A 57,671-nucleotide genomic window follows, 5' to 3' on the forward strand; every position below is an offset into this window, starting at 1 on the left:
GCGGCCGACCGGCGGCTCTCGCCACCCAAAACCGCCGCTACAACACGTTCGCGAAGATCATCCGAAAGAGGTCGCGTCATCCGATGCTGGCCTCCACTCCAGCCAGCATCTTGAATCACAAAACCGACTGATCCGGAATCCCCTTCGATTCCGTCAAATCAGGAACCGCTCTAGCTGCCCTGCTTCTTCAGCGCGGCACCCAAAATATCGCCCAGCGAAGCGCCGGAGTCGGTCGAACCGTATTGGGCGACCGCTTCCTTCTCTTCGGCGATTTCCAGGGCCTTGATCGAGACCTGCAGCTTGCGGGTCTTCTTGTCGAAGGCGATGACGCGGGCGTCGACTTTCTGGCCGACGGTGAAGCGCTCGGGGCGCTGCTCGTCGCGGTCACGGCTGAGATCGGAGCGCTTGATGAAGGTCTCGATGCCGCTGTCGACCAGCCGCACTTCCAGACCGCCATCCTTCACGCCGATAACCTCGCAGGTGACGACTGCGTTCTTGCGCAGTTCGCCTGACGTCGCTGCTTCGCCGACCGTGTCCTTGGCCAGCTGCTTGATGCCGAGCGAGATGCGCTCCTTGTCTATGTCGACGTCGAGCACCTGCGCCTTGACCATGTCGCCGCGATTGTACTCTTCGATCACCTGCTCGCCCGGACGGGTCCAGTCGAGGTCGGAAAGGTGGACCATGCCGTCGACGTCGCCTTCGAGGCCGATGAACAGGCCGAACTCGGTCTTGTTCTTGACCTCGCCCTCAACCTGGCTGCCGACCGGGTGGCTGCGCGCGAAGGCCTCCCACGGGTTCTCCAGCGTCTGCTTGAGGCCGAGCGAGATGCGGCGCTTGGCCGGATCGACTTCGAGCACCACCACGTCGACTTCCTGCGTCGTCGACAGGATCTTGCCGGGATGCACGTTCTTCTTGGTCCACGACATTTCCGAAACGTGGATGAGGCCTTCGATGCCCGGCTCCAGCTCGACGAACGCGCCGTAGTCGGTGATGTTGGTGACGGTACCCTTGATCTTCTTGCCGATCGGGAACTTGGTGCCGATCTCGGACCACGGATCGCTCTCGAGCTGCTTCATGCCGAGCGAGATGCGGTGGGTTTCCTGGTTGATGCGGATGATCTGCACCTTGACCGTCTGGCCAATATTGAGGATTTCGGTCGGATGGTTGACGCGGCGCCATGCCATGTCGGTGACGTGCAGAAGGCCGTCGATGCCGCCGAGGTCGACGAACGCACCATAGTCGGTGATGTTCTTGACGACGCCTTCGACCACCTGGCCTTCTTCGAGGTTCTGCACGATTTCCGAACGCTGTTCGGCGCGGCTTTCCTCGAGCACGGTGCGGCGCGACACCACGATGTTGCCGCGGCGGCGATCCATCTTGAGGATCTCGAAGGGCTGCGGGTTGTGCATCAGCGGCGAGACGTCGCGGATCGGGCGGATGTCGACCTGGCTGCGCGGCAGGAAGGCCACGGCACCGTCGAGGTCGACGGTGAAGCCGCCCTTGACCTGGTTGAAGATGACGCCTTCGACGCGTTCGCCCTTGGTGAACTTCTCTTCGAGACGGACCCAGCTCTCTTCGCGGCGGGCCTTTTCGCGCGACAGCATGGCTTCGCCAAGCGCGTTCTCGATACGCTCGACATAGACCTCGACCGTGTCGCCGACCTTGAGCGTCGTGTCCTTGCCCTTGACGCCGAATTCCTTCAGCGGCACGCGGCCTTCGACCTTGAGGCCGACGTCGATGATGGCCATGTCCTTCTCAATGGCGGTGATGATGCCCTTGACGACCTGGCCTTCGCCGGAATGGCCGGCGGAAAATGATTCTTCGAGCAGGCTCGCGAAATCATCGCGAGTGGGATTTGCAACTGACATAGTTTCTCCTGGAATGCCCCGCAATCTGTCGCGGGGCGGGCGCCGTGGGTTAGCGTTGCGTTGGCCTGCCAGCGTTCCGGGCAAAAAGCCCTTGGCCGCCCTTGAGCGGCAATTCCGGCGCATGAAGAATGCTGGCAGGCTGGTTCATACCCGATATGGGAAGTCTTTTTGTCGCCGGCAATCGGCGGCGGCAGGAAAACCCGGCTCAGGCTTCGTTTCTCTTGGCCAGGACATCGTCGATGATCGCCTGAGCTGCCAGAAACGCGGCTTCTATAGCCATTTCCGACGTGTCGAGCAAGTGCGCATCGGCGGCCGGCTTCAAGGGCGAGTCCATGCGGCCCATGTCGCGCTCGTCGCGGCGCACGATATCGGCAAGGATTTCATCGAAATTAGCGGTGCCGCCGATGCTCTCGATTTCATCCAGCCGCCGCTTTGCCCGCACTTCGGCACTGGCCGTGACATAGAGCTTCACGTCGGCATTGGGACAGACGACAGTGCCGATGTCGCGGCCGTCGAGCACCGCGCCAGGCGGTGTTCTTGCGAATGCACGCTGCTTGTCGACCAGGATGCGCCGTACCGACGGGATGACAGCCACTTTCGAGGCAGCCTCTCCGACGGCGTGTGCCGCCAGCACCGTCCGGTCGAGCTTTGCCAGATCGACCTGCCGGGCCGCGGTTTCAGCGGCCGAAACATTGTCGAGCGGCAGGCCGAGCCGGAGCAGCGCATGCGCCACCGCGCGATAGGTAAGGCCGGTGTCGAGCAGGTTCAGCCGGTAGTGATCGGCGAGTCGCCGAGCGAGGGTGCCTTTGCCGGCGCCGGCAGGTCCGTCGATGGCGATGGTGAAAGTTGAGGTCATTGGCCGCCCACCGGAATCGAAAAGCGCAATGATCCAGATAGGCGTGGCGATCCTTCGCGCCCCCCTCTGTCCTGCCGGACATCTCCCCCACTTGGGGGGAAATCGGCGGCCATCGCGGCTTTCGCCAATTGTCTACGTCGCAGGATTAAGCGGAGCGCCGAAGCTGCCAATCTCTCTCCTTGTGGGGGAGATGTCCGGCAGGACAGAGGGGGGCGCTGTCCCGCCGACGTTCCAGTTTGGCCCCAACCCCCAAGGCTATTGATTGCCATCAAGCTACTCGATCTTCGCGCCGAGCCCCTTCATCAGGCCCATGAACTCCGGAAAACTCGTCGCGATCATCGCCTGGTCGTCGATGGTCACCGGCTTTTCCGTTGCCAGCCCCATAACCAGAAAACTCATGGCGATGCGGTGGTCGAGATGGGTCTGGACGATGGTGCCCTGTCCGTTGGGGTGTTGGCCGAGGCCCTTGCCGCCGGGTTTTCCGCGCACGACAAGCGAGGCCCCGCCTTCGCTGCAATCGACGCCGTTGAGCTTCAGCCCTTCGGCCACTGCCGACAGCCGGTCGGATTCCTTCACGCGCAGCTCTTCCAGGCCAAGCATCAGCGTTTCGCCCTCGGCAAAGCTGGCCGCCACGGCAAGCACCGGATACTCGTCGATCATCGTCGGCGCCCGTTCCGGCGGTACGGTGACGCCTTTCAGCTCGGAATAGCGTACGCGCAGGTCGGCGACGTCCTCGCCACCTTCGTTGCGCGGATCGATTATGTCGATCCAGGCGCCCATTTCCTGCAGCGTCAACAGAAGTCCAATGCGGGTCGGGTTCATCAGCACGTTTTCGATGGTAATGTCCGAACCCGGCACGATCAGCGCCGCCACCAGCGGAAAGCCGGCCGAGGAGGGGTCGCCAGGCACCGCGATCGTCTGCCCCATGAGCTTGCCCTGGCCTTCGATGAAAATGTGGCGCACGCCGCGCTCGTCGGTCTCGACCGACAAATTGGCGCCGAACCCCTTGAGCATTTTTTCGGTATGGTCGCGCGTCATAACCGGCTCGATTACGGTGGTGATGCCCGGCGTGTTCAGCCCGGCCAGCAGCACCGCCGACTTGACCTGCGCCGATGCCATCGGCACGCGGTAGGTGATCGGCGCGGCGTGCTTGGGCCCGTGCAGCGTGATCGGCATGCGGTCGCCGGGCGTCGCCTTCAGCACCTGCACGCCCATCTGGCGGAGCGGTTCGAGCACCCGGCCCATCGGCCGGCCCGACAGCGAGGCGTCGCCGATGAAGGTGGTTTCCATGTCATAGGTGCCGACCAGGCCCATGGTGAGGCGTGAGCCCGTGCCGGCATTGCCGAAATCGAGCGGGCCTTCCGGCTGCAGCAGCGCGCCGTTGCCGGTACCGCGGATCACCCACTCAGCGCCATGCTTCTCGATATGGGCTCCCATGGCCTTCATGGCAGCGCCCGTACGCATCACGTCCTCGCCTTCCAGCAGCCCGGTGATACGGGTTTCGCCGGAGGCCAGGCCACCGAACATGAACGAGCGGTGCGAGATCGACTTGTCGCCCGGCACCCGTGCCGCGCCTGAAAGGCCAGATGATTTGCGGGCGGTGGCCTGCTTCGGGGCGGCAGTGTGCGACATGGTTCTTTCCTGGAAACGCCGGCGGCCGGCCATTTTCTGCTGGTTTGCGGGGTCTCCTATCATGGCGTACCGAAATGGTCATCCCCTTGGTATGAAGGCCTTCGAATTCAAGCTTTTTGGGACGCCGGCTTTTCGCTTTGACAGCGCCGTAAACTCTGGTTAAGGGGACCAAACTTTCATCGACGAGGCTTGCTGTGGCAAAACCCGAACTTGGCACCAAACGCATCGACCCGGAGACGGGTCGAAAATTCTATGACTTGAACAAGGACCCGATCGTCTCGCCTTACACGGGCAAGAGCTATCCGCGCTCCTATTTCGAAGAAGGCAAGATCGCCGCCCTCGAGGAGGAAGAGGAAGTTGCCGAGAAGGAAGTGGACGCCGAGGAGGAAGAGGGCGTCGAGGTCGTCTCGCTCGAAGAGGCGGACGAGGACGCGAAGGCCGACGAGCTTCCCGATCTCGGCGATGACGAAGACGACGTTGACCTTGGCGATGACGAGGATGACACGTTCCTCGCCGACGAGGAGGAAGAAGACGACGACGTTGCCGACATGATCGGCGTCGGCGAAGACGACGACGAAGTCTGAGCGAACCGCATTCGCCGGCTTTCGCGGCGCTGCCTAGAAAAAGCGGTTCTTGAAGGCTTGATATTGACTGAAGGCGGGGTTAGAAGCCGCCTTCACTAACGGCGCGGTCTAGAACCCGCGCCGGATCTCTTCGCCGGAAACGGCGCCGGTGAACTGCCGGAGTGGGGCCATAGCTCAGTTGGGAGAGCGCTTGAATGGCATTCAAGAGGTCGTCGGTTCGATTCCGATTGGCTCCACCAGTTCTCTCCGCGAAAATCAGCAGAACGCCCGCCCGTCCGGGCTGGCCGCCGCCTATCGCTGAACCCAGCTGAGACTAGTGTAATCGGCCGCTCTACTTGGGCTCGCCGATCCATTCAGAAGTAATGAGCCCGTGCCCGGTCTGTGCATGTTTCTGGCTGTGGTTTGAACCGCGAGCACCGGTCTGGACCAGGCAGCGGGCTGAAATGACGGCTGAGCAAAACGCCGTTACTTGTTGCAGTTCTGCATATCCGACGTCATGGCGCCGCTGGGGGTATTGTTGTCGGTATCGCTGCTCGCCGTATCCTTACAGCGGTCCTCCATACCGTTTGTCTGCGGCGTGGTGGCGCTCGTTGCGTTCGGATCGATCGTGTTCGGGGTAGTTGCGCTGCCAGTCCCGGTGTTGCCGCCGGAAGTGCTTGTGTTGACGCCGGTATTGGGGTCGTTACCGGTCCCGGAGCCCATGGATTGTGCCATGGCAGATGTGGCCAGGCCGATAGCAAGTAGGGATGCAGAGAGAATTTTCATCATCTTAGTGTCTCCATCGAGTTGCATCGCTCTATCGCGATCTATACCAACGAGAGTTTTTTCGAGATGTTCCGTTGGGCAGAAATATTGATCGATACAATCATTATGGATCTTTGTTGCTCGTCGTTTCGTGAATGCGGCTGCGAAATTCCTGCCGCATAGCGGCAATTTCGTCTGGAACCAAATCGAGCATGCCGCGTTCTTGCGCTTGCGGGGAGTTGTGTCGGCCGCAGGGGACAGTTTCACCAGGACATTTAAGAAATCCGTGAGCTGGGAGGGGCGCTGTGAGCGTGCTTGCATCCACAAGGCAATTGGACCACCGTCAAATACTGAACGCGCTGAAGGCTTTTCGGAGCGGTGACTTCTCCGTTCGCATCGACAATATCTATTCTGGCCTCGATTCGGAGATCGCCGACACCTTCAACGAAATCGTCGAGCTCAACGATCAGGTCACGCGCGAGTTTGAGCGCCTCAGCAAGGTCGTTGGCAAGGATGGCCGGATCGGCGAACGCGGCCGTGTCCGCAACGCCACCGGCAGCTGGGAATCGAGCGTCCGTTCCGTCAACGATCTGATCGAGGACATGGTTCAGCCGACGGCCGAAGTGGCGCGCGTCATCGGCGCGGTGGCCAAGGGTGACCTGTCGCAGACGATGATGGTCGAAATCGACGGCCGGCAGTTGCGCGGCGAGTTTCTGCGCATCGGCAAGATCGTCAACACCATGGTCGGGCAACTGGCCTCCTTCGCCTCGGAAGTGACGCGCGTGGCGCGCGAGGTCGGCACCGAGGGCAAGCTCGGCGGCCAGGCCCGCGTGAAAGGCGTGGCCGGGACCTGGAAGGACCTGACCGACAACGTCAACGCGATGGCGACGAACCTGACCGGGCAGGTGCGCAACATCGCCGAGGTGACGACCGCCGTCGCTTCCGGCGACCTGTCGAAGAAGATTACCGTCGACGTGAAAGGCGAAATCCTCGAACTCAAGAACACTATCAACACGATGGTCGACCAGCTCAATTCCTTCGCCTCGGAAGTGACGCGCGTCGCGCGCGAAGTCGGTACAGAAGGCAAGCTCGGCGGCCAGGCGCGCGTCGAAGGTGTCGGCGGCACCTGGAAGGACCTGACCGACAACGTCAACCTGATGGCCGAGAACCTGACCGGCCAGGTGCGCAATATAGCCGAGGTGACGACGGCTGTGGCGCTGGGCGACCTGTCGAAGAAGATCACCGTCGACGTCAAGGGCGAGATCCTCGAGCTGAAATCGACTATCAACACCATGGTCGACCAGCTGAATTCATTTGCCGGCGAGGTGACGCGCGTCGCCCGCGAGGTCGGCACCGAGGGCAAGCTCGGCGGCCAGGCGCAGGTGCGCGGCGTCGCCGGCACCTGGAAGGACCTGACCGACAACGTCAATTCGATGGCCGAGAACCTGACCGGCCAGGTCCGCAACATCGCCGAGGTGACGACCGCCGTCGCTTCGGGCGACTTGTCGAAGAAGATCACCGTCGCCGTGCAGGGCGAAATCCTCGAGCTCAAGGACACCATCAACACGATGGTCGATCAATTGAACTCCTTCGCCTCCGAAGTGACGCGCGTCGCCCGCGAGGTCGGCACCGAGGGCAAGCTCGGCGGCCAGGCCGAAGTGAAGGGCGTCGGCGGCACCTGGAAGGACCTGACCGATAACGTCAACCTGATGGCCGCCAACCTGACCGGCCAGGTCCGCAATATCGCCGAGGTGACGACCGCCGTTGCCCGCGGCGACCTGTCGAAGAAAATCACCGTCGACGTCAAGGGCGAAATCCTCGAGCTCAAGGACACCGTCAACACGATGGTCGATCAGCTCAATTCCTTCGCCTCGGAAGTGACGCGTGTGGCGCGCGAAGTGGGGTCGGAAGGCAAGCTCGGCGGCCAGGCGCATGTCGAGGGCGTCGGCGGCACCTGGAAGGACCTGACCGACAACGTCAATGCCATGGCCGGCAATCTGACAGTGCAGTTGCGCGACGTGTCCAAGGTGGCGACGGCAATTGCGACCGGCGACCTGACCCAGAAGATCACCGTCGATGCATTGGGCGAGATCCTGCAGATCAAGGACGTCATCAACACGATGGTCGACCAGCTGAATTCCTTCGCCTCCGAGGTGACGCGCGTGGCGCGCGAAGTCGGTTCCGACGGCAAGCTCGGCGGCCAGGCGCAGGTGCGCGGCGTTGCCGGCACCTGGAAAGATTTGACCGACAACGTCAATGCGATGGCTGCCAACCTCACCGGCCAGGTGCGCAACATCGCCGAGGTGACGACTGCGGTGGCGCTGGGCGACCTGTCGAAGAAGATCACGGTCGATGTGCGCGGCGAGATCCTCGAGCTCAAGGACACCATCAATACGATGGTCGACCAGCTGAATTCCTTTGCCTCGGAGGTGACGCGCGTTGCGCGCGAGGTCGGCACTGAAGGCAAGCTCGGCGGCCAGGCGCAGGTGCGCGGCGTTGCCGGCACCTGGAAGGATCTGACCGATAATGTGAATTCAATGGCCGAGAACCTGACCGGCCAGGTCCGCAACATCGCCGAGGTGACCACCGCTGTGGCGCGCGGCGACCTGTCGAAGAAGATCACCGTCGACGTCAAGGGCGAGATCCTGGAGCTGAAATCGACGATCAACACCATGGTCGACCAGCTGAACTCCTTTGCCGGCGAAGTGACGCGTGTCGCCCGCGAGGTCGGCACCGAGGGCAAGCTCGGCGGCCAGGCGCGGGTCGAGGGCGTTGCCGGCACCTGGAAGGACCTGACCGACAACGTCAATCTAATGGCGACGAACCTGACCAACCAGGTGCGCGGCATCGCCGATGTCGTGACCGCGGTCGCGCAAGGCAATCTCAAGCGCAAGCTGACGGTCGATGCCAAGGGCGAGATCGCCTCGCTCGCCGACACCATCAACGGCATGATCGAGACGCTGGCGACCTTCGCCGACCAGGTGACCAACGTCGCCCGCGAAGTGGGCATCGAAGGCAAGCTCGGCGGCCAGGCCCGGGTGCCCGGCGCTGCCGGCCTTTGGCGCGACCTGACCGACAACGTCAATCAGCTCGCGGCCAACCTGACCACTCAGGTGCGCGCCATCGCCGAGGTGTCGACGGCGGTGACCAAGGGCGATCTGACCCGCTCGATCAGCGTCCAGGCCTCCGGCGAGGTGGCGGCGCTGAAAGACAACATCAACGAGATGATCCGCAATTTGAAGGACCAGACGCTGAAGAATGCCGAGCAGGACTGGCTGAAGACCAATCTCGCCCGCTTCTCGCGCATGCTGCAGGGCGAGCGCGACCTGGCCACGATCTCGCGCCTCATCATGTCCGAACTCGCCCCGCTGGTGAATGCGCAATATGGCGTGTTCTACGTGACCAACCGCGACGAGGATGAATTCTATCTGGAGCTCGCCGCCTCCTATGGCGCCGAAAGCAAGGCGGAGATCAAGCAACGCCTCGATCTGCGCGAAGGCCTTGTCGGGCAGAGTGCCGCCGACAAGCGCGCCATCATGCTGGACAATGTGCCGCCGAATTTCCTGCGCGTTACCTCCGGCCTTGGCAATGCCGCGCCGGCGAACGTGATCATTCTTCCGGCTCTGTTCGAAGACGAGGTGAAGGCCGTCATCGAACTCGCCTCGTTCAGCGAATTCCGCGACACGCACCAGTCGTTCCTCAACCAGCTGATGGAATCCGTCGGCATCGTTCTCAACACCATCGCCGCCACCATGCGCACCGAAGGCCTGCTCAAGCAGTCGCAGCTGCTGACCTCGGAATTGCAGGCGCGTCAGACCGAACTGACCAAGAAGCAGGAGGAGCTGCACGCCACCAATGAGGAGCTGCAGGAAAAGGCGCAGCTGCTCGAGAACGAAAAGAAGCAGGTGGAGAACAAGAACCTGGAAATCGAGATGGCGCGGCGGGCGCTGGAGGAGAAGGCCGAGCAGCTGGCGCTTACCTCGAAATACAAGTCGGAATTCCTCGCCAATATGAGCCACGAACTGCGCACGCCGCTGAACTCGCTGCTCATCCTTTCAAACCTGCTCGCAACCAACCAGCAGGGCAATCTCAACGACAAGCAGGTCGAGTTCGCGCGCACCATCAATTCGGCCGGCACCGACCTCTTGAGCCTCATCAACGACATCCTCGACCTGTCGAAGATCGAATCGGGCACCGTCTCGATCGATATCAACGATATGCCCGTGGTGCATCTTCGCCAGCATATGGAGCGAACCTTCCGGCAGCTGGCGACCGACAAGGGACTTGGCTTCACCATCAATGTCGACCCCGAGCTGCCGGAGACCGTCCGCACCGACGAGAAGCGCTTGCAGCAGATCGTGCTCAACCTTTTGTCGAACGCCTTCAAGTTCACCTCGCAAGGCGAGGTCCGCTTGAATTTCCGGGCCGAAAAGACGGGCCGTCACAACGGTTCGGCGCAACCGATGGAGGCGCTCGCGATCGTGGTCAGCGATACCGGCATCGGTATTCCGCAAGACAAGCAGAAGCTAATTTTCGAGGCCTTCCAGCAGGCCGACGGCACCACAAGCCGCAAATATGGCGGCACCGGGCTTGGGCTCTCGATCAGCCGGGAGATTGCCCGGCTGCTCGGCGGCGAATTGCGGGTCGAGAGCACGCCGGGCAAGGGTTCGACGTTCACTCTGGTCATTCCATTCGACGGACCCCGGATGGCCTTGGCCCCGCAAGCGGCGTTGCTGCCGGCGATGGAGGTGGCCGCGACGACAGCGCAGCCGAGCCCGCCGTCCTCCGAATTGCTCGATGACCGCGACACGATCTCGTCGGAAGATCGGGTCGTGCTGATCGTCGAGGACGACCCGACCTTCGGCGGTTTGCTGCTCGGCCTTGCACGTTCGGCCGGGCTGAAAGGCGTCCTGTCGACCGCAGGCTCCGGCACGCTGGCTTTGGCACGCAAGCTGGTTCCCGACGCGATTACGCTCGATCTCGGACTATCGGATATCGACGGCTGGGTGTTGTTCGATCTGCTTCGCCATGACCCGAAAACCAAGGACATTCCCGTTCATGTCATCTCGGGCGCCGAAGACATCGAGGTGCTTGCCCGCAAGGGTGCATCCAGCATTTCAACCAAGCCCGTATCGTCGGACGAACTGATGAAGGTCTTCCAGGATATTCATTCCAGAAAGCTCCGCGTCCAGAGCCGCGTCCTGATTGCCGATCCCGATCCCGAGCGCCGCCTTTCGCTGATCGAGGCGATCCGCGACGGCGTCACCTCGGTTACGGCGATCGGCCGCGTCGCGGCGAATGCGGACGAAATCGGCATCGCCAACTATGATGCCGTTGTGCTCGGCTTTGGCCGCTCGGCCAAGGACAACGCCCAGATGCTGGATGAGATTGCCGTCCTGTTCGGGCAGTCGGTGTCGCGACTGCTGTTCTTTGCGCCTCATCCGGAAGCGCTGCAACAGTCGCTCGCCTTGCATCCGGCATTGGCGGATGTTCCGCGGGCGGAGAATTTCGCGCAGCTGGCTCTCCTGATGTCGGCAACACTCCCCGGGCGAGGCCACGAAAACGATGGTGCGGCAGCCGAACAGCCGGACAAATTCGACCTCGCCGGCGCAAAGGTCCTCATCGTCGACGACGACATCCGCAACATCTATTCGCTTACCAGCGTTCTCGAGACCTATGACATCCAGGTGCTGCATGCGGAGCGCGGCCGGGAAGGTATCGCGCTTCTGGAGCAGAGCCCGGACATCGATGCGGCACTGATCGATATCATGATGCCGGAAATGGATGGCTACGAGACGATGCGGCAGATCCGCAGCATGCCGGAGATCGCCCATATCCCGTTGATCTCGGTCACAGCCAAGGCAATGAAGGGCGACCGGCAGAAGTGCCTCGACGCCGGCGCCTCCGACTACATCGCCAAGCCTGTCGACCTCGATCTGCTGTTGGCATTGCTGCGTGTCTGGATCGGCCGTTCGCGATCCCGTGTCCATGGTCCGGAAAAGACGCTCATGGCAGTGAACTGACGGCCGCTCGATGCAGAAGCTGTCGAGAAGCGGAGCAAGGAAACTGGAGGTCATGGCGCCGGCAGCGGGGCCGGCAAAGGCGCGCATCCTGGCCGTGGATGACGACGAGCGCAATCTGCTGGCGATCGGCGAGGTTCTGACCCCTATCGGTGAAGTCGTCTGCGTGCAGTCGGGCGAAGAGGCGTTGCGCGCACTGCTGAAGGAGGATTTCGCAGTCATCCTGCTGGATGTGCTGATGCCCCGGCTGGATGGCTACGAGACCGCGGGATTGATCCGCCAGCGCGAGCAATCCAGGCGAACGCCGATAATTTTTCTCACCGCCATCAACAAGGAAGACGCGCACATGCTGCGCGGCTACGACGCCGGCGCGGTGGATTACGTGTTCAAGCCTTTCGACCCGGCCATGCTGCGTTCCAAGGTTACCGTGTTCGTCGAACTTCATGAGAAGACGCTCGAAATCCAGCAAAAGGCGGCTGCCGAGCAACGGCTGCTGGCCCAGGCACTGCAGGCGCAGAAGGAAAAGCTCGAGGCCGAGCGGGCGCTGCGCAGCGCACAGGAGCGGCAGCATGCCATTTTGAGCTCTCTTCCGGTCTGCTTCCACGCAAGGGCGGCGGAGCCGCCGTTCGGCGCCAGCTTTGTCACCGAAGGGGTCGAACGCCTGACCGGCTTTCCTGCGGAACGGCTGACCGCCGATCCAGGCTTCGGCCTGAGCCGCGTTCATCCCGACGATCTGCCGAGAGTGAGGGAGGTCCTGCTCGCAGCCAAGGCCACCGGCTCCTACACCTGCGAATTCCGCTGGCAATGCGCCGACGGCAATTACCGGATTTTTCTCGACCAGGGCGTCCTGTCGAATGGCTCCGACGGCCGGAAGCCTGAGATCCTCGGCACATTGCTGGACGTTACCGAGCGGCGCGAGCTTGAGGACCAGCTGCTGCAGTCGCAGCGCCTCGACGCGATCGGCAAGCTTACCGGTGGCCTGGCGCATGATTTCAACAATCTGCTTGCCGCAATTCTCAGCGGATTGGGATTGCTCGAGCGCCATGCCGAGTTCGACGGACAGACCAGGCAGGTTCTGGAACTGACACGCCGGTCGGCAAAACAAGGCGCCGAGCTCGTTAACCGCATGCTTGCCTTCTCGCGCCGCCAGACGCTGAGGCCGCAGGCCGTGCGCCTCGCCGCGCTCGGCGATACAATGAACGGGTTGGTGGCCCCGGTCCTGGGCGGCCTGATCCGTTTCGATTGGCTTGTCGACGACACTGTGTGGCCGGCGCATGTCGATGCCAGCCAGCTGGAGCTCGCGCTGATGAACCTGGTCTTCAACGCGCGCGATGCCATGCCGTCCGGCGGCACGATAATCGTGGAGGCGCAAGATCGAACGCTAGGCAGTGCAGCCGAGGATATTTCGGCGGGCGACTATGTCGTGGTCACGGTCAAGGACACGGGCTCGGGCATACCGGCTGACATTCTCGCCAAGGTCGTCGAACCGTTCTTCACCACAAAACCGGTCGGCAAAGGCACTGGCCTCGGTCTGAGCACGGTGCATGGTTTCGTCGAGCAATCGGGCGGCACGCTTCGCATTGAAAGCACCGTCGGCAGTGGAACATCCGTCCAGCTCTGGCTGCCGCGTTCAATCGAGCGTCCGGTCGAAATCCCCGAGAAATCCGATGCCGACGACAGCGTCGTGAATGCCGGCGAGGACTATCCATCGGTCCTGCTGATCGACGACAGCAACGTACTGAGGGAACTGACGGCGCAATCGCTTCGCCAACATGGCTTTGCGGTTACCTGTGCCGGGGGCGGTGCCGAAGCGCTGGCGATGATCGAGCGGGCGCCGTACGATTTCGATGTCATCGTCACCGATTTTGCCATGCCGCTCGTCTCGGGCCTGGAGGTCATTCGGTTCGCCCGCAATCTGCGGTCCGATTGGCCGGCGGTGATGATAACGGGATATGCCGACGCCGACGCGATCGCCGACCGGCCCCCCGACGTGCCGCTGCTCGGCAAACCGCTGCGCGAAAAGGACCTGATGGAGAGCATTCTTGCGGCGGCCGCGCGCGCCGGCTCGCAGAAAGCCAGGCAGGCCCAGCCGGTGAAAGGCGGGTACCGGTTTTCGACCTGAAGAGACAAGCCTCATCGAATCGAAACGGTACGTTCCGTATCCTCGATCGTCCGCGACATCCAGCCTGTGCGCAACACGGAGCGCCGGCCCATGGCGCGCTCGACGGGCTGTGATGCGGTTGATAAGCCCTCTCCGCAAGGAGAGTCGAGACATGACTGTTGCGATCGAGATGGGCCAGACGAGCGCAGGCGCCCCGGCGGCGCTGGATCTTGAGGAACTGCTGGCGACGCGCCTTCTGGTGCAGGGCAATTCGGGCTCCGGCAAATCCCATCTGCTGCGCCGGCTCTTGGAGCAGAGCGCGCCCTGGGTGCAGCAGACCATCATCGACCCCGAAGGCGACTTCGTGACGCTGGGCGACCGCTTCGGCCACCTAGTGATCGATGCCGAGGAGCATACCGAGCGCGGCCTGCAGAGCGCCGGCGAGCGGGCGCGCATCCACCGCGTCTCCACGGTGCTCAATCTCGAGGGGCTCGACGCCGAGAACCAGATGCGGCGCGCCGCCGCCTTCCTCGGCGGGCTTTTCGAGGTCGCCCGCGACCACTGGTATCCGATGCTGGTGGTGGTGGACGAGGCGCAGCTGTTCGCACCGGCGGTGGCCGGCGAGGTTTCGGACGAGGCGCGCAAACTCTCGCTCGGCGCCATGACCAATTTGATGTGCCGCGGCCGCAAACGCGGGCTGGCCGGCATCATCGCCACCCAGCGGCTGGCCAAGCTCGCCAAGAACGTCGCCGCCGAGGCTTCCAATTTCCTCATGGGCCGGACTTTTCTCGATATCGACATGGCGCGCGCCGCCGATCTTCTCGGCATGGAGCGGCGCCAGGCCGAGGCCTTTCGCGACCTCGAGCGCGGGCAATTCATGGCGCTCGGCCCGGCGCTGTCGCGCCGTCCGCTCGGCTTGCGCATCGGCCCGACCGATACCAGTCCGCGCAATGCGACCCCGCGCCTGATGCCGCTGCCGGAATCGGCGTTGGAGGATGCCCGCGCGATCATCCTGGCGGCGCCGCCGCCCGAAACCGTCCGGCCGCAGCGCCGCTCGTCGCCGGATCTGCTCGATCAGCTGATGGCGGCGAAGTCGGCGGCGCTGGAAATCCGCCCCGAAGCGGTGGAGCCGCCGATCAGCGCCGAGGATTTGGCGGAGCGGCGCGAGCGCGTCGACCGGGTGCTGCGCGCCGTGCTGGCGCAACCCGATGCCGGCTTCCGGGTCATCGGCGTGCTTTATCAGGAGTTCGTGGTCCGCTGCCGCATCGAGGGCCTCGCCTCGGTCGTGCCGGACCTGCCCGAGTTCCGCCGCATGCTGACCCGCGCCCGCGCCGGCCTCGGCTCCGACATGGCAGGCGACGACGCCTGGCAGGACGTCTCGGCGCGCGCCTCGCTGCTGCCCGAGGACATGCAAGGCGTGTTCATGATGATCGCTCGCGCCGCCAAGGAGGGCTGGCCCTGCCCGAGCGACGCGGCAATCGCCCGCGCCTATGGCTCACATTCGCTGCGCCGCGCCCGTCGCCTGCTGAGCTATATCGAGGAGCAGGGGCTGATCGTCTGCCAGCTCGACGGGGTCGGACGGCGGACAGTGACGCTGGTGGAGCTGGCCTGGGCGACGGCGCCGGGCGATCCGAACGCGGAGGAGGCGGAGCAGGGGAGGGTGGCTGTTTGATTGGGGTGGTTTAGGCCAAAACTGACGTTACTCAACATCAGCAAAGCGCCATATCCGGACCTTGCCAGTGATGCCGTGAATGTTAAGTCTCGGCTCCGATGCGGACGTTCCGCCCGAGTTCGAAGACTGACCGCGACCGTTCTGCGGCCTTCGCATCGATAGCGCCAATGAGCGGCGTCCCACATCCCACTCCTTGTGTCCATTGGGAGGGGTCGTTGTGGACCAAGCCCTACTACCCAGGCTTGTGACGAAGCCGATCCAGCGCGTCTCGAAGTGCATTGGCGGCATCGCCACGCTCGTCAGGGGACATCAGCTCCGGTTCAAGTTCCAACCTGAAGTGCGGCAGCTCCGTTCGAACAGCACGACGAGCGGCCGCCAAATTGGCCTTCAGATCGATGACGCGGTAGGTGGCGACGGGATAGGCGATCCCCTTGACCTGGACTTGCCCCAGTTCCTCACAGTCGATTGCGTCCTTCACTTGCGCAAACGTCTCGTAGGAAATGAGGATGGCCCCCGGCGGCGCCTCCTGCTCCAGGCGCGAGGCGAGATTCACGGCGCCGCCGATTATCGTGTAGTCCATCCGGTCCTCGCTGCCGAAGTTACCGACGGTGCAGTAGTCGGTATGGATGCCGATGCGACAGCGCAGCGGTGTTTCGATCCCCATGTCCCGCCAGACTTCGGCAAGCTCGCTAATCCGCTTTTGCATTGCAAGTGCCATCTGCGCGCAAGCCAGCGCGTCCTCCTTGACGCCGCGAGTCTCGGGATCGCCGAAAAACATCAGGATCGCGTCGCCGATATATTTGTCGATCGTCGCGCCGTGATCCGAAGCAATTTTCGACATTTCCGTCAGATAGTGATTGAGGAGTTGGGTGAGATCCTCGGATTCCATTTTGTCAGTGGTCTCGGTAAAGCCGGCGATATCGGAGAAGCATATTGTCAGTTTCTTCCGCTGGCTGGCGATCCTGACCTCCTGGCGGCCGGTGAATATCGAGCGATACACCTGGGGCGCCAGATACTTCGCCAGCTTGCTGGAAAGCGCCTCCAGAACCACGGATTTCTCGGCGAGGTTCTCCTCCCTTTGCTTCAGCTCAGTGATGTCCGAATAGACGGCGACCGTGCCGCCGGCGCTGATCCGCCGCTCGCTGACCATGACCCATCGCCCGTCGCCTCGCCTCTGCACCCAAGGTTCGCCAGGGTTGCGGTGCCGCGAGAGGCGCTCGGCGACCCACTCCTCGACCCGCCCCTCGGCGTCCCTGATGTAGCCGCGCTCAGCGGATCGGCGAATGATTTGCTCGAATGTCGTGCCGGGCGTCAGTTCGCTCTCCAGACCGGTGTAGAGCAATTCGCGGTAGCGGCTGTTGCTGAGGACGAGCCGGTCCTCCCAGTCGTACAGAGCGAATCCTTCGGAGATGCTTTCGATGGCATCGATGAGCCGCTGACGAGCTTCCGCAACGTCGCGCAGGTTCTTTTCCTCGACCTCGACAGCAGTATCCCGGAAGAGTCTCAGCGCTTCGGCCATGCGCCCGATTTCGTCGCTGCCCGCGGCTGGCAGCGGCGCACGAAGATTGCCCCCCGCAATCGCGAGCATGCCTTGGCTCACGGCCCCCAGTCGGGCGAGGAGGCTGCGGTCGACATAGAGCCAGACAACCAGAACCGAACTCAGGAGGCTGAGAAAGGCGGAGCCGAGTACAACCGCGGTGCCGTAGCGCTGGACGAGCGCGGCTTCGCGACCGGACGCAGCGATCTCCTGATCTGCCGTGGCGACCAGGCGATCGACGCCAGCGGTGAGATTGCGCGACAGTCGATTGTTCTCGGCCAGAAGCCTTTCGCCCTGTGCCAGGACAGCAAACTCGTCCTCCCGCACCTTGGGGATGCTGTCCTCGCCGTCGGTCAAACCCCTGAACTCGTCAACACGCTGCCGGAAGCGGGTCCGCAGCTTTTCGTCGATCTCCGTGGAAACCTTTTCAAGAGCAGTAAGCGAACGGCGTAGCGGAAAAAGGATCAACGCCAGGTCGCCCGGCGTCGGCGCGTTCGCGACCTTCACCAGCGCGTCGTTGACCGCCGAGATCTCCAGCTGCGCCTTCTGCTGGGGAATGTAAGCCGCAATCGCCTGGACCAGGTCGGCCATCGCCGCTGCGCGTCGATCGGGCGACAGCGATGTGTCGGCCGCGACCGCCCGCCATTGCGGGAGCCTGGAATCCATTACTAGGATGCCGGTGGCCACAAGGCGCTGGCTTCCGGTCGTCGTCGCGGCGAGGCGGTTCAGGAGCTCCTCCTTGCGGGCGACCACGTCGAGCCGGGCGACAACAAGAGAGTCGAGCTCCTTCAGGTTGCGCCTCAGAACAATCGCGGCTTCCTCGATCTCGGCCAAAGGCACTGTGCCCAACGTGGCATCCCGGAGGTCCGTGCGCAGGGCCTCGAGGCGGGACATCTCGAGCGCGACGGCAGCCGAGACCTCGCTGTGCTGAGCCCTGCTTGTCGCTGCCAGCACCGATGGCGCGGCAGCAGCGACCCGTTCGGCCTGGCGCGACAGCTGGAGGGAGGCGAGCGCCGACGGCACTCGATCCGTGGTAATTCGGTCCACGACGTCGCCAACCTGGAGGAAGGCATAAAGCGCCGCAGCGGTTGCCAGCACCGCAAGGGCGCTGATCCCGAAGAAGGCGAGCAACAGCCGGCCGCGTATGCCGAGGCGTTCAAGCTCGGCGAGTCGGAACAGTCCGGCCACACTGGTCTGCATCAGACTAGACATCTCAGCCGGCACGCCGGCGATCAGCGAACCCTATTCAACCGGCACGTACTCTCCGCCGCGCCACACGTACCAAACCCAACTCTGCTTCGTGAGGTCGCCCTTGTCGTCGAAATCGACCCGGCCGATGACGGTGTCGAATTCCTGTTCGTGCAGTGCCGCAATGATGGCCTTCTGCTCCAGCGAACCTGCCTTCGAGACTGCCTGGGCCCAAACCTGGACCGCGCAGTAGCTCAACAGCGTGTAGCCCGCGGGTTCGAAATTCTCCGCACGGAACTGCTCAACGACCGCGGCCGCTTCGGGGCTTCGCCTCGGGTCCGCCGGGAACGTGAAGAGGGTGCCCTCCGCCGCGGGGCCGGCGATCAGGGCAAATTCCTCGGTCGCCAAAGCATCTCCGGATATGAGCTGAACCGTGTAGCCACTGTCGTGTGCAGCGCGAGCAATCAGCGCAACCTCGGCATGATACCCACCCACATATAAGGCGGAGACGCCGGCGGTCTGCAACGTAGCGACCTCGGCCGAATAGTCGTCCTTCCCGGGAATGTATGCGTCGTAAACGGCCTCAGTCACGCCCCGCTTGTTCAGCTGCTTCCTGGTCTCGTCGGCGAGACCCTTCCCATAGGTCGAATTGTCGTGGAGGATCGCAATCTTCTTGTTGCCCCAGCGATCGGCAAGGTAGTTGCCGGCGATGAAACCTTGCGCGTCGTCGCGGCCAATGGTGCGAAAGACATTGGCACGGCCCTGTTCGGTCAGCTGCGGATTGGTCGAGCCTGGGGATATCTCAACGACGCCCGCCTCCTCGTACACTTTTGATGCGGGGATCGAGGCCCCGGAGCAATAATGCCCGACGACGAGCACGACCCCGTCAGCCACCAGCTTCTTGGCGGCCGCCACAGCTTGCTCGGGATCGCAGAAGTCGTCGACCGAGATGAGCCTCACCTTCTGGCCGAGCACGCCGCCCGCCGTGTTGACGTCGGCCACTGCCATCTCCGCGCCGCGCTGTCCCTGCTCGCCGATCCAGGCGAGCCGTCCCGTCATCGCAGCCGAGACGCCGATCAGCACCTCCGCCCGCGCGGAGCTGAACACGGCCGCGAGAACTAAGATCGCTATGGCGATGATGCGGTGCATGTCTGCACCCCCTTAACTGTAGCTTACGCCAATCCCGTCAAAGCCGACAGCCCCTTCGGCAAGCGCGACTGTCTCGGGCTGCTATTGCAGCGCACACCCAATTTGGCGAAGCAAGCATACACTGGAATGGCGTGTCATAACTTCGTTCGCTGAGGTCGGAATCGCGCGCCAAATCCGGACGTTACCACTGACCGGAGTGAGCGTCGTGATTGGGTCAAAGCAGCCCCCCGCCTCAGCTTCCCCCTATCTCTCCTCCACAATCCGCAAATCGGCCGCCGTCACAAACAGCACGATTAATCCAAACAATATCCACCACGCCCCTTCCGGCATCTGCAAAATCGTCAGCAGCGTCGTCAGCGCGGTAGGGATCAGCGCCGTTGATTGTGCCGGTGCAGCCGCCGCGGCCGCCGAAGATCGAGGTGCCGCCGACGACGGCGGCGGCCACCCAAGGCAGCACCAGCGGGTCGGCGAGCGACGGCCTTGATCAGGCCGATGTAGTGCAGCGCCGACGAGCACGCTCGAGATAACGTAGAGCGCGGTGATCACCTGCCAGCAGCGTACGCCGGACAGGCGCGTTGCCCGTTCGTTGTCGCCGACCGCCGCCCGCGACGCTGGCCGTCGCGTCCAATTCCTCAGGCGGCGCCTGGACGCCGGCTTTGTTTCCGTGAATCTCGCGATGCCGCATTGCACAATCGTCTCGCCTGCGCAAAATGCGGCATGATCCGCAAATCCCTCACTGTCCTGGTGATCGATGAGAACCACATCCGCGCTTCGATAATCGAAGCGGGATTGCGGGAGGCTGGGCATCAGCAGGTCACGGTCATCCATGACGTCGCCGGCATAGCGCGGCGGATCGCCGAGATCGAACCCGACGTGATCGTCATCGATCTCGAAAATCCCAACCGCGACATGCTCGAAAACATGTTCCAGCTTTCGCGCGTGGTGAAGCGGCCGATCGCCATGTTCGTCGACCGCTCCGATCAGGCTTCGATCGAAGCAGCGGTGGAAGCGGGGGTATCAGCCTATGTCGTCGACGGCCTGCGTCAGGAGCGGGTCAAGCCGATCCTCGACATGGCAATCAGCCGCTTCAATGCGTTTTCGCGCATGGCGCGCGAACTGGAAGAAGCCCGCAGCGAATTGGAAAGCCGCAAGGTGATCGATCGCGCCAAGGGCATCCTGATGAAGTCGCGCGGCCTGTCGGAGGACGCGGCGTATACGCTGCTGCGCAAGACCGCCATGAACCAGAACCGCAAGATCGCCGAGATCGCCCAGAGCCTGGTAACGGCGGCAGGCCTGCTGGATCCCGAGGAGAGTTGAGAATGGCGGCCGCGCACCGGATCAATGCTGGCTTCATGCCGCTCTTCGACAGCGCTGTCCTTGTCGCGGCGAAGGAAATCGGCTTCGCCCTGCGTGAAGGCATCGACCTGACGCTCAACCGGGAAACATCCTGGGCCAACATCCGCGACCGCATCGCCATCGGCCATTTCGATCTGGCGCACATGCTGGGGCCGATGCCGATCGCCTGCAATCTGGGGCTGACGCCGCTCGCCTCCGATACCGTCGTGCCGTTCTCGCTCGGCCTCGGCGGCAATTGCGTGACGGTTTCGAACGCGGTCTGGGCCGGCATGGCCGCGCACGGCGCCCAACCCGATCTCGATCCGGCGCGGGCCGGCAAGGCGTTGGGAGCGCTGATTCGTGAACGGGCGAATGGCGGCGGCGATCCGCTTCGCTTCGCCGTCGTCCATCCGCACTCCGGTCACAATTACGAATTGCGCTACTGGCTCGCCGCCTGTGGCATCGACCCGTCGCGTGAAATCGAGATCGTCATCGTGCCGCCCCCCTTCATGGCCGACGCACTCGCCGCCGGCAGGATCGACGGCTACTGCGTCGGCGAACCCTGGAACAGCGCCTCGGTCGTCGCCGGCACCGGCCATATCGCCACGGTCAAGGCGGCCATCTGGAAGACCAGCCCCGAGAAAGTCGTCGGCGTGCGCAAGGCATGGGCGGAAAGAGAGCCGGACGCGCTTTCAGCCCTGCTGCGTGCGCTTCATCACGCGGCGCGCTGGTGCCAGGATCCGGCAAACCGTGGCGAACTCGCGGCCCTGATGGCGCAGCCGGCCTTCCTCGGGCTTGCGCCGGCGCTGCAGATGCCGATCCTCAGCGGGCATCTGGCGCTCGGCGGCAGCGCCGAACTCAGTGTCGGCGACTTCTTTCTGCCCTTCAACAAGGCGGCGAACTTCCCGTGGAAGAGCCATGCGCTGTGGTTCTACACGCAGATGGTGCGCTGGGGGCATGTCGCGCACACGCCGGAAAACCTCGCTATTGCCCGCGACTGCTACCGCCCCGATCTCTACCGCTCGGCGTTGAAGCCGCTTGGCGTGGCGCTTCCCGGTGCCAATGCCAAGGTCGAGGGCGCGCTGAAGGCCGCGACTCCGGTCGGTTCGGCGGGGGCAAGCCTGGTGCTCGGTCCCGATGGTTTCTTCGATGGCCAGATCTTCGATCCCGACGAGATCGACGCCTACATTGCCGGCCAGAAATTGGCGCGCGCCGTCTGATCATTTCGGCGCCATTCTTGTGCGCTGCACAAAAAATGTGCGTGCAACTGCGCTAATGAACAATCTTTGGCTTGCTCGCCCAGCGGGCCGGCGCGCCGACGATTTTGGCAAGTCATTGATCTCATTGATGTTTGTCATCCATTCCGAAACTGGCACGGTTCCTGCGTTGCAATAGGCAGACTCTTCTCGGGTCACGGAATAGGCGTCCAATGGCGGGCGCTACAGGCAACGCTGCCGCTCAGGTCAACACGCGATCCCGGATGGACGGACGCGCGCGGCCTGGCCGGCGGCTTTTTTGTTTTGGTCGAACACGCAATCGACGGCGCCGATCCCAAGCCGCGCCCAACCGGAGATGACGATGACGAAAAGCACCAATAGCCATTCCGCCCAAACGGCGATCAGCCGCCGCGATTTCCTGAGGATCAGCGCGGCCACCGCGGCAACGCTGGCCGCGGCGCGTGCGCTGCTGCCCTCCGGCGCCTATGCGGCGCCCGCCGCGCCGGAAGTCACCGGCGCCAAGCTCGGCTTCATAGCGCTGACCGATGCGGCGCCGCTGATGATTGCCAAGGAGAAGGGCCTGTTCGAGAAATTCGGCATGCCCGACGTCGAGGTGCTCAAGCAGGCCTCCTGGGGGGCGACGCGCGATAATCTGGTGCTCGGCGGCGAAGCCAACGGCATTGACGGCGCCCATATCCTGACGCCGATGCCTTATCTGATGCACACCGGCAAGGTGACGCAAAACAAGCAGCCGCTGCCGATGGCGATCGTGGCCCGGCTCAACTACGACTGCCAGGGCATTTCTGTCGCCCAGGAATATGCCGGCACCGGCGTCGGCCTCGACGCCTCAAAGCTGAAGGACGCCTTCGCAGCCAAGAAGGCCGCAGGCAAGGAGGTGAAGGCCGCCATGACCTTCCCGGGCGGCACGCACGATCTTTGGCTGCGCTACTGGCTGGCCGCCGGCGGTATCGATCCCGACAAGGACGTATCGACCATCGTCGTGCCGCCGCCGCAGATGGTCGCCAACATGAAGGTCGGCAACATGGACGTGTTCTGTGTCGGCGAGCCGTGGAACGAGCAACTCGTCCACCAGGGCGTCGGCTTCACCGCCGCCACCACGGGCGAGCTATGGAAGGGGCATCCGGAAAAGGCGCTCGGCCTGCGCGCCGCCTTCATCGACAAGTATCCGAACGCCACCAAGGCGATCCTGATGGCCGTCATGGAAGCCCAGCAATGGTGCGAGGCAAAAGAAAACAAGGACGAGATGGCCGCCATCATCGGCAAGCGGCAATGGATGAACGTGCCGACCGCCGACATAATCGGCCGCCTCAAGGGCGACATCAATTACGGCAATGGCCGCGTCGCCAACGGCACCGATCTCTACATGAAGTTCTGGCAGGGCGGCGTGTCCTATCCCTTCAAGAGCCACGACTCCTGGTTTCTCGCCGAAAACATACGCTGGGGCAAGTTCGCGCCGACCACCGACATCAAGGCGCTGGTCGACCAGGTCAACCGTGAGGATCTGTGGCGTGAGGCGGCCAAGGATCTTGGTGTCGCCGCGGCCGATATTCCGGCGTCTTCATCGCGCGGCGTCGAGACCTTCTTCGACGGCAAGATCTTCGATCCGGAGAACCCGTCCGCCTATCTCGACAGCCTGAAGATCAAGGCATCGGCCTGAACGGTGCAAACGGCGCTCGCGCCGTTTGTCGCCACAAGCGCAACGGCGCCGCTTGTCGCCAAATGCCAAAGGAGCGTTCGAGAAATGTCTATCCAAGCCATCGAGGACCGCAAGGTGAAGCCGTTCCCCGCACCGGCCAAGCCCGCCGAGGTCATCGCCTTGACCGCCAGGGCGCGGCGCCGCTTCGACCCGGCCGCGATCGCCGCCAAACTGGCCAGCACGCTGGTGCCGCCGGTCATCGTCATTACCATTATGCTCGTCGTTTGGCAGGTCGCCTGTTCGTCGCCCACAGCCAGCCTGCCACCGCCGAGCCAAGTGTGGAACGAGGCCTATGACCTGATCGCCCACCCGTTCTTCGACAATGGCCCGCAGGACATCGGACTCGCCTGGCGGGTGCTGATGTCGCTGCAGCGCGTCGCCATGGGCTTCGGCCTGGCAGCAATCGTCGGCGTCGCGCTCGGCGCGCTCGTCGGCCAGTCGATCTGGGCGATGCGCGGTCTCGATCCGGTCTTCCAGATCCTGCGCACGGTGCCGCCGCTCGCGTGGCTGCCGCTGTCGCTGGCGGCGTTCCGCGATTCCAGCCCGTCGGCGATCTTCGTCATCTTCATCACCTCGATCTGGCCCATCATCATCAACACCGCGGTCGGTGTCCGCAACATCCCCGAGGACTACCGCAACGTCGCCCGTATCCTCCGGCTCAATCAGTTCGAGTTCTTTGTGAAGATTATGGTGCCGGCGGCCGCGCCCTACATCTTCACCGGCTTGCGGATCGGCATCGGCCTGTCCTGGCTCGCCATCGTCGCCGCCGAAATGCTGACCGGCGGCGTCGGCATCGGCTTCTTCATCTGGGACGCGTGGAACTCGTCGCGCCTGCCCGACATCATTGTCGCGCTCGCCTATATCGGCGTCACCGGCTTTTGCCTCGACCGCCTGGTCGCGGCGGTCGGCGTCTTCGTCACCCGCGGCACAACGGCAAAGTGAGGAGAGGGACGATGACGGCCTATCTGAAACTCGACCACATCGACAAATCCTTCGCCCGCGGCAGCCAGGTCAGCGACGTGCTGAAGGACATCCGGCTGACCATCGACAAGGGCGAATTCGTCTCGATCATCGGCCATTCCGGCTGCGGCAAGTCGACCTTGCTCAACCTGATCGCCGGCCTGACCAAGGTCTCGGCCGGCGCCGTTCTGCTCGAAGACAAGGAGGTCGATAGTCCCGGCCCGGAACGCGCCGTGGTGTTCCAGAACCACAGCCTGCTGCCATGGCTCACCGTCTACGAAAACATCAATTTGGCAGTCACGAAGGTCTTTGGCCGGAGCAAGAGCCGGGCCGAGCGGCATGAATGGATCATGCGCAATCTCGATCTCGTGCAGATGGGGCATGCCAAGGACAAACGTCCGGCCGAGATTTCGGGCGGCATGAAGCAGCGCGTCGGCATCGCCCGGGCGCTGGCCATGGAGCCGAAGATCCTGCTGCTCGACGAGCCGTTCGGGGCGCTCGACGCGCTGACGCGCGCCCATCTTCAGGACGCGGTGATGGATATCCATTCGAGGCTCGGCTCGACGACGATCATGATCACCCATGATGTCGACGAGGCGGTGCTGTTGTCCGACCGCATCGTGATGATGACCAACGGCCCGGCGGCCACCATCGGCGAGGTTCTTGCCGTGCCGCTGGCCCGGCCGCGCCGGCGCATCGAGCTTTCCTCCGACCGCACCTTCCTGCGCTGCCGCGAGGCGGTGCTGAAATTCCTCTACGAACGCCACCGCTTCGTCGAAGCCGCGGAGTAAGGCCATAACGGGAAAACTCGTCATCATCATTGGCAATCTGCATCGGCAATGGGCAATCTACCGCATTGCACAAATATTATGCTGCTGTGCAAGGCATTTTGACTAATCTTTGATCCGCTGCCGAGCTTGGTCAAAAGTCGCGCGGCTGCGGTTCATATTGATTTCATTCGATAATTAAGAGCGCTGTCGAATTGGCACGCTTCCTGCTTTCCGAAATGTAGGGTCCGCAAGGGCCAACTGAAACGGCGTCCAATGGCGGGCGCCACAGGCAAAGCTGCCGCTCAGGTCCACACGCGCTCCCGGAACCCGGACGCGAAGACCTGGCCGGCGGCTTTTTTGTTTTAACGCAATCGACGGCGCTGATCCCAAGCGGCGTCCAACCGGAGACGACGATGACGAAACGGATCGGAACTGCCGCGTCCCTCGCGGACTTCACGCGCCGTGATTTTCTGGCCGTCAGCGCGCTGACGGCGGCGCTGTTCACCGCCGCGCTCCTCCTCTTTCCCGACGGCGCCAAGACTGACGGCAAGGGTCTCGAAGTGACCGCGCACAGCTCGGTTTCAACCAGTTCGCCGATGCTGCGCCGCTGACAGTCGCGAACGAACAGACAAGGGCGGTGCCTCCCACGCCGCAAACCGGAGCCAGAAAATGACCGCAAATCTCCCAGCCGCGCCCAGCCAGGACAGCGCTCCCCGGCAGGCGCTTGCCATGTCCACCATCGCCTTCACCGTCTGCTTCGCGGTGTGGACGATCTTTTCAATTATCGGCGTGCGCATAAAGCAGGAGCTGGGGCTGAACGAGACGGAGTTCGGCCTGCTCGTCGGCACGCCGATCCTCACCGGCTCGCTCGTGCGTATGGTGCTCGGTGTCTGGACCGACCGTTTTGGCGGACGGCTGGTATACACCGCGACCATGCTTGCGGCGGCGGTCGCGACCTTTCTGCTCGCTTTTGCGCACACCTACGGGCAGATGCTGGTCGCCGCACTAGGCGTTGGGCTCGCCGGCGGTTCCTTCGCCGTCGGTGTCGCCTATGTCTCGCGCTTCTTCCCGGCCGGCAAGCAGGGTACGGCGCTTGGCATTTTCGGTGTCGGCAATGTCGGCGCCGCGGTCACCAAGTTCCTGGCACCGTTCGTGCTTCTCTCCTGGGGCTGGCAGTCGGTCGCGCTGATCTGGGCGGCAGCACTCGTCGTCATGGCCGCCGTCTTCTGGTTCACGACTGGCGACGACCCGGTCATCCGCGAGCGCCGCGCCGGCAAGGCAGCGCCCAAGAGAAGCTTCTTGCAGGAATTCGCGCCGCTCAAGAACCTGCAGGTCTGGCGCTTCGCCTTCTATTATTTCTTCGCCTTCGGTGCATTCGTGGCGCTCTCGCTGTGGCTGCCCCGGTACCTGATCGGCGTCTACGGCTTCGGGCTTGCGACCGCCGGCATGATTGGCGCGGCCTATTCAATTCCGGCAAGTATTTTCCGCGCCTATGGCGGCGTGCTTTCCGACCGGATCGGCGCCCGCACCGTGCTCTACTGCACCTTCGCTGTCAGTGCCGTCGCGACTCTCGTTCTGTCTCTCCCCTCGGCAGACTACGTCGTGCGCGGTATCAGCGGGCCGATCGCCTTCCATTTCGAGATCGGCCCGCTCGCCTTCATAGCCGTTGCCTGTGTGCTCGGCTTCTTCATGAGCCTCGGCAAGGCCGCCGTCTACAAGCACATCCCGGCTTACTATCCGCAGAGTGTCGGCGCGGTCGGCGGCGTTGTCGGCATGATTGGCGGGCTCGGCGGCTTTATCCTGCCAATCGCCTTCGGCGTGCTCAACGACCTCACCGGCGTCTGGTCGAGCTGCTTCATGCTGCTCTTCGTCATCGTCGCCACCTGCTTTGCCTGGATGCATTTTTCCATCCGGCGGATGGAGCGCACGGCGTCTGACGAAGCTTCAGGCCTTTCCTACGCGGCTGAGTGAGAGCGGAGTGGATCAGGACATGACCGAGAAACTCGTCATCATCGGCAACGGCATGGCCCCCGGGCGCATGCTGGAGCATCTCCTGGAAAAGGCGCCTGGGCGCTACCAGGTCACCATCTTCAACGCCGAGCCGCGCGTGAACTACGACCGCATCATGCTGTCGCCGGTTCTGTCGGGAGAAAAGGCCTATGAGGAGATCATCATCCATGGCGACGGCTGGTACATCAAGCACGGCATCACCCTCTACAAGGGCCACAAGATCGTCGCCATCGACCGGCAGGCAAAGACCGTCACCTCCGATCATGGCGTGACCGAGCCTTATGACAAACTCGTCATCGCCACCGGCTCGGTGCCGTTTATCATTCCGGTGCCAGGCCATGACCTGCCGGGCGTGCTCACCTATCGCGATCTCGACGACGTCCGGGCGATGATGCTTGCCGCCCAGTCGCGGGCCAAGGCTGTCGTCATCGGCGGCGGCCTGCTCGGCCTGGAAGCGGCTGCGGGTCTGAACGCGCAGGGCATGGACGTCACCGTGCTGCACGTCATGCCGACGCTGATGGAGCGTCAGCTCGATCCGGCCGCCGGATATCTCCTGCAGCGCGCCGTCGAGCAGCGCGGCATCAAGGTCATCACCAAGGCCAACACCCAGGCGATCACCGGCAACGGCAAGGTCGAGCGGGTGGAGCTTGCCGACGGCACAGTCATTCCCGCAACGCTCGTCGTGATGGCGGTGGGCATCAGGCCGAATGCGGCGCTGGCGAAGGAAGCCGGCATTGCGGTCAATCGCGGCATCGTCGTCGACGCCGGCATGCGCAGCAACGATCCCGATATCTACGCAATCGGCGAATGCGCCGAGGTCAACGGCCAGGTCTACGGGCTGGTCGCGCCGCTCTACGAGATGGCGCGCGTCGCCGCCAGCCATCTGGCCGGCAATGAGGCGGCGGCTTTCGTCCACATGGACACGCCGACTAAGCTCAAGGTCACCGGCATCGAGCTGTTCTCTCTCGGCGACTTCGCCGAGGGCGATGACCGTCAGGAGATCGTGCTGCGCGATGCCGCGGCCGGCGTCTACAAGCGCCTGGTACTCAAGGACGACCGCATCATCGGCACCGTGCTCTATGGCGAGACGGCGGACGGCGCCTGGTTCAACGACCTCAAGAAGAAGCAGACCGACATATCCGAGATGCGCGATACGCTCATCTTCGGCCAGTCCTACCAGGGAGGCGCCCCCCTGGACCCTATGGCGGCCGTTGCAGCCTTGCCGGATGATGCGGAAATCTGCGGTTGCAACGGCGTATGCAAGGGAAAGATCACCGGCGCGATCACGGCCAGGGGCTTGACCTCGCTCGACGATGTGCGCGCCCACACCAAGGCGTCGGCCTCCTGCGGCTCCTGCACCGGGCTGGTCGAAAAGCTGATGGTGCTGACCATCGGCGACAAATACAACCCCGCGGCGGTCCAGCCGATGTGCAGCTGCACCGCGCTTGGCCATGACGAGGTCCGCCGGCTGATCAAGGCCAAGGGCTTGAAGACCATTCCCGCCGTCATGCAGGAACTGGAGTGGAAGACTTCCTGCGGCTGCGCCAAATGCCGGCCGGCGCTCAACTACTATCTCGTCTGCGACTGGCCCGACGAATACGCCGACGATTACCAGTCGCGCTTCATCAACGAGCGCGTCCACGCCAACATCCAAAAGGACGGCACCTATTCGGTAGTGCCGCGCATGTGGGGCGGCGTCACCAACGCCGCCGAATTGCGCGCCATCGCCGACGTCGTCGACAAGTTCGAGATCCCGATGGTCAAGGTCACCGGCGGCCAGCGCATCGACATGCTCGGCATCCGCAAGGAAGACCTGCCGGCGGTATGGGCCGATCTCGGCCAGGCTGGCTTCGTCTCCGGCCACGCCTATGCCAAAGGACTGCGCACGGTGAAGACCTGTGTCGGCTCGGACTGGTGCCGCTTCGGCACGCAGGATTCGACCGGCTTGGGCATCCGTATCGAAAAATTCATGTGGGGCTCGTGGACCCCGGCCAAGGTCAAGATGGCGGTGTCGGGCTGTCCGCGAAACTGTGCCGAGGCGACCTGCAAGGATGTCGGCGTGATCTGCGTCGATAGCGGCTACGAGATCCATTTCGCCGGCGCCGCCGGTCTCGACATCAAGGGCACCGAAGTGCTCGGCCAGGTCAAGACCGAGGACGAGGCGCTGGAGCATATCGTGGCGTTGACGCAGATGTATCGCGAGCAGGGCCGCTATCTCGAGCGTATCTACAAATGGGCCAAGCGCGTCGGCATAGCTGAGATCAAGCGTCAGATCATGGACGATGGCGAGAAGCGCAAAGCCTATTTCGACCGCTTCGTCTTTTCGCAGAAATTCGCCCAGGTCGACCCATGGTCGGAACGTGCTTCCGGCAAGGACAAGCATGAATTCCGGCCGATGGCTTCGGTCGGCTTTGCCCAGGCGGCGGAGTAGGCGCGTGTTCCCGAAAAGTGGAATGCGGTTTTCGGACAAGAACACGCGCAAAAGAGGAATGGCCACATGAACTGGGTATCGATCGGCACGCTCTCGGACATTCCGCGTCGCGGCGCGCGCTGCGTCGCCACGCCGGAAGGAAAGATCGCCGTCTTTCGCACGGCCGACGATCAGGTCTTTGCCATCGACGACCATTGCCCGCACAAAGGTGGGCCGCTCAGCCAGGGCATCGTCCATGGCACGGCGGTGACCTGTCCCTTGCACAATTGGGTGATCTCGCTGGAGACAGGCAAGGCGCTCGGCGCGGACGAGGGCGCGGTGCGCACCATTGCCGTGCGGGTCGACGGCGAGCGGCTGTTCATTGCGCTGGAAGCGCTGGCCAGCCGCGCGGCGTGAACCATGCAGATTGATGAAGCGCGCGAGGTGAGGACCACCTGCCCCTATTGCGGGGTGGGTTGCGGCGTGCTGGCGAAGGTCGCCGCGGACGGTGAAATAACCGTTCGCGGCGACCCGGACCACCCGGCGAATTTCGGCCGGCTCTGCTCCAAAGGCTCGGCGCTGGCTGAGACCATCGACCTCGACGGCAGGTTGCTATACCCGGAGATCCACGGTCGCCGCACCGACTGGGACGAAGCGCTCGACCTTGTCGCTTCGACCTTCTCGCAAACCATTGCCGAACACGGCCCCGGTTCGGTCGCCTTTTATGTTTCCGGCCAGTTGCTGACCGAGGACTATTACGTCGCCAACAAGCTGATGAAAGGCTTTATCGGCTCGGCCAATATCGACACCAATTCGCGCCTGTGCATGGCCTCGTCGGTCGCCGGCCACCGCCGCGCCTTTGGTTCGGACACCGTTCCGGGAAATTACGAGGACCTGGAACTTGCCGACCTGATCGTGCTGGTCGGCTCCAATCTCGCCTGGTGCCATCCGGTACTCTACCAGCGCATTGCCGCCGCCCGGGAAAAGCGGCCCGAGATGAAGGTGGTGCTGATCGACCCTCGCCGCACCATGACCTCAGACATCGCGGACATGCATCTGGCGATCGCGCCCGATGGCGACGTCGCTTTGTTCACCGGGCTGCTCGCCTATCTCGGCCAGCACAACGCGCTGGACCGCACCTATATCACGGCGCACACGACCGGCTTCGGGCAAGCGCTTTTCGCCGCCTCGGCGCTCGATCTTGCCGGCATCGCGGCTGCCACGGGTCTCAGTGAGGACGAACTGGCCCGCTTCTACAGCCTGTTTGCCGCGACGGCGAAGACGGTGACCGTCTACAGCCAAGGCGTGAACCAGTCGTCTTCGGGCACCGACAAGGTCAACGCCATCATCAACTGCCATCTGGCCACCGGCCGCATAGGCAAGCCCGGCGCCGGGCCGTTCTCGGTGACCGGCCAGCCCAACGCCATGGGCGGCCGTGAGGTCGGCGGCATGGCCAACATGCTGGCCGCCCACATGGAGATCGAAAACCCCGAGCACCGCGAACGCGTGCAGCGCTTCTGGAATGCCCCAACCGTCGCCGAAAAACCCGGCCTGAAAGCGGTCGAGATGTTCCGAGCGGTGGCCGACGGACGCATCAAGGCGCTGTGGATCATGGCCACCAACCCGGTCGATTCGATGCCGGATGCCGATGCCGTCGAAGCGGCGATCAGGGCCTGCCCGTTTGTTGTGGTCTCGGACGTGCTGGGCGAGACCGACACGGTCCGCCACGCCCATGTCCGGCTGCCGGCCACCGCATGGGGCGAAAAGGATGGCACCGTCACCAATTCGGAGCGCCGCATCTCGCGCCAGCGGGCTTTTTTGGCCAGGCCCGGCGAGGCAAGGCCAGATTGGTGGATCATCACTGAAGTCGCCAAGCGGATGGGCTTCGGCGAGGCTTTTTCGCATGTGTCGCCGGCCGACATCTTCGCCGAGCACGCGGCGCTGTCGGGCTTCGAGAATGACGGCGCGCGCGATTTTGATATAGGCGCGTATGGCGATATCGGTGCAGAGGCCTATGAGGATCTTCTGCCGTTCCAATGGCCAGCGCCGGCTCCACCCTCCCCCTTGAGGGGAGGGTCGGCACGCGCGTTGAGCAAAGCGAAACAAGCGGGACGGGGTGGGGTCGGTGGTGAAGTCTCGACCTCTCCGGGTCGCCCCACCGAGGTGGAGGCCGTCGCAGATGACCCCCTCTGGCCTGCCGGCCATCTCCCCCTCAAGGGGGGAGATCAGCCTGCTGCTCGGCTATCGCCAGTCTCCCAGGTTGATGAGTGGGCGCAGCCGGCAAAACTGCCAATCTCCCCCCTTGAGGGGGAGGTGGCCGGCAGGCCAGAGCGGCGCGCGCGGCGCCAGCCGGAGGACAAAAGCACCCGCTTCTTCGCCAACGGCAATTTCTACACACCCGACGGCAAGGCACGCTTCATTGCCATCCGCCCAGCCGCACAAACCCGCACCAGCCTGGACTACCCGCTCGTCCTCAACACCGGGCGCGTCCGCGACCATTGGCACACCATGACGCGGACCGGCAAGAGCCCGCGCCTGTCGCAGCACATGGCCGAACCGTTCGTCGAAATCCACCCGGCGGATGCGCAGCACTTCGGTATCGGCGATGCCGACATCGTGCGCGTCTCGACTGGCCATGGCGAGGTGCTGGTCCGCGCCCTGGTGACGGTGCGCCAACGCCAAGGCTCTGTATTCGTTCCGATGCACTGGACCGATCAGATCTCCGCCCGCGCGCGTGTCGATGCACTGGTCCCGCCGACGACCGATGCGATTTCAGGTCAGCCGGCCTCGAAGAACGTTGCCGCCCGCCTCGAACGCTTCGCTGCCGCAGCCTTCGGTTTCGCGGTGCTTGCCGAACGGCCCGCCTCGATCGACGCCGATTACTGGAGCCTCGCCCGCTGCCCCGCCGGCTGGCGGCTTGAAATTGCGCTGCAGGACAGCCGTGACTGGACCGGGTTTGCCGCCTCCCTGTTAGGCATGGAAGGCGAGACGCTCGCCTATCACGACATCGCCGGCGGGCACCATCGCTTCGCCCGTTTCGCAGGCAATCGGCTGGTCGGCGCGCTCTATCTTGCGCCTACCCCGGTAGCGGTGTCGCGCGGGTGGGCAGTCGAACAACTTGGTGCTGACCATGCCGATCGGCAGGCGCGGTTGGCGATTGTCGCCGGGCGGCCGGGCGGCAACAGCGTCGACCGCGGTGCCACCGTCTGCGCCTGTTTCGGGGTCGGTGCCAACCAGATCGCGGAAGCGGTACGCGGCGGCTGTACCAGCGTCGCGGCAATCGGCGCCGCCCTTCACGCCGGCACCAATTGCGGCTCTTGCCGCGCCGAGATCAAGACCATTATCGACGGGCGGCGTCTGCAAGCTGCGGAGTGAATGCACCGAGAAACTCTGCCGTGCCGCTGCATGATGCTTACTAGCAATTTACAAACCATGGGCTACCAACGTCCTGACTTCGATTCGCTCGGAACGGGAGCCCCATGAGCAAAGCCCTGACCTCATTCGCGCTTGCCACCATGCTGACGGCCTTGCTGATGGCGCTCAGCCTGGCGGTGGCCAGGCATGGCTATCCCTATGGCGCGATCGGCGCCAAGCGCTTGAGCGACGTCGCCGATGCGGGGACGTTCATTCCGCTCGCGGCGATCTATTTTTTCAGCGCACTGCTGATGATGGTTCTGCCGATCAGGCTCGCTGGCATCGTCCTGACACATGCCGCCGATGCGATCTTCTGGACGGTCATCGTGTTGTTTGCGGTCATCGTTGGATGTCTCGCCGCGAGATTTGCTTTCGGTCAGCGCGATGTGCTCTCCGCACTGCTGAACTGGCGCTTCCTGTTTGTCGCAGCCGTCGTCGGGTGTCATCTGTTCATCAACGAGCTGCGCCGCAACATCTTGTTGAGAAGCCTGTTCTTCGTCGTCTTCGCCGCAGCGACACTGGCCTGCCTGTTTTGGTCCTTCACCGTCTGAGCATGTGCGACCGTCGGCAGGCGGCTTAATTCTTGTCGACCGGCTTCGAACGCATTCGCGAAACGGTCTCACGCTCGGCCCGCTTCGAACGCATCGGCGGCAGGCCGCGGTCGATCAGGTCCATGTCTTCCAGCACCATGTCGCCCATCCGCTTGAAGGCGATGTCAAGCGCGCCGGCCCGGTGGGCGGAGCGCAGGAACCCCGGCAATGTACGGACCGGGTGATCCTGGGCCAGAGGCTCCTCAGGAAAAACATCGCTGGCGGCGACGATATGGCCGCTGCGGACGGCGTCCATCAGTGCCGGGAAATCGACCACGCCGGCTCGGCTGAGCAGGATGAAAGCGGCTCCCTTGCGCATCCTGGCAAACGCCTCGGCACCAAGGAAACCCTGGTTTTCGCTGGTCACCGAAGCGACGACGAAGATGAAATCGCTGTTCGACAGAACGTCGTCGAGAGAGGCCGGCTCGACGCCGTTTTCGATCAGGATCGACGGCGGCAGCCACGGGTCGAAGACTTTTGTCCGCGTGCGAAAGCCTGACAGCAGCCGGTTGAGCGCACGGCCAAGATCGCCGAAGCCGATAATGCCGACATCCGCGCCGGAAAGAAGCCGTGCCGTCCGGTTGCCGTCGCCGCCCCACAGCTCCTTGCCATGACGAAATGCGAGATCGGCGTCGACGATGCCGCGGGCGAGGTTGAGCGCCATGGCAAGGCCGAGCTCGGCCACCGGTTCGGCAAACACCAGCCCGGTGGTGACGACATGGATGCCGCGCGAAAACAGCGTCTCGTAGGGCATGTTGTTGATGAGGTTGCTCTCGACATTGAAGATGCAGCGCAGCGCCTTCATTCTTTCCAGCGTCTCCGGCGCGATAGGTGGCTGGCCGACGATGTAGCGCGCCTCGGCAAGGATATCGGCCGGCAGCGCCGCCACCGCTTCGGGCGATATTTCGACGATGCGGTATTTCGATCGAAATTTCGCCAGCGCAGCCGGCGTGAAGATCAGGTCGAGCGTGCGCGGTTCGGGTGCGCTGATCACCAGCGGCAAGGCGCTGTCGGACATGATGATTTCCTCCCGTGCGATCCGCGTCGCACCACACTAGAATCGTCTTCCCCGCCCCGACACCTATCACATGCCTGTCGAGGAGGAGAAGTTTGCCTGCCTTCGGCCTTGCGGTGCGGCGGTCGGTGGTCCAGATAGACGGCGATCGAAGGACGACAAGGAAGACAGCGACATGATCCCGTTTCGAAAGAACCTCATCGATGGAGAGTGGGTAGGCGATGCCGGCTCCCGTAACATCAACCCGTCCAATCTCGACGACGTGGTCGGCGAATATGCATCGGGAGGCGCCGAGCACGCCCGGCAGGCCATCGCGGCGGCGAAAGCGGCATTTCCGGCATGGTCTCGATCGGGCCTGCTGGCACGCCATGCGGTGCTGAGGAAGGCGTCGGACGAGATCACCGCGCGGAAAGATGAAATAGGCCGGGCGTTGGCGCGCGAAGAAGGCAAGACGCTGGTCGAGGGCATCGGCGAGACTGTGCGGGCCGCCCAGATATTCGATTTTTTCGCCGGCGAGGCGTTGCGCCTGTCGGGCGAGCTGGTGCCGAGCGTGCGGCCCGGCGTCGGCGTCGAGATCACCCGCGAAGCGGTCGGCGTCGTCGGCATCATCACGCCGTGGAATTTCCCGATCGCCATTCCGGCTTGGAAAATCGCTCCGGCGCTGGCCTACGGCAACACCATCGTCTTCAAGCCGGCGGAACTCGTTCCGGAGAGCGCCTGGACCATTGTCGACATCCTGCACCGCGCCGGGCTGCCCAAGGGTGTGCTCAACCTGGTGATGGGCAAAGGTTCGGTGGTCGGCCAGGCGATGCTCGACAGTCCTGACCTCAACGCCATCACCTTCACCGGCTCGGTCGGCACCGGCAAGCGCGTCGCCGCCGCCAGCGTCGAGCACATGCGCAAGTTCCAGCTCGAAATGGGCGGCAAGAACCCGCTTGTGGTGCTCGACGATGCCGACCTTGCCGTCGCGGTCGACTGCGCCATCAACGGTGCCTACTTCTCGACCGGCCAGCGCTGCACGGCGTCGTCCCGCCTGGTGGTGACGGACGGCATCCACGACCGCTTCGTCGAGGCGCTCAAGGACCGCATGGCCAAGTTGGTCGTCGGCGACGCTCTCGATGCCAAGACGCAGATCGGGCCGGTTGTCGACCAGAGCCAGCTCAAACAGGACGAGGACTATATCGCCATCGGACGTCAGGAAGGTGCCGATCTCGCCTTCGGCGGCGAGCGGCTCGATCGCGAAACCCGCGGCTTCTATTTGCAGCCTGCGCTGTTCACCGAAACCACCAACGCCATGCGCATCTCGCGCGAGGAGATTTTCGGCCCGGTCGCCAACGTCATCCGCGTCAAGGATTATGACGAGGCGCTGGCGGTGGCCAACGACACGCCGTTCGGGCTGACGTCCGGCATCTGCACCTCGAGCCTCAAGCATGCCACGCACTTCAAGCGCAATTCGGAAGCCGGCATGGTCATGGTCAATCTGCCGACGGCCGGCGTCGACTTCCACGTGCCTTTCGGCGGGCGCAAGGGATCGAGCTACGGCCCGCGCGAGCAGGGCCGCTATGCCGCAGAGTTCTACACCACGGTGAAGACCGCTTACACGTTTGCCGGCTAAGAAAAGGCGGCAGACCAGCCAGGCAGCGAGCAAGTCGATGGCATCTGAGAATACGGACCTGACCTGGCTCAATCCGCCGCCGCACCACGCCTTCGGCAACAATACGGTGCATGTACGGACCGGTGAGGAGACCGACTTCTGGCGCGAGACGTTCTACGGCTTCTGGCGCGACAATGGCCATTTCCTCTATCGTGAGGTCGAGGGCGATTTCAGCGCCGAAGTCACCGTCAAGGGGCACTATGAGGTGCTTTACGATCAGGCCGGGCTTATGGTCCGTCTGAGCGAGACGCACTGGATCAAGGCCGGCATCGAATACACCGACGGGCTGATGTATTTTTCCGTCGTCGTCACCAACGATGCCTCCGACTGGTCGCTGGCCAGCATTCCGGCCGATCCGGACGGGGTCAGGATCCGCATGACCCGCCATGCCGAGACGATCCGCGTCCAGTATCGCGACCCATCTGACAAGCACTGGAAACCGGTGCGGCTTGCCTATTTCCCCCCGTCGAAAACGGTCGATGTCGGCATGATGTGCTGTTCGCCGCAGCGCGAGGGCTTCGAAGTGACATTCAGCGACTTTTCGATCGGCCCGCCGATCTCGCGGGAGCTTCACGACTGAGGCGCCGCGATCCGGTCGGGCGGTTTGCGTCCGGCCCCGCCTCAGTAGGTCGCCCGGCCGCCGGAGACGTCGAAGACGGCCGCCGTTGTGAACGAGCATTCCTCGGACGCGATCCAGCAGATCAGCGCCGCCACCTCCTCGACCTCGCCGAACCGCGCCATCGGTATTTTGGACAGCATGAAGTCGATGTGTTGCTGGCTCATCTGCTGGAAGATCGCGGTGCGCACGGCCGCCGGCGTGACGCAGTTCACCGTTACTTTGGTCTTGGCCAGTTCCTTGCCGAGCGATTTGGTCATGCCGATCACCGCCGCCTTGGAGGTGCTGTAGGCCGAGGCGTTCGGGTTACCTTCCTTGCCGGCAATCGAGGCGATGTTGATGATCCTGCCGTAATTGCGTTCGAGCATATGCGGGACCAGCGCCTTGTTGCAGAAGAAGACGCCGTTGATGTTGATGTCGGTGACCCGGCGCCAATCCTCCACCGAATACTCCCAGGTCGTCATGTTCGGCCCGGTGATGGCAGCACTGGTGACAAGGACATCGACCGCGCCAAGCGCTTCGATCGTCTCTCCGGCGGCGGCTTCGACCGCTATGGGGTCGGCGACGTCTAAGGTGACGCTGTGCAGGCCTGGAACAATGGCCTTGGCCTGCTCGATCTGGGCGGCATCGCGATCCCAGACCGAAACACGCCCGCCTTCGCCAGTGATCCTTTGCGCGACGGCCAGGCCGATGCCTGAGGCGCCGCCGGTGATAACAGCAGATCGTCCGGCAAATCGTCCCGCGAAACTCATCGGCATGTGGTCTTCCTCCCAATTGGCGGCGAATGTGAAGTCAACGGCGGACAAGTTCAAGCGCGGACTTGCAACCTCAGAACAGCTTATGATGGGCCAGCACCGGTCAATTGTACGGCACTGCCTTCTGGCCAAATCGTCTCGCCCGGTATGGAGAGAACGGCTGGAACGACGCGCCCGGTTGGCATCCGGGTGACAGGCGGCGCCGGATGGGTTATATTGCACTGCACAATGCGAGCGCCTGCAGGCGAGGCTCCCATCGATCCGACGAATCGGCCCACGAGCGGCCCATGAAATCGGCATTGAGCTGCAAGGACGGAAAACCGCTATCGAGATGAAGATTCCAAAATCTCTGTTGATCGATCCGGACAAGAACACGGTCTATGGCAGCTTTGCCGTTGCCGTCTCGATCTGGGCGTTTTCCTACTCGACCATTTTCGGCCAGGCCATGATCCTGGCCTACTATGCAGTCTGGCTACCGCTCATCCTGGTCGACTACCGCAAGATATTAAGGCACGCTTCCAGCGCCTGGCTTCCGCTGGCCTTTGCAACCTATGTCTGCTTCTCGGTGTTCTGGTCGGCGGCTCCCGGCACCACGGCAAGAACGGCCGTCCAATATTGCTCCCATATCGCCTGCGCCTACATTGCCGCGCGCACCGTCAGCGTCCGGACCTTGACCATAGGCGCCCTGATCGGGATTTTCGTCGTCCTGCTCTACTCGCTCAAGGTCGCGAGCTATTCCTACGACGTTCTCGATGGGACGTATAATTTCGTCGGCGCGTTCAGCTCCAAGAACCAGATCGGCTTTGTCGCATCGCTTGGCATCTATTTCTGCGTTGTCTACCTGGCCTTTCTCAGGCGCGGCCGGATAAGCTGTTTGTTGATCGTACCGATTGTCCTTCTATCGGGCTATCTGCTGGTGGTGTCGCATTCCGCCACTTCGATGGCATCTACCCCCGCGGTTCTCGCTCTGGTCGCCCTGCTTTCCATCGGCAAGCTGCTTTCGCTCCGCCATCGCCGGGTAATTTTCATAATCGGTGCGGGCGGGCTGGTCGCCTGCACCGTGATTGCGCTGAATCTCGGGCTGATGGACTTTGTCCTTGGCCTTTTCGGCAAGGATTCGACGCTCACCGGACGAACCTACCTCTGGCAACAGGGCTGGAATGCCGCGCAGCAATCGCCCATCCTCGGCGTCGGCTACGCGGCTTATTGGGTGCAGGGCTTCTCCGAGGCCGAGCGGCTGTGGAACGAATTCTATATCGCCGCGCGAAGCGGCTTCCACTTCCACAACACCTACATCGAGACCTTGGTGGAACTCGGCTTCGTCGGCGCGACACTGCTTTCGCTGATCATCCTGCGCACGCTCTGGGGTCACGTCTCGGCGCTGATATTCAGGACATGGCAAGCCGACTCCGTGATTCTTGCCGGCGTCATGGTGCTTCTGTTCATCCGATCCTTCGTCGAGGTCGAGACCCTCAATCCCTACATCATGGGATCGTTCCTGCTGTACTACAGCTACTTCAAGCTGGTGAGGGTGCCGGCCGTCGCTCCTTCCCGGTGGAGCGCCGTGAACCATCTCGAGGAACCGGACGCCGTGCGAGGCTAGAGCGGGCGGATCCAGGCGGTTCGTTGCCCGAAGGCCGCCTTGTTTTCTGATCCATAAGATCCCAAACGCAAAAACCCCGCAGACCGCTGCCTGCGGGGTTGGTGCTTTGCTCCGGTGGAAAGAAGCTACTGGATGGCCATGGGCGCCGGTTTGACCTTGATCACGTCCCCTGGCAGCACCGGCGTGTCTTCATCGGCGGTGATTTCGCTGGTCTTGCCGTCGACCACCCGCACCAGGGAAAATGACAAGGCCGCTGGTTCGTTGTTGCCGTAGAATTGCGGCATGGGGCTGCCCGACAAGGCTTCGGACATCAAGGCCTTTTCCATATTCAGCTTCAGCGTCGCCTCGTTGAGATCGGCTTCCGTCTGTTGCCGGTCGGTCGCGAGGCTGGAGTTCTGGGTGTTCTCGAGATCGATGGCGTCCTGGGTGGCCTTGCTGATCGACTGCTTGGCCGTGAGAATCGCCGTTTCGTAATCCAGGATCTGGCCCTCGAGGTCGGCGATGGTTTGCTGCGAGTTCAAAACCCGCGTGTTGACGACCAGGCCCTTTTGCGCCAGCGAGCCGATGCCGTTGAGCTGCTCCTTCGCCAGATCAACCTGCTTCTGCTGGTTGACGATCTTTTTCTGCAGCGAATCGATCTCGCTCTGCAGCAGCGCCTTCAAATCGTCGAGCGCCTGCAAGCGCAGCTTGAGTTTCTTCTGGTCGGCCGCCAGGATCGCCGTCTCATCGGCAACGATGCTGGGCAGCTTCGGATCGTCGGCCACCTCTTTCGGCACCGCGAATGTCGGCTTGTCCGCCAGTTCCGCTTCGATGCGGGCGCGCTTGACGGTCAGCCTGACCAATTGGTCTTGTAGTACGTCGAAATTGCCCTTGGCATTGATCAGGTCGCGGTCGTAGCGCTGTCCGCTCTCCGGGTTCCGCCGGGCTCCGCCGGCAATGCTCATCGCTTTCAGCACGGACAACCCAGGCACACAAGGATACTGGCCGGGCGATTGCACCTCGCCAGAGATGTAGAATGGCCGGTACTGCGCCATTTCGACGGAAGCCTCCGGCTTGTCGGCCAGAGCGAGCTTGCGCTGCAGCGCCTCGCCGAGCGATGCCGCGATCTCCGAAGTCGTCTTGCCGGATGCGGGCATCTCGCCGACGAAGGGAACCGACAAGGTTCCAGCGGGGCCGACCGTGTATTCTCCATTGATGGCCGACCAGTCACGAAACGTGCCTTCGACGGTCTGCCATTCCGCCACGCGGATGGTCAGCTTGTCCTGTGCTCCAAGCCGATAGTCGTCGGCGAAGGCAAACTGTGGCAAGGCTAGCGACAGGGTCAGGCCGGTCGCCATTGTAAGGCAAGTCGTCAAAAGCCGTACTCGCCGCATGCGTCTGGAGAGAATGCCGGTGCAAAAGATATCGATTATATCTGCTTTCAACTGAGCGTTTCCGATCTGGTTTGCCCCGCCCGATGAGCTGCCGATGCCTGAGTTAGGGGCCTGAGTTCCGGGCCCGAATTCTGGACAGCCGCTCCTCGATGCACGGCCAGCAAGCGGCCGTCAGTAGCAGCCTCGCGACATCCAGACCGCAGGTACGGTCTTGATGATGATGCGAATGTCTTCGAACATCGACCAGTTCTCGACATAGTGCCTGTCGAATGCGACGCGGCTGTCATACGAAACATCGTTGCGTCCGCTGACCTGCCAGAGCCCGGTGAGGCCGGGGCGCGATTTCAGGTAATAGACGGCCGAATTGCCATATATCTCCAGCTCATCGCGCACCACGGGACGAGGCCCGACCAGGCTCATATCCCCCTGCAGGATGTTGATGATCTGCGGCAACTCATCGAGGCTGAGCTTCCTCAGCACCGCTCCGACGCGCGTGATCCGCGGGTCGTTCTTCAACTTGCGGGTCGCTATCCATTCGGCGTTGGCCTCCGGATTCGCGGCGAGATAGGCAGCAAGCACCCGCTCGCCGTCTGCAACCATGGTGCGGAACTTGAGGCACGGAAAAATCCGTCCTCCGCGGCCGATTCGGCTGTGACCATAGAAAATCGGCCCGCCATCGGAAAACCTGACAAGCAGCGCTATCATTACGAACAGCGGGCTGAGAGCGACCAGGCCGATCAGCGAACCGACAATATCGAAGCTGCGTTTGAGCAGGCCGCCAATCGGTGGCGGAAAATCGACGCCGGCCTGCGAAAAATCCGCATCGGCCGGCTTGGCTACGTCCCTCATGCGTAAACTCCATACGTTGAACGGATGGTTTACCGCACGATACCAAAAAAATGTTGCAGCGCAACACACAATTTCTCAGACGGCTGTAATAGTCGCGTCATGAACTGACTAAATAATAAACTCGTCCTGCACAAAATTTCCCATTTATGTCGCAAAAGAGACAGATTATGGGCAATTTTGGAAAAGCTAGTCCAATTTTTGGGCTGATTTTAGGCGAATCGCTCTTTATACCCTCCTGTGGAGCTTTGCCGTCATTTAGAATTTCAAGATAATGACTGATGTTATGATAAAATACTATTCAATATTATGAATCATACTGGAGCGAGTCGATATCCGGCAATTAGTGGTGATGCCGACGTGTGCGTTGCACCATGGCGGAGTCGATCCCGAGGATTCGTTTAAAATTTATTCCGCAGCTGCCCTTGCCGCCTATTGCGTGGCTCAATAGAGTTGCAAATTGTTTCTGTCGGACTATGGACAGATTGGGCTAGGCCGGAAGCAACCGGCCAGAAGCGGGCAACCTAAATAAGCTCGCAGAGTTTAAGGGAGGTGCTCGGGGTGGGCTTGTCGACATTTTTCCCGAGCCGGTTGATGGGCTATCGGGTATGTCACTGCCAAAGTTCATTATCGGAATGTGTTTTGCGCTGGCGATCGTGATCGTCTGGTCCTATTTGGGCGGCGCCTCGCTCGGTACGACGCTGTTTCGTGTCATCGGCTGCGCTATAGTCATCCAACTGGGTTATTTTCTGCTGGTCTTTGCCATGGTTGCCAGAAATGCCCCGACCCCGGCCGACAAAATCCGCGACGCTGAACGAAAGCTGAGTTCGAACGAAGCGGCCGAAGGCGAGAAACTCAGCGCCAGGAGAGGCCTTCACTGATTTCGGGCCTGGTCGCGGTCTGCGATGTCCATGTGACCTGTGGTTAAGCTCGCCGGTCCTCTGACGAATTGCTCGCCTCAAACGACACCGGCAGTCGGCATTCCTGCTCTTTCAATTCCTTGACACTGCGGGCCTCGACGCGCTCGCTCCGCCCCGCCGCCGTCCGGTCGGCGAGGATCAGCAACTGGTTTCTGCCAGTCGAGCGCTCTGATGGAGCGTGTAGGAACGGCTCTGCCAAGCGGCGCATTTCTGGAGCCATCCCGATTGAGGCTCGCCGCCTGCCCAACCGGGCCATGACACCCAGCAAAATGAAAAACTGGACGGCGCCGATGATTTTGGCGATGCTTGCTTCGCACTTGCAGCATAGGCGTTTGGGCCGATGCATTTCAGAATGGGCGGTGGGGCATTGAGCGGACGGGGCGAGGAAATCCGCAACGACTTCTGCAATCGAGAGGCATGTTCATGACATCATTCCAGGTCTGCGTGATCATCGCCGCCCGCAATGCGGCGCGGACAATCCCGGCTGCCATTGCATCGGCATTACGCGAGCCTGAGGTTGCGGAAGTTGTCGTCGTCGACGACGCGTCTACCGACGATACCGCGAAAGTCGCCCACGCGGCCGGCGACGGCACGGGCCGCCTTTCCGTCATCCGCTTCGACGTCAATCGCGGCCCATCGTTTGCACGCAACGCCGCGATAGCCGGTTCCAGGTCGCCGTTCATCAGCATTCTGGACGCTGATGATTTCTTTTTCGAAGGCAGGTTTCACAGACTGTTCGCCAGCACCGATTGGGATTTCGCCGCAGACAACATCATGCTTGTCAGGGATGACGCGGCAACCGACGTTTCGAAAATCGTTGCTCCACCGTTCTCGCCCGAGCCGGAATTCCTCGATTTCGAGGGTTTCATCGACGCCAACATCTCCAGGCGCCGTGTGCAACGCGGGGAACTGGGCTTCCTCAAGCCGGTGATCAGCCGCGCCTTTCTCGATCGGCATGGGCTGCGCTACGACGAGAAGCTGCGCCTGGGTGAAGACTATGAACTCTATGCGCGCGCGGTTGCCCATGGCGCGCGCTTCAAGGTCATCAAATCCTGTGGCTACGGCGCGATCGTGCGCGCCGATTCGCTGAGCGGACGGCACAAGACCCAGGACCTGAAGCATCTGGCCGATGCCGACCTGGCGCTGCTTGCGATCGACAGTTTGCCGGAGGCATCGAAGGCTGCGCTGAGAAGGCACGAGCGGCACATCCGCGACAAATACCGGTTGCGGAAGTTTTTAGACGTGAAGGCTGAGCGTGGGCTGGCGCCGGCCGCGGCCTACGCCTTGGCCGGCTCGTCCAACCTCACAGCCGTCGTCCGCGGCGTCGCCTCCGATAAGCTGGATGCGCTGTTTCGCCGCGCCGGCCTCGCCGCGAAGCGTCAGCATGTGCCGCCGCTGCGCTTCCTCATGGCCGGAACCAGCACGGCCAGCGAAAGCTAGGCCCGTCAACGTGCGACGGCGGTAGCTACTCCCTTACCCTTCGGTCGGCTCGGACCGTTTCAACGAGATTCATGAGTTTACGATCTAGGTGGTTGCCTATCCGCGCAGGGAATGGCAATCTATGTTGCGGTGCAGCAATTTTGGACGGCCAACCGAACTGGCCCGAGACATACCCTGTCGGAGGAGCTGGACGATGCAAGAAATGTCTGTTGAATGTGGACGCGCACTAAGGCCGTTCACCAGCTCGACGATGATGGGGCGCTGACTGCATGGCCTCGATCTTTCGCTTCCGATCGAGAGATCCGGCGCGCGACACGCAGACCGACACCTCGCGCCTCGATCGGTTGGCAAAGCTGCTGGACCAGATCTCGGCCGAAGTCGAGGCGGAGAAGAGCGGCCTTGAGAACCGCTACAGGACGACGGCTACCAATGCCGCCTTTCTGGTCGAGGCCATGGAGAACGGAGCGGTCTCCTCTCGCAGGTCTTCCGAAGTCGGCGAACTGACCAGGTCGATCCTGAATTGCGAGCGGCGCATCGCAGCGCTGTCGCGCCAGATGCAGATGATGAAGGATCTCCGTCATTCGCTGGATGAAATCTTCGACGAGAAGCGGCAGAACGGTCCCGACATAAGGACCGATTTTGTGAAGCCCGCCGATTCCGGCACAGGCTGAGCGAACACCCCGGGTCGGCGCAATGGTTTTAGGCACAACACGGAGCTTGGGAGCGACAGAGGTCGAGATCAGGTTGTTTCGTCACGGTTCGAACGATCGCTTTGGGGGCGCACAGCACAAGGTGAATTTGATATGAACGCAGATCTTAAAAGCACGCCCGCCCCGGCAACCCGAGGCACCCTGTTCACGCACCCGATCCCAGGCAAGCTGCGGCGGCTCCGTTCAGACGGCGCGTTTCTGCTGATTGGTCTCGTCAGCATGGTTGCGGGCCTGGTGCCCGTGCGCGCCCAGGATCTCCCAACCGCGCCGTCCTTTGTCGATGATTTCACCAGCCTCAGTCGCGCGCGCTGGTACATTTCCGACGGCTGGACGAACGGCAAGCATCAGAACTGCACCTGGTCCAAAAGCCTGATCGGGCTTTCCGACGGCATGCTGACGCTCGGTTTCGAGAAGCGCAAGCTGAAGGATCGCGAATTCGCCTGCGCCGAGATCCAGACCAAGCAGCGCTTCGGCTACGGCACTTACGAGGCGCGGATGAAGACCGACACGGGCTCCGGCGTCAACGCGGCATTCTTCAGCTTCGTCGGCGATGCCGACAAGCAGCCGCATGATGAAATCGACTTCGAGGTGCTGACCAAGGACACGTCCAAGGTTCAAGTCAACGCCTACATAGCCGGCAAAGGCAAGAACGAGAAACTGGTCGACGTCGCTGGCGGCACCGACAAGGCCTTCAACGACTACGCCTTCGTCTGGGAAAAGGACCGGCTGCGCTGGTACGTCAACGGCAAGCTTGTCCACGAGATCACCGATCCGGCGAAGCTGCCCACCCATTCGCAAAGGATCTATTTCAGCCTGTGGGGCAGCGATACGATGAAGGGCTGGATGGGGCCGTTCTCGGATCCGGGCCGCAAGCTCACCATGCAGGTGGATCGTGTTGCATTCACCGCACTTGGCCAGCCCTGCCAATTCCCCGAATCGCTGGCATGCAAGACAAACTAGAAGCGCATCTGAATCGGCCGGGCCGAAGGTGGTCGGAAAACCGAAGCTCGAAAAGGCCCGAAACCTTGAACAGGAATGAAACCGAATGAATTTGACTGTCTTTGGAATCGGCTATGTCGGTCTTGTACAGGCGGCGGTGCTTGCCGAAGTCGGCCATCAGGTGGTCTGTGTCGACATCGATGCAAAAAAGGTCGAGCGGCTCAACCAGGGTCATGTCCCGATCTTCGAACCGGGGCTCGAAAACATGGTCAAGGAGAACCATGCCGCCGGCCGCATCAAGTTCACCACCGACGCCGCCGCGGCGATCAAGCATGGCCAGATCCAGATGATCGCCGTCGGCACGCCGCCGGGCGAGGATGGTTCGGCCGACCTCAAATATGTGCTGGCCGTCGCCGAGGCCATCGGTCGTGAGATGGACGAGCCCAAGATCGTCGTCGGCAAGTCGACCGTGCCCGTCGGCACCTGCGAAAGGATAAAGGCCAGGATCGCCGCAACGCTGAAGGCGCGCGGGCGCGAGGATCTCGCTTTCGACGTCGCCTCCAATCCGGAATTCCTCAAGGAAGGGTCTGCTGTGAGCGACTGCATGAAGCCCGACCGGATCATCGTCGGCACCAGCAACGAGGACACCGAGGCGGTGATGCGCGAGCTCTACGCGCCGTTCAACCGCAACCACGAAAAGATGATCGTGATGGATGTGCGCAGTGCCGAGTTCACCAAATACGCGGCCAATTGCATGCTGGCGACCAAGATCAGCTTCATGAATGAAATGGCCAACCTGGCCGAGCAACTGGGCGCCGACATCGAGGAGGTCCGCAAGGGCATCGGCAGCGACCCGCGGATCGGCTACCACTTCATCTATCCGGGCCTCGGCTATGGCGGCTCGTGCTTCCCGAAGGATGTGCGTGCCCTGATCAAGACCGCCGAGGCCGTCAAGTTCGACGCCAAGCTGCTGCGTGCCGTCGAGGAGCGCAACAACCAGCAGAAGTCGGTCCTGTTCGAGAAGGTGGACCGCTATTTCAAGGGCAATCTCAAAGGCAAGACATTTGCGCTGTGGGGCTTGGCCTTCAAACCCAATACCGACGACATGCGCGAGGCCCCGGCCCGCACGCTGATGGAAGCGCTCTGGGCCGCCGGTGCCAATGTGCAGGCCTACGATCCGGAGGCGATGCAGGAATGCCAGGCGATCTACGGGCTGCGCGACGACCTGCAACTGTGCGGCACCAAGGAGGCCGCGCTGCGAGGCGCCGACGCGCTCTTGATCGTGACAGAGTGGAAGAGCTTCAGCGCGCCGTCCTTCGATGCGCTGAAGAACGCGCTGACCACGCCCGTTATCTTCGACGGACGCAATCTCTACGACCCCAAGGTCATCGCCCGCCACGGCATCGAATACCACAGCATCGGTAGAATGGCGGCGTGACGCTAGGGCGGTCCAGCAAGGAGCCAGGTCAATGAAAGTTCTGTTTGCGGGCGGCAACGGCTACACGCCGCAGTTCAGCGGTGGCGTTCAGTCGAGCACGCACCATCTGGTCGAGCAGCTGCGCGAGCACGGTCATGACGCCTCGGTTCTGGCGGCGCTGTTCGGTGACGGCATGTTCGGCTTCAAGGCGCGCGCCAAGATGAAGCTGCTTCGTCAGCGAGCGGTCATCGACAGCTATCCCGGCTATCCGGTCGTGCGGGCATGGTTTCCCTGGGAGGCGGCGCGCTTCGCGGTCGAACGGCTCGATCCCGATGTCGCCGTCGTGCAGTGCCACAAATCGGTGCCGATCGGAAAGGCGCTGCAGGCACTCGGCGTGCCGCTGGTGGTCTATCTGCGGAACGTCGAATTCCACGAACTGGCCGGCGACCTGCGCGAATTGCATTCGGCGCTTTATATCGCCAACTCCGAATTCACTGCGCGCACCTATAAGGAAAGGTTCGGCATCGATTCGACCGTGATCCCGCCGACCATCAATCCCGGGCTCTACAGCACGCCGACCACCGGTGAATTCGTCACGCTGATCAATCCCTACAATGAAAAAGGGTTCGAACTCGCCGTGCGCATCGCCGGCCAATGCCCCGAAATCCCGTTCCTGTTCGTCGAAAGCTGGAAGCTCGACGACGACCATCGGGCGCAGATCGAACAGATCATCGCCCCGCTGCGCAACGTCAGGCTGGAAAGCCGTACTAGCGACATGAAGACCGTCTATGGCCGCACCAAGATTCTGCTGGCGCCCAGCAAATGGGAAGAGGCCTGGGGGCGGGTGGCATCCGAGGCCCATTGCAGCGGCATTCCAGTCGTCGGGTCCCGTCGCGGCGGCCTGCCGGAAGCGATTGGCGCCGGCGGCGTGGTGCTCGACTATGACGCACCGCTCGACGACTGGGTCGCCGCGGTCAGGCGACTATGGAGCGACAAGGCCGAGTACGATCGGCTGTCGGCGGCGGCGCAGCTGTTTTCGGAGCGGCCGCAAATGAACCCCGACAGCCAGTTCGCGACCTTCCTCCGCGTTCTCGACAACGCCAGGCAAGGCGCGCTGGAGCGTGCCGCCTGATGCATTTCGTCCAAAACCATGCACGTTGCCCAAAAGCCGGCTCTCGCGCCTGACCGGGGTGGGAGCTGCCTTGGGACAAAGACACGCACAACACCAGACGCTTGAGGCGCCTCGCACGGTGGCGACGGGCGTCATCCCTCATCCGCGCGAGCAGATCGCCGACCGGCCTCGAAAGATCGTCCATTCGATGAAGATTTGCTTCGTAGTTGATAAGTTCCCCTCTTTGTCGGAGACCTTCGTCCTCGACCAGATAGAAGGGTGCCTCGAGCGCGGCATGCAAGTCGGCGTCGTCTGCAACGAGACGTCCTTCGGCAAGGACAGCAACATCGACGATCGCCGCTGGCAGGCTCTCCCTGGCAAGGTCGTCTGCTGGTGGGGCGGGCTGGGGCGCTTTCGCCCGACGCTCAGGAGATGGTCGGGCAGGTTCTGGGATAAGCTCTCGACCGCTGTCGACATCGCTTTTGCGCGCAAATTGCAGAACGCCGATGTGATCGTCGCGCATTTCGGCAATAACGGCATGCGCGTCGCCCGCGCCATGAAACGAGGCCGGATTTCCGCTCCGCTGGTGACCATATTCCACGGCCGCGATGTCGGCGAACCGCTGCATGACAACACGCTCACGCGCTACAAGGTTGTCTTCGACAAGGGCGTTCTCCAGCTCCCGGTGAACGCGTTTTTCCGCGATGCCCTGATCGGCGTCGGAGCACCCCCGGCGCAAGTCATGGTTCACCATATGGGCGTGCGGCCCGGTGAGATCGGCTACCATTGGCGTTCCTGGGACCGGGACACGCTGTCCTTCATCTCGGTCTGCCGGCTGACCGAAAAGAAGGGCATCGAATTCGCCCTTCGCGCGCTCGCCAGCCTGCCGCGGCGCGACTGGGTCTATTCGGTGATTGGCGGCGGCGAATTGCTGGAAGAGTTGAAGAAGCTCGCCGCAAATCTCGGCGTTGCCGACCGGGTGACTTTCCTCGGGCCGCGTCCGCACGCCGAGGTCAAGCAGCGCCTGCGCAATGCCCACGTATTCCTGCTGCCTAGCGTTGCCGCGCGAGACGGCGATCTCGAGGGTATTCCGGTGGCGCTTATGGAGGCTATGGCCGCCGGGCTGATCGTCGTCAGCACCTATCACTCGGGCATTCCCGAACTGATCGAGGATCAGGAGACAGGCTTCCTCGCACCGGAGCGAGACGTTGCGGCGTTGGCCCGCAAGCTTGTCTGGGTGGCCGAGAACCCGGACAAATGCGAGCGCATCGCACGTGCGGCGCGCCGCAAGATCGAGCAGGATTTCAACGCGGACGTACTCAACGAACGTTTTGCGCAGATCGTTGCTCAACTGGCCGAAGCTAGGCAGCCGGCATGAACGCCAACCCGCCCCCCCAGTTCGGTCGCGTCGCCCTGCGCGGCGGCGTGGTGACGATCGGCGCGCAAGGCTTCAAGATGGCGATCCAGTTTCTCTCCGTCATCGTGCTTGCGCGTCTGCTCGTGCCCGAGGATTTCGGCCTGGTGGCTTCCGTCGGGCCGATCGTGGCCTTTGTCGGGCTGCTTCAAAACCTTGGCCTGCAGCAGGCCGTGGTCCAGCGCAAGGACATCAGTACCGAGCAGCTCAACCAGGTATTCTGGATCAGTGCGCTGGTGGGGCTGGGCAGTGCCGTGGTGGTTGCATGCCTGGCGCCCGCCATCGCTGCCTTCTATGGCGATCAACGCATGGTCGGGATCACCATCGGCTCTGCCTTGCCGCTGCTGCTTGGCAGCCTCGCCGCGGTGCCGCTGGCGCTGATGAACCGTCACTTGCGCTTTGGCCAGCTCGCGCTGAACGACGTGATAACCGCTGCTGCCGGACTTGCGACTACCGCAATCGCCGCCTATGCGGGGCTGGGCTACTGGTCGCTGGTCATCGGCCCTGCGGTATCGGCCGTTGTCGCGCTGGCCGCGGCATGGCAGGTGGCGCGCTGGACGCCGTCGCGGCCGGACCTGAAGGTCGATACCGACATATTGTCTTTCGGCGCCAATCTGACCGGCTTCAATCTGGCCAACTTCTTCTCGCGCAATCTCGACAACATCCTGATCGGAAAATATTCGGGCGCGATCGAGCTCGGCTATTATGACCGCGCCTACAAGCTCCTGCTGTTTCCGCTGCAGAACATCAACCAGCCGCTGACACGCGTGATGGTGCCGCTGCTGAGCCGCATCCATGAGGACAAGGCGCGGTTTCGCGACATCTATGTGCGAACCAATTGGATGCTGGCGGCCATCACTATGCCCGGCATCGCGGCGCTGACGCTGACGTCGGACCAGGTCGTCGGGCTTCTCTTCGGCGAGCGCTGGACGGCGGTGGCGCCGATCTTCGCCTGGCTGGGCATCGCCAGCCTAATCCAGTCCGTCTCGAGCACCACCGGCTGGATCTTCATCTGCCAGGGCAAGACCAAGACCATGTTCCACTGGGGCATCTACTCGTCGCTGACGACGGTCGCCGCCTTCATCATCGGCCTGCATTGGGGCGCCGTCGGTGTCGCGGCGGCCTACGCGATCAGCGGTTATATGCTGCGCGTCCCGGTACTTGCCGTTCTTGTCCACCGGGTCGGCCCGGTGACCGCAGCCGACTTCCTGGTCATGCAGGGACTTTTCATCGCGTCGTCGCTGCTTGCCTGGTCCGTGTACCGCGAGTTGCCGGCATCGCTGACCGGCCAGTCAGACCTGCTCGCGGTGGTCCTGGCGGTTGCCCTCAATTATTCGATCGGCCTGGTCCTCATGCTTGCCCTTCGCCAGTCGCGCACCGCCCTGTTCACCACGCTTTCCAGCGCCATGCGCAACGCCCGCTAGGCCGGCAATCACCGGCCTCAAAAGCTCACCTGCCGACATCGCCGACGCATGCTCCTCAAGCACTGCCTGAAGGCTCGTCCTGCGATAGAGATCGAGATTGGCGGTAAGTCTGCCGAGCTTCTCGCTCGCTTCCTCGGGCGTCACCGTGTCGATGTCGAGCAGCAGGTCGGCGACGCCGATCCGCTTGGCAAGTTCCTTGGTCTTGAATTCATAGGCGATCGGCAGCACCGGCGTGCCGACGCAGAGCGACATGATCATCATGTGCATGCGCGTTGCGACAACGAAGTCGAAGCCTTTCACCAGTGCCATCAGTTGCTCCGGCGTGTGGAACGAAGCGTCCACGCTGACATGCTTGGCGATCTCCGAATCGAGTTCGGCAACGATAGCCCGCGCCGTCTTGGAATCGTCATGGGCGTATTCCGGCACGCCCTGGCAGGTGGAGACGAAGGTGACCTCCTTGGCGTGGTCCCTGACCAGGATGGTCGCGATCGCGCGGATCGAGTCGATGTAGCGGCGCATGCCGCCCTCGCCGTCGCTGACATAGTTCCAGTGGCGGACGGAAATGGCGACGCGGCCGGTGACGGTCGCCGACTGGCCGGAGGCCAGAATTTTTCCGATCCTGTCGGTGTCGGCCAGGGCAAAGACGGCGTCGGCCACGACGTGGCATTTGCCGGGGTCTTTCACCATGTCCACAATGTGGCCTCGCGAACGTTCGTCGCGCAGCAGGATGAGCGGGCTCCGATCGAAGATTGGGCTCAACTCCTGGCGATTGTAACTTTTGTTGAACGGGCCGAGCGATTGCGTGAAGAAGACGGGGTCCTTGCCCAGAATCGCGTCGATCCGGAATTGATTGAGTCGCCGTTCCAGATTGTAAGTCTCGACAAGATAGGTTCCGCCTGTCGTGACCACGAGGTCGGCGTCTTTGTAGATCTCGAGACCACGGCGATTGCTTGAGCTGAACAAACGCCCGAGAACGCCGCGGATGCCGAACCGCCGCAGGGCATTGAGGACGAGCCGATTGTAGATCGGCTTGAACAGGTTCTTCAGCCCGCTGCCGTATTTGTAGCGGAACAGCGATTCCGACAGCAGCTTGTGGAATTCGAGATCAGGATACTCTTTCTTCGTGTAGAGCCTCGCCGCCACCTCCGGCTGGCTGTCGAAGACGTAGAACTGGATATCGTCTTGCACGATCGTCTTGAAAACATGGCGGATCGCCAGGAGAATCGCTGCATCCCCGGTGTTCAGGCAGACGGTGTTTTCAACCGCGATCTTCATGGAATGACCTCATTTCGTGAGTAGTCCCGTGCTTCCATCAACGGGTGCGAAGGGGCGGATTGCAGGCGGGTTGGCCGAAAATGCTGCACGCCAAGGATGGTCCTCGCGTCGTGATTATTGGCGCGCAGCCCGGTGGCAGGCCAACGCGCGGTCCATGTGGCCCAAGCAGAGCGAGATTAACCCATCGATTTTGCAGTGCAACAAAAAACGGGGATCTTTGCTACGTTGCAACCAAAAATGTTGCGATGCAGCAAGAGCTGTACTAGCATTGTCGCGGGCGGGCCAACAGCGGTCGAGTTTTCATGCTGCATGTCTTGTACTTGGTACACGACGTCTCCGACCCGGCAGTGCGCCGGCGGATCATAATGCTCAAGGCAGGCGGCGCCCAGGTTACGCTGGCGGGCTTTCGTCGTACGGCAAGCGCAGTTGCTGATGTCGAGGGCTTGCAGCCGATCGATCTCGGCCCGACTCGTGATGGCCGATTCGCCCAACGTCTGGCCGCGATCATGAAGGCAGTCGTCTCGACCGGCTCGAAGCTGGGCTCAATGCCACGGCCCGACCTCATTATCGCGCGCAATCTGGAAATGCTGGCGCTTGCCCGCCGCGCCAGGTCGGCTTTCCAGGCAACGGTGCCGATCGTCTACGAGTGCCTGGATATCCATCGCCTGCTGCTTCGCGACGATCCCCTGGGCTGGGCGATGCGCGGCGCAGAACGCTTCCTGGCCAGGGATGTGAAGCTTCTGGTGACCAGCTCTCCGGCCTTCATCGCCAACTATTTCAAGCCGTTCGGACAGATTGCCGCCCCGGTCGAACTGCTCGAAAACAAGTATTTCGAGCCAGCCGCGGCCTCGCTGGATGACCGCGCGGCGCCGGAGAACACCGTAGCGCCGCCTTGGCGGATCGGCTGGTTCGGGGCGCTTCGCTGCCGTCGCTCCCTGGAGCTTCTGGCCGAATTTTCGCGCCGCCTCGACGGCCGCTTTGAAATCGTCCTCAGGGGGCGCCCGGCGCTGTCCGAATTTCCCGATTTCCACGGTTTCGTCGAATCGGAACCCTGGCTCTCGTTTGGCGGGCCCTACCGCAATCCCGAGGATATGGCGGCGATCTACCGCGAGGTCCACTTTTCCTGGGCCATCGACTTTTTTGAGCGGGGCCTGAACTCCGAATGGCTGCTGCCCAATCGGCTCTATGAGGGCTGCCGCTTCGGAGCCGTGCCGATTTCGATGGGAGCCACCGAAACCGGCCGGTTCCTCGACCGGCAAGGCATAGGGGTTCTTTTGCCAGAAGCCACGCCCGAGGCGCTCGAAGCCGCCGTCGGCACGATGGAGCAGCATCGGTTCGGGACATTGAGGGCGCGTGTTCTCGCCCGCAATCCGCGCACCTGGAGCTACGACCGCGCCGATTGCCGGGCGCTCGTTGAAAAGCTCCGCGGGCTGACTGCGGCTCCCGGTCGATATGCTGCCGAAGCATTGGCATAGAAGGACTGCCGATGACGCAAACCGACATTCCATCCTGCATGATCGTGGTTCCGTGCCTGAACGAAGCGGCCCATATCGGCGCGTTGCTTCGAGAGCTCCGCCCTGCGGCCGAGAGGCTGGGCGCCGTGATCATCGTTGCCGATGGCGGCAGCACGGACGGCACCAGGACGATCGTCGCGGACATCGCCGCAAAAGATCGGCGGGTGATCCTGCTGCACAATGAAAAGCGCTTGCAGAGCGCGGCAATCAATCTCGCCGTCGCCAGGTTCGGGGAAGGCGTCGACTATCTCATTCGCATCGACGCGCATGGCGGCTATCCTGCGGATTATTGCGACCGGCTGGTCGAAGAAGCGCAGGCCACCGGTGCGGATTCGGTCGTCGTCTCGATGCTGACCAGTGGCAGCGGCGTGGTTCAGAAAGCAGCGGCAGCGGCGCAGAACTCCAGGCTCGGCACCGGCGGCTCCAAGCACCGGCATCTTTCGGCGGGGGAATGGGTCGATCATGGCCACCACGCACTGATACGGATATCGGCCTTCACCGCGATCGGCGGCTATGACGAAACCTTCAGCCACAATGAGGATGCCGAACTCGACTATCGGCTCCGCCAGGCCGGCTACCGCATCTGGATGACCGGCAAGACGCAAATGGTCTACTACCCGCGCTCCTCGCTGAAGGGCCTCTATTTTCAATACCTCGGCTATGGCCGCGGCCGGGCGAAGAACGTTCTCAAGCACCGCATGATCCCGAAGATCCGGCAGATGGTGCCGCTTCTGGTGTTCCCCGTGGTTCTTCTCGCCGCCTTTTCCTTCGTCCACTGGCTGGCGGCCGTGCCGCTTTTGCTATGGGCGTCGGTCTGCCTCGGCTACGGCTTTTGGACCGCCGTCAGCCAGCGCAAAGCCGACATTGCGCTTGCCGGGGTCTCGGCAATGGTCATGCATTTCGGCTGGTCGGTCGGTTTCTGGCTGCAACTGCTCGCACCGCGACCGCAGCGCGGGGTAGCGTGATGGACCCGGTCAGGAAAAATCGAAGCATCGATATCTGCGTCTGCACATTCCGCCGGCCGGAGCTTGCCGACACGCTTCGCTCCATAGCGGCCATGGACATGCCTGCAGGGTTCGACGTCGGTATCGTCATCGCCGACAACGACGATACGCCGACGGCCGAAACGCTGGTCGCCAAGCTGGCGGGGGAGTTGAAGCTGCCGGTGACCTACCGGCACGCCCCGGCCCGCAACATCTCGATCGCGCGCAACGCTTGCCTCGATACCAGTGCGGCGGATTTCGTCGCCTTTATCGACGACGACGAGACGGCCACCGCTGGCTGGCTTGCCGAACTGGTGGCGACGGCGGAAGCAACAGGTGCTGCGACGGTGCTTGGGCCGGTGCAAGCCCGTTACCTGCCGGATGCGCCCGCCTGGATGCGCAAAGGCGATTTCCACTCGACCTTGCCGGTCTGGGTGAGCGGCGAACTCCGCACCGGCTACACCTGCAACGTCCTGCTCAGGATTGGCGCTGAGAGCCTGCGCGGCCGGCGCTTCAGCCTGGCACGTGGCCAGACCGGCGGCGAAGATACGGAATTCTTCGACCAGATGGTCAAGGCCGGCGGCCGCATCGCCTTTTCGCCGGAGGCTTGGGTCGACGAAGCGGTGCCACCTGCCAGGGCGGCATTCGACTGGCTCGGCCGCCGCCGGTTCCGCGTCGGGCAGACGCACGGTCATCTTCTGGGGCGCAACGCACACGGCCTTGCCCGGCTCAAGCAGGTCGGCATTGCCGCGGCAAAGGCCGCCTACAGTTTCCTGTCGGCAATTCCGGTCGCCATCGACCCCGTACGCCGGAACCGCAGCCTGCTTCGCGGCATTATGCATGTCGGCGTCGTCAGCGGCCTCGTCGGGGTTCGTGAAATCCGCCAATACGGCCTGTCTTCGCCGCAGCAAGGGGGCAAGCGTGCAGCCTGACGTGAGCTTCGTGATTGCCGCCTACAATGCCGAGGCGACCATCGATCGGGCGATTGCCAGCGCCGTCGCCCAGCGCAATATCAGCGTCGAGGTCATCGTCGTCGACGACAAGTCGCGCGACCGGACGCTCGACCTGGCGAGATCGTACCCCGAAGACATCGTACGCGTTGTCGCGCTTGAGCAAAACCGTGGCCCCGGCGGCGCCAGGAATGCCGGCCTTGAGCTTGCACGCGGCAGGTGGGTCGCGGTCCTCGATTCCGACGACGCGGTCTATCCCGGGCGACTCTGCACCATGATCGAACGCGCGGAGAAAGCGGGCGCCGAGATCGCGGTCGATAATCTGCAGGTCGTTCGCGAGGATGGCGTTGCCGAAGAGACGATGTTCCCGGCCGACTATCTGGAAGGCCTCGGTGAAATCTCGCTGGCGGATTTCATCGGCGGCAATGTCCTCTTCGAATCGAGGTTCAATCTCGGCTACCTCAAGCCGATCTTCCAGCGCCGGTTCCTGAACGCGAACGGGCTTCGTTACGATGAAAGCCTGATCATTGGCGAAGACTATATCCTCCTGGCCAGTGCTCTGGCTAAAGGCGGCAATTGCGTGGTCGAGCCGACGACGGGCTATATCTACCACATTCGCACCGGCTCCATCTCCCGGGTGCTCGAACTTCATCACGTCGAGGCGATGCGCAGGGCCGATGCCACCTTCGCGGCGACCCATTCCATGGATGCTGCGGCCGAGGCGGCGTTCGCCCGGCGCGCTCGCAGCCTGCGCCGGGCGGCATCATTCCTGTCGCTGGTCCAGCACATCAAGGCGCGGTCCCCGCTCAAGGCGATATGGACGGCGCTCAGCGATCCGGCGGCGGTTCGGCATATGAGCATGCCGATCGCCGTCCGGCTGCGAAGGGTAGCGGCACAGTTTGCCGTGGTGGCGGGGAGGTGAAGGGCTGCAGGTGAATGAAGACAGTTTCGCCGCCTGCGACAGGGTTGAAATCGATCTCCTCAGAAGGAACATGCAATGAAAAAAGTCAGGAAGGCAGTCATACCGGTGGCGGGGCTCGGAACGCGGTTCCTGCCGGCGACCAAGTCCATGCCGAAGGAAATGCTGCCGGTGGTCGACAGGCCTGTCGTGCAATATGCGGTTGACGAGGCGTTCGAGGCCGGCATCGAGCACATCGTCTTCGTCACCGGCCGCAACAAGGCGGTGATCGAGGACTATTTCGACCTGCATCCTGAACTGATCGGAACCCTGGAGCAGAGCGGCAAGAAGGCGCAACTCGAATCGCTTGAAAGCCTGCTTCCCGTCGCCGGCGCGACGAGCTTCATCCGTCAGCAGTCGCCGCAAGGCCTCGGCCATGCCGTCTGGTGCGCGCGCGAAGTCATCGGTGACGAGCCCTTCGCGTTGCTGTTGCCGGACATGGTATCCTTTGGCGGGCGCGGCTGTCTCGCCGAAGTCGCCGATCTTTATGCGCAGACTGGCGCAAACGTTATTGCCGTCGAGCGTTGCGACCCGACCGAGACCAGCAAATACGGCATTGTCGGGCGCGGCGCGGATGTCAGTACGGGCTTCGAGGTGACGGCCATGGTCGAAAAGCCGGCTCCTGCCAACGCGCCGTCGAACTTCTACATCAACGGCCGCTACATCCTGCAGCCCGAGATATTCTCGTTGCTGGCCAGCCAGCAGCGCGGCGCCGGCAACGAGATACAACTGACCGACGCAATGGTGCGTCTCGCACAGACCCAGGCCTTCTTCGCCCAGCCTTTCGACGGCCGCATGTTCGACTGCGGTTCGAAGGAGGGCTTCATTCAGGCCAATGTCGCTTTCGCGCTGGCGCGGGAGGACATGAAGGGCCCGATCTTCGAGATGCTGCAGGAATTCGTCCGGTCGCATCAGCGTCGGGAAGAAGCCGCATAATGTCCATTTTTTCGAGGCATTGTGGGTGCGGCTGATGACGCAGG

At 62.8% G+C, this 57,671-nt stretch carries 43 protein-coding genes, 1 tRNA gene and 2 pseudogenes; 32 read left to right on the forward strand and 14 right to left on the reverse strand.

Going from position 1 to position 57,671, the window contains the following annotated elements:
• Positions 1 to 170 precede the first annotated feature (170 nt).
• From rpsA to aroA, 3 genes are all read right to left on the reverse strand, one after another.
• Positions 171 to 1,868 (reverse strand): 30S ribosomal protein S1, encoded by a 1,698-nt coding sequence (gene rpsA / locus NKJ55_RS01840; RefSeq protein WP_023676278.1) that lies wholly within the window; start codon positions 1,866 to 1,868, stop codon positions 171 to 173.
• Positions 1,869 to 2,073: 205 nt separating this feature from the next.
• Positions 2,074 to 2,724 carry a (d)CMP kinase gene (gene cmk / locus NKJ55_RS01845; RefSeq protein WP_352448426.1) on the reverse strand — a complete coding sequence of 217 codons (651 nt, stop codon included), beginning with the start codon at positions 2,722 to 2,724 and terminating at the stop codon, positions 2,074 to 2,076.
• 273 nt (positions 2,725 to 2,997) lie between these two features.
• Complete coding sequence (gene aroA / locus NKJ55_RS01850; RefSeq protein WP_352448427.1) at positions 2,998 to 4,356, reverse strand: 3-phosphoshikimate 1-carboxyvinyltransferase; 1,359 nt, start codon at positions 4,354 to 4,356, stop codon at positions 2,998 to 3,000.
• Positions 4,357 to 4,550: 194 nt separating this feature from the next.
• Between aroA and NKJ55_RS01855 the strand changes: the two genes are divergently transcribed.
• Both NKJ55_RS01855 and NKJ55_RS01860 read left to right on the forward strand, forming a co-directional pair.
• A complete protein-coding gene (locus NKJ55_RS01855; RefSeq protein ID WP_023676282.1) occupies positions 4,551 to 4,940 on the forward strand; it encodes a TIGR02300 family protein in 390 nt (129 codons plus the stop codon).
• A 163-nt stretch (positions 4,941 to 5,103) separates the two neighbouring features.
• Positions 5,104 to 5,179: transfer RNA gene (locus NKJ55_RS01860), tRNA-Ala, on the forward strand.
• Positions 5,180 to 5,405: 226 nt separating this feature from the next.
• Here NKJ55_RS01860 and NKJ55_RS01865 read toward each other — a convergent pair.
• Positions 5,406 to 5,708 carry a hypothetical protein gene (locus tag NKJ55_RS01865; protein WP_352448428.1) on the reverse strand — a complete coding sequence of 101 codons (303 nt, stop codon included), beginning with the start codon at positions 5,706 to 5,708 and terminating at the stop codon, positions 5,406 to 5,408.
• 287 nt (positions 5,709 to 5,995) lie between these two features.
• Between NKJ55_RS01865 and NKJ55_RS01870 the strand changes: the two genes are divergently transcribed.
• From NKJ55_RS01870 to NKJ55_RS01880, 3 genes are all read left to right on the forward strand, one after another.
• Positions 5,996 to 11,707 (forward strand): HAMP domain-containing protein, encoded by a 5,712-nt coding sequence (locus tag NKJ55_RS01870; RefSeq protein WP_352448670.1) that lies wholly within the window; start codon positions 5,996 to 5,998, stop codon positions 11,705 to 11,707.
• Between the two features lie 52 nt (positions 11,708 to 11,759).
• Positions 11,760 to 13,826, forward strand: coding sequence for a PAS domain-containing hybrid sensor histidine kinase/response regulator (locus NKJ55_RS01875; protein ID WP_352448429.1), 2,067 nt, complete (start codon positions 11,760 to 11,762; stop codon positions 13,824 to 13,826).
• Between the two features lie 151 nt (positions 13,827 to 13,977).
• Complete coding sequence (locus NKJ55_RS01880) at positions 13,978 to 15,477, forward strand: helicase HerA domain-containing protein (protein WP_352448430.1); 1,500 nt, start codon at positions 13,978 to 13,980, stop codon at positions 15,475 to 15,477.
• Positions 15,478 to 15,709: 232 nt separating this feature from the next.
• Here NKJ55_RS01880 and NKJ55_RS01885 read toward each other — a convergent pair whose 3' ends face one another.
• The 3 genes and pseudogenes from NKJ55_RS01885 to NKJ55_RS01895 all read right to left on the reverse strand — a co-directional run.
• On the reverse strand, positions 15,710 to 18,226 hold the full coding sequence (locus NKJ55_RS01885) for an adenylate/guanylate cyclase domain-containing protein (protein WP_502904447.1): 2,517 nt from the start codon (positions 18,224 to 18,226) through the stop codon (positions 15,710 to 15,712).
• A 30-nt stretch (positions 18,227 to 18,256) separates the two neighbouring features.
• Positions 18,257 to 19,351, reverse strand: a complete 1,095-nt coding sequence (locus tag NKJ55_RS01890; RefSeq protein ID WP_352448431.1) for a branched-chain amino acid ABC transporter substrate-binding protein — start codon at positions 19,349 to 19,351, stop codon at positions 18,257 to 18,259.
• 243 nt (positions 19,352 to 19,594) lie between these two features.
• Positions 19,595 to 19,951: pseudogene (locus NKJ55_RS01895) on the reverse strand (ABC transporter permease subunit); the annotation flags it as partial.
• A gap of 117 nt (positions 19,952 to 20,068) precedes the next feature.
• Here NKJ55_RS01895 and NKJ55_RS01900 point away from each other — a divergent pair.
• Both NKJ55_RS01900 and NKJ55_RS01905 read left to right on the forward strand, forming a co-directional pair.
• On the forward strand, positions 20,069 to 20,668 hold the full coding sequence (locus NKJ55_RS01900; RefSeq protein ID WP_023676288.1) for an ANTAR domain-containing response regulator: 600 nt from the start codon (positions 20,069 to 20,071) through the stop codon (positions 20,666 to 20,668).
• A gap of 2 nt (positions 20,669 to 20,670) precedes the next feature.
• Positions 20,671 to 21,906, forward strand: coding sequence for a CmpA/NrtA family ABC transporter substrate-binding protein (locus tag NKJ55_RS01905; protein WP_352448432.1), 1,236 nt, complete (start codon positions 20,671 to 20,673; stop codon positions 21,904 to 21,906).
• Positions 21,907 to 22,149: 243 nt separating this feature from the next.
• Here NKJ55_RS01905 and NKJ55_RS01910 read toward each other — a convergent pair whose 3' ends face one another.
• Positions 22,150 to 22,278 carry a hypothetical protein gene (locus NKJ55_RS01910; RefSeq protein ID WP_352448433.1) on the reverse strand — a complete coding sequence of 43 codons (129 nt, stop codon included), beginning with the start codon at positions 22,276 to 22,278 and terminating at the stop codon, positions 22,150 to 22,152.
• Between NKJ55_RS01910 and NKJ55_RS01915 the strand changes: the two genes are divergently transcribed.
• The 9 genes from NKJ55_RS01915 (at position 22,265) to NKJ55_RS01955 (ending at position 33,735) form a co-directional block, all read left to right on the forward strand.
• Positions 22,265 to 23,581, forward strand: a complete 1,317-nt coding sequence (locus tag NKJ55_RS01915; RefSeq protein WP_352448434.1) for a CmpA/NrtA family ABC transporter substrate-binding protein — start codon at positions 22,265 to 22,267, stop codon at positions 23,579 to 23,581. The two genes, NKJ55_RS01910 and NKJ55_RS01915, sit on opposite strands and share 14 nt — an antisense overlap.
• A gap of 84 nt (positions 23,582 to 23,665) precedes the next feature.
• On the forward strand, positions 23,666 to 24,562 hold the full coding sequence (gene ntrB / locus NKJ55_RS01920; protein ID WP_352448435.1) for a nitrate ABC transporter permease: 897 nt from the start codon (positions 23,666 to 23,668) through the stop codon (positions 24,560 to 24,562).
• An 11-nt stretch (positions 24,563 to 24,573) separates the two neighbouring features.
• The gene (locus NKJ55_RS01925; RefSeq protein WP_352448436.1) at positions 24,574 to 25,371 is read left to right on the forward strand and encodes an ABC transporter ATP-binding protein; all 798 of its coding nucleotides are present in this window, start codon (positions 24,574 to 24,576) and stop codon (positions 25,369 to 25,371) included.
• Positions 25,372 to 25,763: 392 nt separating this feature from the next.
• Positions 25,764 to 25,961, forward strand: a complete 198-nt coding sequence (locus NKJ55_RS01930; protein ID WP_352448437.1) for a twin-arginine translocation signal domain-containing protein — start codon at positions 25,764 to 25,766, stop codon at positions 25,959 to 25,961.
• A 58-nt stretch (positions 25,962 to 26,019) separates the two neighbouring features.
• Complete coding sequence (locus NKJ55_RS01935) at positions 26,020 to 27,321, forward strand: MFS transporter (protein WP_352448438.1); 1,302 nt, start codon at positions 26,020 to 26,022, stop codon at positions 27,319 to 27,321.
• Positions 27,322 to 27,340: 19 nt separating this feature from the next.
• The gene (gene nirB, locus NKJ55_RS01940; RefSeq protein ID WP_352448439.1) at positions 27,341 to 29,791 is read left to right on the forward strand and encodes a nitrite reductase large subunit NirB; all 2,451 of its coding nucleotides are present in this window, start codon (positions 27,341 to 27,343) and stop codon (positions 29,789 to 29,791) included.
• Between the two features lie 66 nt (positions 29,792 to 29,857).
• Complete coding sequence (gene nirD, locus NKJ55_RS01945) at positions 29,858 to 30,187, forward strand: nitrite reductase small subunit NirD (protein WP_352448440.1); 330 nt, start codon at positions 29,858 to 29,860, stop codon at positions 30,185 to 30,187.
• Positions 30,188 to 30,190: 3 nt separating this feature from the next.
• Positions 30,191 to 33,145: a nitrate reductase gene (locus tag NKJ55_RS01950; RefSeq protein WP_352448441.1), complete on the forward strand. Its 2,955-nt coding sequence runs from the start codon at positions 30,191 to 30,193 to the stop codon at positions 33,143 to 33,145.
• Between the two features lie 104 nt (positions 33,146 to 33,249).
• Positions 33,250 to 33,735, forward strand: coding sequence for a hypothetical protein (locus tag NKJ55_RS01955; RefSeq protein ID WP_352448442.1), 486 nt, complete (start codon positions 33,250 to 33,252; stop codon positions 33,733 to 33,735).
• 25 nt (positions 33,736 to 33,760) lie between these two features.
• Here the strand turns inward: NKJ55_RS01955 and NKJ55_RS01960 are convergent, their stop codons facing one another.
• Positions 33,761 to 34,792, reverse strand: coding sequence for a hydroxyacid dehydrogenase (locus tag NKJ55_RS01960; RefSeq protein ID WP_352448443.1), 1,032 nt, complete (start codon positions 34,790 to 34,792; stop codon positions 33,761 to 33,763).
• Between the two features lie 175 nt (positions 34,793 to 34,967).
• On the opposite strand from NKJ55_RS01960, the gene NKJ55_RS01965 reads away from it, so the two are divergent.
• Both NKJ55_RS01965 and NKJ55_RS01970 read left to right on the forward strand, forming a co-directional pair.
• Positions 34,968 to 36,404, forward strand: coding sequence for an aldehyde dehydrogenase family protein (locus NKJ55_RS01965; protein ID WP_352448672.1), 1,437 nt, complete (start codon positions 34,968 to 34,970; stop codon positions 36,402 to 36,404).
• Between the two features lie 37 nt (positions 36,405 to 36,441).
• The gene (locus NKJ55_RS01970; RefSeq protein WP_352448444.1) at positions 36,442 to 37,023 is read left to right on the forward strand and encodes a DUF1349 domain-containing protein; all 582 of its coding nucleotides are present in this window, start codon (positions 36,442 to 36,444) and stop codon (positions 37,021 to 37,023) included.
• 41 nt (positions 37,024 to 37,064) lie between these two features.
• Here NKJ55_RS01970 and NKJ55_RS01975 read toward each other — a convergent pair whose 3' ends face one another.
• Entirely contained in the window at positions 37,065 to 37,817 is a 753-nt protein-coding gene (locus NKJ55_RS01975) for an SDR family NAD(P)-dependent oxidoreductase (RefSeq protein ID WP_352448445.1), read from the reverse strand.
• Positions 37,818 to 38,145: 328 nt separating this feature from the next.
• On the opposite strand from NKJ55_RS01975, the gene NKJ55_RS01980 reads away from it, so the two are divergent.
• On the forward strand, positions 38,146 to 39,417 hold the full coding sequence (locus NKJ55_RS01980; protein ID WP_352448446.1) for an O-antigen ligase family protein: 1,272 nt from the start codon (positions 38,146 to 38,148) through the stop codon (positions 39,415 to 39,417).
• Positions 39,418 to 39,542: 125 nt separating this feature from the next.
• Here NKJ55_RS01980 and NKJ55_RS01985 read toward each other — a convergent pair whose 3' ends face one another.
• Together NKJ55_RS01985 and NKJ55_RS01990 are read right to left on the reverse strand one after the other, a co-directional pair.
• The gene (locus NKJ55_RS01985) at positions 39,543 to 40,754 is read right to left on the reverse strand and encodes a polysaccharide biosynthesis/export family protein (protein WP_352448673.1); all 1,212 of its coding nucleotides are present in this window, start codon (positions 40,752 to 40,754) and stop codon (positions 39,543 to 39,545) included.
• Positions 40,755 to 40,961: 207 nt separating this feature from the next.
• Positions 40,962 to 41,639, reverse strand: a complete 678-nt coding sequence (locus NKJ55_RS01990) for a sugar transferase (RefSeq protein WP_352448447.1) — start codon at positions 41,637 to 41,639, stop codon at positions 40,962 to 40,964.
• A 605-nt stretch (positions 41,640 to 42,244) separates the two neighbouring features.
• Between NKJ55_RS01990 and NKJ55_RS01995 the strand changes: the two genes are divergently transcribed.
• Positions 42,245 to 42,517 (forward strand): exopolysaccharide production repressor protein, encoded by a 273-nt coding sequence (locus tag NKJ55_RS01995; RefSeq protein ID WP_023676308.1) that lies wholly within the window; start codon positions 42,245 to 42,247, stop codon positions 42,515 to 42,517.
• A gap of 43 nt (positions 42,518 to 42,560) precedes the next feature.
• Here NKJ55_RS01995 and NKJ55_RS02000 read toward each other — a convergent pair whose 3' ends face one another.
• Positions 42,561 to 42,701, reverse strand: coding sequence for a hypothetical protein (locus NKJ55_RS02000; protein WP_352448448.1), 141 nt, complete (start codon positions 42,699 to 42,701; stop codon positions 42,561 to 42,563).
• Between the two features lie 272 nt (positions 42,702 to 42,973).
• Here NKJ55_RS02000 and NKJ55_RS02005 point away from each other — a divergent pair, with 272 nt between their 5' ends.
• From NKJ55_RS02005 to NKJ55_RS02035, 7 genes are all read left to right on the forward strand, one after another.
• The gene (locus NKJ55_RS02005; protein WP_352448449.1) at positions 42,974 to 43,996 is read left to right on the forward strand and encodes a glycosyltransferase family 2 protein; all 1,023 of its coding nucleotides are present in this window, start codon (positions 42,974 to 42,976) and stop codon (positions 43,994 to 43,996) included.
• Positions 43,997 to 44,265: 269 nt separating this feature from the next.
• A complete protein-coding gene (locus NKJ55_RS02010) occupies positions 44,266 to 44,667 on the forward strand; it encodes a hypothetical protein (RefSeq protein WP_352448450.1) in 402 nt (133 codons plus the stop codon).
• Positions 44,668 to 44,799: 132 nt separating this feature from the next.
• The gene (gene exoK, locus NKJ55_RS02015) at positions 44,800 to 45,666 is read left to right on the forward strand and encodes an endo-1,3-1,4-beta-glycanase ExoK (RefSeq protein ID WP_502904444.1); all 867 of its coding nucleotides are present in this window, start codon (positions 44,800 to 44,802) and stop codon (positions 45,664 to 45,666) included.
• An 85-nt stretch (positions 45,667 to 45,751) separates the two neighbouring features.
• A complete protein-coding gene (locus NKJ55_RS02020) occupies positions 45,752 to 47,083 on the forward strand; it encodes a UDP-glucose dehydrogenase family protein (RefSeq protein WP_352448451.1) in 1,332 nt (443 codons plus the stop codon).
• A gap of 31 nt (positions 47,084 to 47,114) precedes the next feature.
• The gene (locus NKJ55_RS02025; protein ID WP_352448452.1) at positions 47,115 to 48,194 is read left to right on the forward strand and encodes a glycosyltransferase; all 1,080 of its coding nucleotides are present in this window, start codon (positions 47,115 to 47,117) and stop codon (positions 48,192 to 48,194) included.
• A gap of 70 nt (positions 48,195 to 48,264) precedes the next feature.
• A complete protein-coding gene (locus tag NKJ55_RS02030; protein ID WP_352448453.1) occupies positions 48,265 to 49,551 on the forward strand; it encodes a glycosyltransferase in 1,287 nt (428 codons plus the stop codon).
• Positions 49,548 to 51,011 carry a lipopolysaccharide biosynthesis protein gene (locus tag NKJ55_RS02035; protein ID WP_352448454.1) on the forward strand — a complete coding sequence of 488 codons (1,464 nt, stop codon included), beginning with the start codon at positions 49,548 to 49,550 and terminating at the stop codon, positions 51,009 to 51,011. Before NKJ55_RS02030 ends, NKJ55_RS02035 begins: the two co-directional genes overlap by 4 nt.
• A gap of 222 nt (positions 51,012 to 51,233) precedes the next feature.
• Here the strand turns inward: NKJ55_RS02035 and NKJ55_RS02040 are convergent.
• Positions 51,234 to 52,286: pseudogene (locus NKJ55_RS02040) on the reverse strand (polysaccharide pyruvyl transferase family protein); the annotation flags it as partial.
• 302 nt (positions 52,287 to 52,588) lie between these two features.
• On the opposite strand from NKJ55_RS02040, the gene NKJ55_RS02045 reads away from it, so the two are divergent.
• The 5 genes from NKJ55_RS02045 (at position 52,589) to NKJ55_RS02065 (ending at position 57,627) form a co-directional block, all read left to right on the forward strand.
• Positions 52,589 to 53,761 (forward strand): glycosyltransferase family protein, encoded by a 1,173-nt coding sequence (locus NKJ55_RS02045; RefSeq protein WP_352448455.1) that lies wholly within the window; start codon positions 52,589 to 52,591, stop codon positions 53,759 to 53,761.
• An 11-nt stretch (positions 53,762 to 53,772) separates the two neighbouring features.
• Complete coding sequence (locus NKJ55_RS02050; protein ID WP_352448456.1) at positions 53,773 to 54,765, forward strand: glycosyltransferase family 2 protein; 993 nt, start codon at positions 53,773 to 53,775, stop codon at positions 54,763 to 54,765.
• A complete protein-coding gene (locus NKJ55_RS02055) occupies positions 54,765 to 55,715 on the forward strand; it encodes a glycosyltransferase family 2 protein (RefSeq protein ID WP_352448457.1) in 951 nt (316 codons plus the stop codon). Before NKJ55_RS02050 ends, NKJ55_RS02055 begins: the two co-directional genes overlap by 1 nt.
• Positions 55,705 to 56,655, forward strand: coding sequence for a glycosyltransferase family 2 protein (locus NKJ55_RS02060; protein ID WP_352448458.1), 951 nt, complete (start codon positions 55,705 to 55,707; stop codon positions 56,653 to 56,655). The genes NKJ55_RS02055 and NKJ55_RS02060 overlap by 11 nt, the downstream gene beginning before the upstream one ends.
• Positions 56,656 to 56,730: 75 nt before the next feature.
• Positions 56,731 to 57,627 (forward strand): UTP--glucose-1-phosphate uridylyltransferase, encoded by an 897-nt coding sequence (locus NKJ55_RS02065; RefSeq protein WP_352448459.1) that lies wholly within the window; start codon positions 56,731 to 56,733, stop codon positions 57,625 to 57,627.
• The last annotated feature ends 44 nt before the right edge of the window (positions 57,628 to 57,671 follow it).

This window comes from Mesorhizobium sp. M0106 (assembly GCF_040322715.1).
Lineage (GTDB): Bacteria > Pseudomonadota > Alphaproteobacteria > Rhizobiales > Rhizobiaceae > Mesorhizobium.

Coding starts and splice junctions, on each gene's coding strand:
- rpsA (WP_023676278.1), bottom strand. CDS start 1,868: ATGTCAGTTGCAAATCCCACTCGCGATGATTTCGCGAGCCTGCTCGAA.
- cmk (WP_352448426.1), bottom strand. CDS start 2,724: ATGACCTCAACTTTCACCATCGCCATCGACGGACCTGCCGGCGCCGGC.
- aroA (WP_352448427.1), bottom strand. CDS start 4,356: ATGTCGCACACTGCCGCCCCGAAGCAGGCCACCGCCCGCAAATCATCT.
- NKJ55_RS01865 (WP_352448428.1), bottom strand. CDS start 5,708: ATGATGAAAATTCTCTCTGCATCCCTACTTGCTATCGGCCTGGCCACA.
- NKJ55_RS01875 (WP_352448429.1), top strand. CDS start 11,760: ATGGCGCCGGCAGCGGGGCCGGCAAAGGCGCGCATCCTGGCCGTGGAT.
- NKJ55_RS01880 (WP_352448430.1), top strand. CDS start 13,978: ATGACTGTTGCGATCGAGATGGGCCAGACGAGCGCAGGCGCCCCGGCG.
- NKJ55_RS01885 (WP_502904447.1), bottom strand. CDS start 18,226: ATGTCTAGTCTGATGCAGACCAGTGTGGCCGGACTGTTCCGACTCGCC.
- NKJ55_RS01890 (WP_352448431.1), bottom strand. CDS start 19,351: ATGCACCGCATCATCGCCATAGCGATCTTAGTTCTCGCGGCCGTGTTC.
- NKJ55_RS01900 (WP_023676288.1), top strand. CDS start 20,069: ATGATCCGCAAATCCCTCACTGTCCTGGTGATCGATGAGAACCACATC.
- NKJ55_RS01905 (WP_352448432.1), top strand. CDS start 20,671: ATGGCGGCCGCGCACCGGATCAATGCTGGCTTCATGCCGCTCTTCGAC.
- NKJ55_RS01915 (WP_352448434.1), top strand. CDS start 22,265: ATGACGAAAAGCACCAATAGCCATTCCGCCCAAACGGCGATCAGCCGC.
- ntrB (WP_352448435.1), top strand. CDS start 23,666: ATGTCTATCCAAGCCATCGAGGACCGCAAGGTGAAGCCGTTCCCCGCA.
- NKJ55_RS01925 (WP_352448436.1), top strand. CDS start 24,574: ATGACGGCCTATCTGAAACTCGACCACATCGACAAATCCTTCGCCCGC.
- NKJ55_RS01930 (WP_352448437.1), top strand. CDS start 25,764: ATGACGAAACGGATCGGAACTGCCGCGTCCCTCGCGGACTTCACGCGC.
- NKJ55_RS01935 (WP_352448438.1), top strand. CDS start 26,020: ATGACCGCAAATCTCCCAGCCGCGCCCAGCCAGGACAGCGCTCCCCGG.
- nirB (WP_352448439.1), top strand. CDS start 27,341: ATGACCGAGAAACTCGTCATCATCGGCAACGGCATGGCCCCCGGGCGC.
- nirD (WP_352448440.1), top strand. CDS start 29,858: ATGAACTGGGTATCGATCGGCACGCTCTCGGACATTCCGCGTCGCGGC.
- NKJ55_RS01950 (WP_352448441.1), top strand. CDS start 30,191: ATGCAGATTGATGAAGCGCGCGAGGTGAGGACCACCTGCCCCTATTGC.
- NKJ55_RS01955 (WP_352448442.1), top strand. CDS start 33,250: ATGAGCAAAGCCCTGACCTCATTCGCGCTTGCCACCATGCTGACGGCC.
- NKJ55_RS01960 (WP_352448443.1), bottom strand. CDS start 34,792: ATGTCCGACAGCGCCTTGCCGCTGGTGATCAGCGCACCCGAACCGCGC.
- NKJ55_RS01970 (WP_352448444.1), top strand. CDS start 36,442: ATGGCATCTGAGAATACGGACCTGACCTGGCTCAATCCGCCGCCGCAC.
- NKJ55_RS01975 (WP_352448445.1), bottom strand. CDS start 37,817: ATGCCGATGAGTTTCGCGGGACGATTTGCCGGACGATCTGCTGTTATC.
- NKJ55_RS01980 (WP_352448446.1), top strand. CDS start 38,146: ATGAAGATTCCAAAATCTCTGTTGATCGATCCGGACAAGAACACGGTC.
- NKJ55_RS01985 (WP_352448673.1), bottom strand. CDS start 40,754: ATGGCGACCGGCCTGACCCTGTCGCTAGCCTTGCCACAGTTTGCCTTC.
- NKJ55_RS01990 (WP_352448447.1), bottom strand. CDS start 41,639: ATGAGGGACGTAGCCAAGCCGGCCGATGCGGATTTTTCGCAGGCCGGC.
- NKJ55_RS01995 (WP_023676308.1), top strand. CDS start 42,245: ATGTCACTGCCAAAGTTCATTATCGGAATGTGTTTTGCGCTGGCGATC.
- NKJ55_RS02005 (WP_352448449.1), top strand. CDS start 42,974: ATGTTCATGACATCATTCCAGGTCTGCGTGATCATCGCCGCCCGCAAT.
- NKJ55_RS02010 (WP_352448450.1), top strand. CDS start 44,266: ATGGCCTCGATCTTTCGCTTCCGATCGAGAGATCCGGCGCGCGACACG.
- exoK (WP_502904444.1), top strand. CDS start 44,800: ATGAACGCAGATCTTAAAAGCACGCCCGCCCCGGCAACCCGAGGCACC.
- NKJ55_RS02020 (WP_352448451.1), top strand. CDS start 45,752: ATGAATTTGACTGTCTTTGGAATCGGCTATGTCGGTCTTGTACAGGCG.
- NKJ55_RS02025 (WP_352448452.1), top strand. CDS start 47,115: ATGAAAGTTCTGTTTGCGGGCGGCAACGGCTACACGCCGCAGTTCAGC.
- NKJ55_RS02035 (WP_352448454.1), top strand. CDS start 49,548: ATGAACGCCAACCCGCCCCCCCAGTTCGGTCGCGTCGCCCTGCGCGGC.
- NKJ55_RS02045 (WP_352448455.1), top strand. CDS start 52,589: ATGCTGCATGTCTTGTACTTGGTACACGACGTCTCCGACCCGGCAGTG.
- NKJ55_RS02050 (WP_352448456.1), top strand. CDS start 53,773: ATGACGCAAACCGACATTCCATCCTGCATGATCGTGGTTCCGTGCCTG.
- NKJ55_RS02055 (WP_352448457.1), top strand. CDS start 54,765: ATGGACCCGGTCAGGAAAAATCGAAGCATCGATATCTGCGTCTGCACA.
- NKJ55_RS02065 (WP_352448459.1), top strand. CDS start 56,731: ATGAAAAAAGTCAGGAAGGCAGTCATACCGGTGGCGGGGCTCGGAACG.